This window comes from Ornithinimicrobium sp. CNJ-824, from assembly GCF_001942405.1.
Classification (GTDB): Bacteria; Actinomycetota; Actinomycetes; order Actinomycetales; family Dermatophilaceae; genus Ornithinicoccus; species Ornithinicoccus kibberensis.
In genome coordinates, this window is record NZ_MKKA01000022.1 from 170649 (window position 1) to 226270 (window position 55622).

The window sequence follows — 55622 nt, forward strand, 5'->3', positions numbered from 1 at the left end:
TCGGCCAGCCAGCCGAAGGGCCCCTTCGGGTAGTTGGTGCCCAGCCGCATGGCGGTGTCGACGTCCTCGGCCGAGGCCTCCCCGCGGTGGACCAGGTCGACCCCCTCGTTGACGAGCATCGCCAGCGTCCGGGCGACGGGGTCGGTGACCACGGGCCCGCCGACGAGCCGGTCGGCCAGCTCCTCGTCGGGGTCGGCGTCCACGGCCCGGCCGTCCTCGTAGGTGAACACGCCGCGGCCGGTCTTGCGGCCCAGACGGCCCTCCCGCACGAGGGCGCGCTGGTAGTCGGTGGGTGCGTAGCGGGGGTCCTCGTCCGTCTGGTGCCACACGGACTCCCCGACGGCGAGGTTGACGTCCTGGCCGATGAGGTCGGTCAGCTCCATCGGCCCCATCCGGAAGCCGGTCCGCCGCAGGGCCAGGTCGACGGTGGCCGCGTCGACCAGCCCCTCCTCCACCATCCGCTGGGCCTCCCCGTAGAACGGCCGGGCGACCCGGTTGACGATGAACCCGGGGGTCGAGGCGCACAGCACGGGGGTCTTGCCCCAGCGCCGCACCAGCTCGGCGGCGGCCTGGAGCACCGCGGGGTCGGACCGCACGCCACGGACCACCTCGACGAGGCGCATGACCGGCGGGGGGTTGAAGAAGTGCAGCCCCAGCACCCGCCCGGGGTGCTGCAGCGCGGGCGACCGGCCGCCGTGCAGGGCGGCGTCGTGGCCGGTGGTGGCCTCGCCGACGATGGCGTCGATCGACAGGCTGGAGGTGTTGGTGGCCAGCACCGTAGACGGAGACTGGGACTGCTCGAGCTGGCGGAAGATCACGCGCTTGACGTCGAGGTGCTCGACGACGGCCTCGACGACGAGGGCGACCGGAGGGACGGTCGTCATGTCGGAGGTGGTCAGCGTGGCGATCCGCCCCAGCAGCGCGTCGACGTCCGCCTGCTCGGTGCGGCCCTTGGCCACCTGCCGGGCCAGGCCGTCCCGGATGCGGTCGACGGCCTTCGCGGCGGCTCCCTCCTGGGCGTCGACGAGGTGGACGGGGTGCCCGGCCGCAGCGGCGACCTGGGCGATGCCGGCCCCCATGGCGCCGGCACCGAGAACGGCCACCGGGGTCCCGGTGGGGCCGGCGAGCAGGGGGTGGTCCTGGTGGTGCGACGTCGTCATGCGCCCACTGTGGCACGCCGCCCGGGCCTCAGCCGCGCAGCACCTTCTCCATCGCCTTGCCCCGGGCCAGCTCGTCGACGAGCTGTCCAGGTAGCGGATCTTCTGCATGAGGGGGTCCTCGACGTCCTCCACCCGGACGCCGCAGACGACCCCGGTGACCTAGTCGACCCGCGGGTTGAGCTCGGCGGCGGCGAAGAAGTCCTCGAACGTGGTGCCGGCGTCCAGGTGGCGCTGGAGGGCCGCCTCGTCGAACCCGGTCAGCCACTCGACGACCTGGTCCAGCTCGGCCTTCGTGCGGCCCTTGCGCTCCACCTTGGCGACGTAGTGCGGGTAGACGGAGGCGAAGCTGGTGGTGAAGATCCGGTGCATCCACCGAGCGTAGTGCGGGCCCGGGGCCGCACGGCATACCCTGCCCTGAGCCGCCCCGACGAAGAGGTGAGGTATGACGCTGCCGACGATCGACCCCCGACCGGACCTGCACGACGAGGCCGAGACCTGGTCGGTGGACCAGCTGCGTGCCGTGCAGCTGGAACGGCTGCAGGGCTGCGTGCGGCGGGCGTACGAGGGGGTGCCGCACTACCGGCGGCAGCTGGAGGAGCGCGGCGTCCACCCCGACGACGTCCGCAGCCTCGAGGACGTCCGGCTGCTGCCCTTCACGACCAAGGCGGACCTGCGGGACAACTACCCGTTCGGGATGCTGGCGGTCCCCCGCGAGCAGTGCGTGCGGCTGCACGCCAGCTCGGGGACCACCGGGCGGCCGACGGTCGTCGGCTACACGCGGCAGGACATCGACACCTGGGCCGGGCTCGTGGCGAGGTCGCTGCGGGCCGCCGGTGTCCGCCCGGGCGACATGGTGCACGTGGCCTACGGCTACGGGCTGTTCACCGGCGGGCTCGGTGCGCACTACGGCGCCGAGCGGCTGGGCTGCACCGTGGTCCCGATGAGCGGCGGGCAGACCGAGAAGCAGATCCAGCTGATCCGCGACTTCCGGCCCGACGTCATCACGGTCACGCCGTCGTACTTCCTGGCCACCATCGACCACGTCAAGGAGCTGGGGCTCGACCCCGCCGAGACGTCGCTGCGCATCGGCGTCTTCGGCGCCGAGCCCTGGACCGAGGCCATGCGCCAGGAGATCGAGCAGACCTGCGGCATGCACGCGACCGACATCTTCGGACTCTCGGAGATGATGGGCCCCGGCGTGGCGCAGGAGTGCGTCGAGACCAAGGACGGCCTCACGCTGTGGGAGGACCACTTCTACCCCGAGATCGTCGACCCGCTGACCGACGAGCCGGTGCCCGACGGGGAGGAGGGCGAGCTGGTGCTCACCGCGCTGACCCGGGAGGCGATGCCGGTGCTGCGCTACCGCACCCGTGACCTGACCCGGCTGCTGCCCGGCACGGCCCGGCCGTCCCTGCGGCGGATGGCCAAGATCACCGGACGCAGCGACGACCTGATGATCGTGCGCGGCGTCAACGTCTTCCCCACCCAGATCGAGGAGCTGGTGCTGGCCACCGAGGGGCTGACGCCCCACTTCCAGTGCGTGCTCTCCCGACCGGGCCGGATGGACCAGCTGACGGTCAACGTCGAGGGCGCCCCGGGGCTGGACGAGGCGCGTCGGGCCTCGATCGCGCGCGAGCTGGGTCACCAGATCAAGTCGCGGATCGGCACCAGCGCCCAGGTGGTCGTGCTGGCCGAGGGCGGCATCGAGCGGTCGGTCGGCAAGGCGCGCCGGATCGTGGACCTGCGGGAGAAGGGCTGACCCGCTGCCGCTGCGTCGGTCGCTCCGTCTAGGGTTCGGCCCATGACGACGTGGTGGGGGTGGGCGATCCGTCGCACCCGCGCGTCCACCGGGCTGCTGCTCACCCTGCTCGTGCTCGTCACCGCCACCACCGCGATCCTCGCCGGCACGGTCGGCTACTCCGGGGCCGCCGCGACGACCGCCGCCCGGGCCTCGCTGACCGGGGCCGTGCCGCAGGAGGCGGGGATCCGGGTGCAGACCCGGCAGGCGCAGGACCCGCAGGCCCAGGACGCCGCGGCCCGCCGTCTCGTCGACGAGGCGTTCGCCCCGGCACCGGTCAGCGTCCAGCGCACGGTGGTCAGCGAGCCCCGGCCGGTCCGGCTCGGGGAGGACGGCCTGGAGGGCAGGCTCGTCGTCCTCGCCAGCGCCTCGCTCACCCCCGAGGACCCCGAGGTGGAGGATCGGGTCGAGGTGGTCGAGGGCACCTGGCCCTCCCCCGGTGCCGAGCCGGTCCAGGGCATGCTGCACGCCGCGGCGGCCGAGACCTGGGGCGTGCGGGTCGGGGACACCCTCGTCGTCGGCGGCGCCGACGTCGAGGTGACCGGCCTCTGGCACCCGGTCGCCGCCGACGACGCCTTCTGGTTCGGCGACCCGCTCGTGGCCGCCGGTCGGGACGGCACCGACCGCGGCCCGCTGATCGTGCCGCCGGACGGCGTGGTCCGCGTCGTGGACGCCCCCTTCGTCCGGTGGACCGTCCAGCCTGACGCCACCAGGATCCAGCCGGACGACCTGGCCCACCTCGCCTCCGCGGCGGGCAGCCTGCGGTCGTCGATGAAGACGCCGGAGGTGGACGTCCGCGGCGTGACCGTCGACGGCGACCTGGCCCCCACCGCCGGGACGGCCGCGACCAACCTGGCCACGGCCCGCGCCCTGGGGGTGGTCCCGCTCTCGGTGCTCGTCCTCGTGACGATGCTGTCCGTGGTCCAGCTGGCCCGCCTCCTGGCGACCACCCGGGAGACGCAGCACCAGCTGCTGCTGGCCCGGGGCGCCACCGGCGCCAGGTGCTGGGCAGCACCGTGGCGGAGTCCGCCGTCGTCGCGCTGGCCGGCACCGCCCTCGGCGGCGGGACGGCCTGGGCCGTCCTGCAGGCCGTCCCCGCCGGGGACGGCCAGTGGCCCACGGTGGTGCGGGTCGCGCTGCTCACCGGCGCCGCGGTCCTCACGGTCCTCGTCGCCGTCGCAGGGCTCCAGGTGCGCCGGCTCACCGCGGGGGGCCGGGCCGACGTGTCCGGGCGCACCCGCGCCGCGACGGCGCTGGCCACCGTGGTGCTGGTCCTCGGCGCGGCGGGCGTGGCCTGGTGGCAGCTGCGACGGCACGGCTCGCCGCTGGTGACCCGGGAGGACGGCACGCTCGGCACCGACCTCGTGGCCGGCGCGGCGCCCGCTCTCCTGCTGGCCGCCGCGGCCGTCGTGGCGATGGCCCTGCTGGGCCCGGCCGGGCGCCTGGTCGAGGCGCTCACCCGGCCGGGCCGGGGCGCCACCGGCCACCTGGCCGCGGCCCAGGTCTCCCGCCGGCTGCCGGTCTACGCCGTGCCCGCGGTCCTGACCGTCCTCGCGGTCGGGGCGACCACCCTGTCCGGCCTCTACGCCGGCACCTCGGCCCAGCTGCGGGACGACCTGCGCTCGGTGGCCCAGGGCGCCCCCGTCCGGGTCGTGCCGGAGGAGCCCCCGGCCACCGTGGAGCCGGGCGTGGTGGCCCCTCCCCCGCCGTCCCTGCGCGGCGCACCCGGCGTCGTGCGGTCCACGCCCGTGTGGCTCGACGAGGGTGCCCGGCTGGGCGACGCGCAGGTGGCGCTCACCGTCTCCCCCGTCGTCGACCTCGCGGCCGTGGCGACCGGACCCGGGCTGGCCGGCACGTCGACGCGCGCCGACGGACAGGCCGGGGACGACGCGACGGGCGCCACCACCCACCCGCTCGTGCCCGTCGAGGCCCTCACGACGGACGGGCCGACCGCGGACGGGGTTCCCCTCCCCGGCGGCGCGACCACCCTCGAGGCGGCCCTGACCGTCGAGCTCACCGTCGAGGACGAGTTCCTGCGCACCCTCCAGGAGGGGTACGAGCAGGACGTGCAGAACTACGTCGACGGGGCCCACGGCGGCGAACCGCTCCCCGAGGACGAGGCCCGCTCCATGGCCCGGCAGGTGGTCGACGAGCAGCTCCGGGCCGCCGCCGACGACCGGACGGTGCCCTGGACGGTGTCGCTGACCCTCCTCGACCCCACCACCGGGACGCTGGACGTCGTGGACGGACCCACGGTTCCCGTCGACAGGCCGGTGGTCACGCCGCAGGAGGGCCGCGCCTACACCGAGGCCGAGGTCGAGCCCGGTGGTGGCACCGGCACGGTGACCTTCACCCTCCCGGAGGGCAGCACCCAGGTGCTCCTGGACGTCCGGATCGAGGCGCCCCTCACGCCGCGGGACCGGTGGGAGCCGGTGCCGGCGGAGGTCGCCGCCCGCCTGTCCCTGTCCACCGGTGACGGCGACACCGTGCTCGGCCCGGCCACCGAGGGCTGGGGTGCCGAGCAGCTGGCCCCGCCGGACGTGACGCAGGCCGCGCAGGAGGACGCCGACCGGCTCGCCGCCGAGGCGGAGTCCGAGGGCCGCGACCTCGTGGAGACGCGGGTGGACCCGGCCACCGGCGCCGTCTGGGTCCTCGACGACGCGGTCTTCGTGCCCGCGTCCCTCGACACGTCGGGGGAGACCTGGACGCTGCACGGGGTGGCCCGCAGCAACTGGCCCGAGCAGACGGTCGTCGTGGGCCCCGGCCGCAGCTACCGCCCTCCCCCGGCCGAGGGTCCGTTCGCCCCGCCGGACCCGGCCGCCAGCCCCGACGTCACCGTCGAACCGGTCCCGGTCGCCCTCACCCCCGAGGCCGCCCGCGCCGCCAACCTCGAGGTCGGCGACGAGGCCCTGGTGGAGGCCTTCGGGACCGACGTACCGGTCACGGTCACCACCCTGGTGCCGGCGGTCCCCGGCACCCTCGCACCCCGGGCCGCCCTGCTCGACCGGGACGGCCTGCTCCGCGCACTGGCCGCCGACGACCGCGGGCTGCCGTTCCCCACGCAGCTGTGGGCCGCGACCGTCCCCGGTCAGGAGGCGACCGTCGTCGAGACGCTCGCCGGCCGGGACGACGTGGTCTCCGTCACCGGGCCCGCCTCCGGGGCAGCCCTGGTCACCGACGCGACCGGCGCCGCCCGCCGGGTCTTCTGGGTGGCCTCGGCCGGGGCGGTCCTGCTGGCGGCCACCGGCATCGGCGCAGTCGCGGCGACCCTGCTCGCGTCTCGCCGTCCCGAGGTGGCGGTGCTGCGGGCGCTCGGCATGCCGCCCGTCGCCCAGGCCCGCTCCCGGGCGCTCGAGCTCGGCGGCATCGTGGCCGCCGCGGTCGCCCTCGGCCTGGCCGCGGGCCTGCTCGTCGCCCGGGCCGTGGTGCCCGAGCTGGCCCGGTCCACGACCGCCGTCGACCAGGTGACGCTGGCGGCCCCCCTGCACCTGGAGGCCCTCCCGTGGGTCGTCATCCTGCTCACCGGCGCGATCGCCGTCGCCGCCGTGGTGCTCGCCCAGGCGACCCGGGTGCGCCGGCAGGCCCTGGAAACAGACTACCGGGAGGAAATCCGGTGAGCGGACGTCACCGCGGGGCGCGACGGCATACCGGAGCAGGTATGGCGTGGCGGCAGTTCGCCGCGGACCCGTGGGTCTCCGTGGGGCTGGCCCTGCTGGTGGCGGTGGTCTCGGTGCTGCTCACCGCGGTGCCGCGCGCCCTGCAGGACGTCAACGACCGTCAGCTCGCCCAGGACGTCGGCGGTCTGTCCGCCCTGCAGCGGGACGTCACCGGCCGGTGGAGCACCACGGTCGAGGTGCCGGCACCGCCGGGGGTCGACCCGTGGGTCCCCTTCGAGGAGGGGGCGGCGCAGGTCCGGGCCGCCCAGCCCGAGCCGCTGCGGTCGCTGCTGCAGGAGGCGCAGATGTACGCCCGCGCCACCACCGCGGTGGAGCACGTCCCGGACGAGGACAGCGGCTACTACGGCGCGGAGGTCGCGGTCCACGCGGACCCGCACCTGGCCGAGCACGTGGAGATCGTCGACGGCACGCTGCCCGGCCCGTGGGGCGGGCCTGAGGCCGACGCACCCGGGGAGGCCGGGGCGGGGGGTGGACGGGTCGTGGGTCCGGACGGGGCGCCCGGCGAGGGGGACGCCGGGGACGGCGTCCCGGTGGTCGTGCTCGAGGAGGCCGCCGAGGAGCTGCTGTGGGAGGTCGGTGACCGGGTCGGCCCGCTGGTGGTCGCCGGGACCTACCGGCCGGTGGAGCCGGACGACCCGCGGTGGCAGCACGTCGACAACGGCGTCCGGCTGGGGGTGCTCTTCGACCCCAACCGCGGGCAGGCTGCGCTGGTGACCGCGTTCGTGGACCCCGGCAGCCGCGGCTACCTGGGCCAGCCCACCGCGGTCCGGCACGAGCTGTGGTTCCCCGTCGACCCGGACGCGGCGTCCGGGACGGGCGTCGACGTGGGGCTGGTGCGACGTCAGCTGACCGGGATGCTCGCCCAGCAGCACACGCTCGTGGAGTCCGGCGACCCCGCGCTCGGACCGATCGAGGCCGACCAGACACCGGCGTTCGCCACCGAGCTGACCGACACCCTCGACCAGGTGGTCCGCCAGCAGCGGGCGACGTCCTCGCTCCTGGCGGTGGTCGCCGCCGGGCCCCTCGGGGTCGCGCTGGCCGTGGTCGGGCTCGCCGCCCGGCTGGTGGTCCAGCGACGCCGCCCGTCGGTGGCTCTCGTGCTGGCCCGGGGCGCCAGCCCCCGCCAGCTGCGCCGGCTGGCGGTGCTCGAGGGCCTGGCCGTCGGGGTGCCGGCGGCCGTGCTCGGCCACGTCCTGGCCCGGGTGCTCCTGCCCGGGGGTGCGGGCTGGCAGGAGTGGCTCGTGACTGCGGCGGTGGCGGCCGCCCCGGCGATCGCGCTGGCCGCGTCCGTCGAGGACGCCTCGCTCCTGCAGACGCGGCGCGACCTCTCGCGCCGCAGCAGCTCGCGGTGGCGGTGGGTCGTGGAGGCGGCCGTCGTCGCCCTGGCCGGGCTGGCCACCTGGCGGCTGCTGGACCGCGGCTCGCGGGGCGACGACCCGGGGACCTCCGGCGTCGACCTGCTCGCGGCCGCCACCCCGGTGCTGCTGGCGCTGGCCGCCTGCGTCGTGGCCCTGCGGCTCTACCCGGTCCCGCTGGCGGCCCTGACGCGGGTGCTGCGCGACCGCCGGAGCCTGACGCCCTTCCTCGGCGCGGCCCGGGCCCTGCGCGACCCCGCGGGAGGGCTGGTCCCCACGCTGGCCGTCGTCCTGGGGACCACCATCGCCCTGGTCAGCGCGGTGCTGCTGACGACGGTGACGCGGGGGGCAGAGGCCGCCGCCTGGCAGGCCAACGGGGCCGCCGTCCGCGTCAACGGGCCGGTGCTGACCGACGAGCTCGTCGGGCGGCTGGCCGGGCTGGACGGGGTGGCGGCGGTCGCCCGGGTCGCCGACGTCGGCACCACCCAGGAGCTCTTCGTCGACGGGGAGCGCACGCCCCTGCGGATCCTCGTCGCGGACCCCGCCCTGGAGCAGGTGCTCGGTGCCGGCTCGCCCGCCCCCGGTCCGCCGCCGCAGCTGTATGCCGACGAGGGCGCCATCCCCCTCGTCACCGGGGGCGACGCGCCCGCGCAGGTGGGCCCGGCCACCCTCGGGGGCGCGGACGGGCAGGTCCAGGTCGTCGGGCACCTGGCCGAGCTGCCCGGCGTGCAGACCCCCGGCAGCTGGGCGCTCATGGACGCCGACCGCTGGGCCGAGCTCGGGCGCCGGCTGCCCACGGCCCGGTCGGCGCTGGTCTCGACCACCGAGGGGGCGGACCCCGGCGCGGTCGCGGACGCGGTGCAGGACCTGCTCGGGACCGGCGTCGTGACGACGGTGCAGGAGGAGCTGGACTCCTTCACCTCGGCCCCCGTGACGACCGGGCTCACCCGCGCCTTCGTCGGCGCCACCGTGCTGACCGGGCTGCTCACCGTGCTCGCCGTCGTCGTGGTCCAGCTCATGGGGACCGCGGCGCGCTCCCGGCTGCTGGCCGTCCTGCGCACCCTGGGCCTGCGTCCCGGACAGACCCGGGCGCTGGCCGCGTGGGAGCTGGGCCCGGTGCTGGCCACCTCGCTCGTCGTCGGCGCCGTCCTCGGCCTGGTCGTGCCCTGGGTGCTGGTCCGCGCCGTCGACCTCACCGGGCTGACCGGTGGCCGGTCGCAGCCGCCCCTGGCCGTCGACCCGCTCGTCGTCGGCGCCGTGCTGGCCGCCGTCGCCCTGACCGTCCTGACCGCCGTCACCGTCAGCGCCTGGCTCGCCGGGCGCACCAACTCGCGCAGGCCCTGCGCGTCGGGGAGGACTCATGAACACCACGACCGCACGCCCCGACATCTGGTGCGAGGACCTCGTGCGCATCTACTCCACCGAGGGCGTGGAGGTGCAGGCCCTGCAAGGGCTGAACCTCGTCGTCGACCCCGGTGACGTCGTCGCCCTCGTCGGCGCCTCCGGGTCGGGCAAGTCGACCCTGCTCAACATCCTCTCGGGGCTGGACCGACCCACGGGCGGGCGGGCCCGCGTCGCCGGGGTCGACCTGATGGCGATGAGCCGGGCCCAGCGGGTGGACTACCAGCGCTCCGTCGTCGGCTTCGTGTGGCAGCAGACCTCGCGCAACCTGCTGCCCTTCCTCACCGCCGCGGACAACGTGGCCCTGCCCATGGTCATCAGCGGCCGGACGGGGCGGGGCGCCCGGGCCGCCGAGCTGCTGGACCTGCTCGGCGTGGCCGACTGCGCGGACCGGCGCCCGGCCCAGCTCTCGGGCGGCCAGCAGCAGCGGGTCGCGATCGCCACCGCCCTGGCCAACGCACCCTCGGTGCTGCTCGCCGACGAGCCGACCGGCGAGCTGGACGACGCCGCCTCCGAGCAGGTGCTGGGGGCGATGCGCTCGGCGGCCGAGGAGCTGGGCACCACGGTGCTGGTCGTCACCCACGACCCGACGGTCTCCGACCACGTCCGGCGCACGGTCCAGATCCGGGACGGCCGCACCTCCACCGAGGTGCTGCGCCAGACGGTCGTCGACGCCGACGGCGTCGAGCGGACGGTGGCCCGGGAGTACACCGTCATCGACCGGGCCGGCCGCATCCAGCTGCCCCGGGCCCACGTCGACGAGCTCGGTCTGCGGGACCGGGTGCGGATCGAGAAGGAGAGCAGCCACGTGCAGGTCTGGCCCGACGACGAGACGCACGGCACCGGGGACGACGCGCACGGGCCCGACGAGGAGCGGCCGGGCACCGTCGGCGAGGAGCGGCGATGAGGGACGGCGGCGGCTCCGTGGTCCTCTCGGCGAGGGACCTGCACCGCACCTTCGGCTCCGGGCCGACGCAGGTGCACGCGCTGGCCGGGATCGACCTCGACGTGCCGGCCGGCCGGCTCACCGTCGTCCGCGGCCCGTCCGGCTCGGGCAAGACGACGCTGCTCAACCTCCTCGGCGGGCTGGACCGGCCCAGCCGCGGGCAGGTGGTCCTCGACGACGGCCGGGTGCTGTCCAATCTGCCGGAGAAGGAGGTCCTGGCGGTCCGCCGCGAGCGGATCGGCTACGTCTTCCAGAGCTTCGGCCTGGTGCCGGTGCTCTCCGCCGAGGAGAACGTCGAGGTGCCCCTGCGGCTGCGCGCGGTGCCCGCCGGCGAGCGCTCCGCCCGGGTCGCCCAGGCCCTCGAGATGGTCGGGCTGGCCAGGCACGCCCGGCAGCGGCCCTACGAGCTCTCCGGCGGGCAGCAGCAGCGGGTGGGGATCGCCCGGGCCCTCGTCGGCGCCCCGGACATCCTCGTGGCCGACGAGCCGACCGGGCAGCTGGACTCCGACACGGCCGCGACGATCATGGACCTGCTCGTCGAGCTCACCCACGCCCGCGGCATCGCCAGCGTGGTCTCCACCCACGACGCCGCCCTCATGGAACGGGCCGACCAGGTCGTGGACCTGCACGACGGCCGCCGGACCGGTGCCGGGAACGACGGGAACGCCGCGCGGGCCGGGCGCGACGGTGGCACCATCGGAGGATGAGCACCGACGACCCCCGCGACCTGCAGCCGCTGCCCTCCGACGAGCGCCCGACGGCCCCGGTCCCGCCCGGGGTGCACGCGGACGCCTGCCCACGCCCTCGGACTTCCCGACCACGCGGGTGCGGCCGGGCTACGACACCGACCAGGTGGACGCCCTCGTCGAGGACGTCTTCGACGCGGTGAGGGCCGGTGCGCAAGCCCCCGTCATCGCCGAGGCCCGGTTCCGCGGGACCGGCGGGCTGCGCAGGGGCTACGACGAGCGGTCGGTCGACGAGTACCTCGACGCGCTCGCCGAGGCGGTCGGCCAGCAGGCCACCCCGGAGCCCGGGACCGAGCACCGCCACCTGGACGACGACCGACCCGGGGACGACGCACCCGCATAGGGTGGTCCCATGCGCGTCCTGGTCACCGGCGGAGCCGGTTACATCGGCTCCCACACGGTCCTGCACCTGCTCTCGGCGGGCCACGACGTGGTCGTCGTGGACGACTTCTCCAACGCGCGCCCGGCCGTCGTCGACCGGCTCGCCGAGCTGGCCGGCCGCCCCGTGGAGGTGCACCGGCTCGACGTGACCGACGAGCAGGAGCTGCACCGGCTCCTCGACGGGGCCGGCTTCGAGGCGGTCGTGCACTTCGCCGCCTTCAAGGCGGTCGGCGAGTCCGTGGCCCGGCCGCTGGACTACTACCGCAACAACCTCGGCGCCACGATCGCCGTGGCCGCGGCGATGGTGCGCCACGGCATAACCCACCTGGTGTTCTCCTCCTCGGCCACCGTCTACGGCGCGGAGCGCCCGTGCCGATGACCGAGGACCTCCCGACGTCGGCGACCAACCCCTACGGGTGGACGAAGGTGATGAACGAGCAGATCCTCCGGGACGCCGTCGCCGCCCACCCCGGGCTGCGGGTGGCGCTGCTGCGCTACTTCAACCCGGTCGGGGCCCACCCCTCGGGACGGATCGGCGAGGACCCCGCGGACGTGCCGAACAACCTCATGCCCTACGTCGCGCAGGTCGCGGTGGGTCGGCGGGAGCGGCTGTCCGTCTTTGGCGACGACTACGACACGGTGGACGGGACGGGGGTGCGCGACTACATCCACGTCGAGGACCTGGCCGCCGGGCACGTCGCCGCGCTCGAACGCATCGCCGCCCACGACCGGCCGCTGTCGGTGTGGAACCTGGGCACCGGCCACGGCACCTCGGTCCTGGAGCTGGTCCGCGCGTTCGAGGAGGCCAGCGGCCGGCCGGTCCCCTACGAGGTCGTTGCCCGGCGCCCGGGGGACGTCGCCTCCTCCTACGCCGACCCCTCGCTGGCCGAGCGGGAGCTGGGGTGGCGGGCGACGCGCACGGTCGCCGACATGTGCGCCGACACCTGGCGGTGGCAGCAGGCCAACCCGGAGGGCTATCCCCAGGGGCAGGCCCGGAACTGGGCCGACAGCGACAAACCGTCGTAGAGTTGTCCCCATGCCTCGCAACGCAGCCCTCGGAGACCTGGAGCGTGTCGTCATGGACACGCTCTGGACCCACGGCCCCCAGCTCACCGTCCGTGACGTCATGGACCGCATGGAGGGCACCAAGGAGCTGGCCTACACCACGATCATGACCGTCCTGGACCGGCTGGCGAAGAAGGGCCTGGCGGAGCGCACCCGGGACGGGCGTGCCTGGCGCTACACCGCGGCCTCCACCCGCGAGGCGCTCGCCGCCACCGCCCTCCGCTCGACCCTCGAGAACGTCCAGGCCGACCGCACGCTGGCGATGATGCACTTCCTCGACGACGCCTCGCCGGCCGAGCTGGACGACCTGCGGGCCGCTCTCGCCGAGGTCGAGCGCCGCCACAGCTGACGCCGTGACGGGGGTCGTCGTCACCGCTGCGCTGATCGTCGGCGCTCTCCTGCTCACCCTCGCGGCGCCCCACCTGCTCGCCGGGCGCACGGGGCTGCGCGTCGTTCCCGGCCCGGCCCTGCTGCTGTGGCAGTCGGTGAGCCTGGCCGGGGTGGCCAGCGCGCTGCTGGCCGCCCCCGTCGCCGCGCTCGTCCTGCCCACCGACCGGCCCTGGCTGCTGACCGCGGCCGTGGCCCTCTCCGGCCTCATGCTGGCCCGGCTGCTCTGGTCGGGCCACCGCGTCGGCACCGACCTTCGCCGTCGCCGGGCACGTCACCGCGAGCTCGTCGACCTCGTCGGCGAGCGCCTGGCCGACGAGCCGGGGACCGAGGACGGGCCCGCCGCGGCCGGCCGCCCGGTGAGCGACCACCCGGTCGCCGTCATCGCGCACGCCAGCCCCACGGCCTACTGCCTGCCCGGCCGGCACGACCGGATCGTGCTGAGCAGCGCCGCGGTCGACCGGCTCGACGAGAACCAGCTGGGCGCGGTGCTCTCCCACGAGCACGCCCACCTGACCCAGCGGCACGACCTGCTCCTGGAGCTGTTCACCGTCCTGCACGAGGCCGTGCCCGCCCGTCTCCGGGCCGACCGGGCGCTCGGCGAGGTCCACCTGCTGGCCGAGATGCTGGCCGACCGGACCGCCGCCGCGAGCAGCGGCCCCACGACGCTGGCCCGCGCCCTCGTGGCCATGGCGGTGCCGACCGGGGACCCCGCGAGAGGCGCGAGCGAGCCCCTCGGCGCCGGGGCGGGCACCGCATACCTCGTCGACCCGGGCCCGGCTGTCGGGTCCGGTCAGGTCGCGGTCCGGGTGCGGGCGCTGGCGGCCCCTCCCCGGCCGCGCGGCCTGCGCGCCGGCCTGGTGGCCACCTCGCTCGTGGTGGTCCTGCTGCCGCCGGCGCTGGCCGCCCTGGCCGTCGTCGGCTGAGCCGCCCGCAGGCACGTCCGCAGGCGACCGGCGCACTGTGACCGACCCCACCGTGTCTGGTGCGTCACAGTTCCTCCAAATTACCTGCCCCGGGCCCCGGCGGCGGGGTAGCGTACGACCATAGGTAGTACGCGCCCGCACCCTGCGGGACGTCCGCACGCCGCGCCCCGGGGGGGGCGCCGGCCCGTCAGGAAGAGCTCATGGACGCACTGGACCTTGCACGGTGGCAGTTCGGGATCACCACCGTCTACCACTTCTTCTTCGTGCCGATCACGATCGGGCTGAGCCTGCTCGTGGCGATCATGCAGACGCAGTGGATGCGCACCCGCAACCCGCAGTGGCTGCGGCTGACCAAGTTCTTCGGCAAGCTGTTCACGATCAACTTCGCGCTCGGCCTGGTCACCGGCATCGTCCAGGAGTTCCAGTTCGGGATGAACTGGTCGGACTACTCCCGCTTCGTCGGCGACATCTTCGGGGCGCCGCTGGCGATCGAGGCGCTGCTGGCGTTCTTCCTCGAGTCGACCTTCCTGGGCCTGTGGATCTTCGGCTGGGGACGCGTCCCGGAGAAGCTGCACGCCTCGTTCATGTGGCTGGTGCACGTCGGGACCGTGCTGTCGGCCTACTTCATCCTCGCGGCCAACTCGTTCATGCAGAACCCGGTCGGCTACTGGATCAACCCCGACACCGGCCGCGCCGAGCTGACCGACTTCCTGGCCGTGATGACCAACCCGGTGCAGCTGGTGACCTTCCCGCACGTGGTCGCCGCGGCCTACATGACCGGCGCCGCGTTCGTCCTGGCCTTCGCGCTGTGGCACCTGTGGCGCCGCCAGACCCCCGGCGGCGACCTGCCGATGTACCGCAAGGCCGCACGCCTGGGCGCCTGGGCCCTGCTGATCGCCGGCGTCGCCGTCGTCGGCACCGGCGACGTCCAGGGCAAGATCATGACCGAGGTGCAGCCGATGAAGATGGCCGCCGCCGAGGGCCTCTACGAGGACGTCCCCGAGGGCGAGGGCGCACCCTTCTCGATCATCACCGTCGGCACGCTCGACGGGACCGAGGAGGTCTGGGCGGTCACCGTGCCCAAGCTGCTGTCCTACCTGGCCACCGGGTCGCTGGAGGGCGCGGTCGAGGGCATCGACCACATCCAGGAGCGCTACGAGCAGACCTACGCCGGCAGCGAGCTGACCGAGGTCGAGGACTACCGCCCGCTCATCCCGGTGACCTACTGGTCCTTCCGGCTGATGATGGGCCTGGGCTTCGCCGGGATGGCGGTCGGCGCCGCGGTGCTGTGGCGGCTGCGCGGCCGCGACGGCGAGGAGGACCGGCTGACCTCCCGCTGGTGGGGCTGGGCCGGGGCGCTGGTGCTCTTCATGCCGCTGCTGGCCAACAGCTTCGGCTGGATCTTCACCGAGATGGGCCGTCAGCCGTGGCTGGTCATGGGCCTGATGACCACCCAGACCGGCGTCTCCCCCGGCACCACGACAGGCGAGGTGCTCACCTCGATGGTCGTCTTCACCCTGCTCTACGGCGCGCTGGCGGTCGTGGAGGTCGCGCTGATCCTGCGCTACGGCCGGGCCGGCGCCGAGGAGGTCCCCGAGGACGCCTCCTACGACCCGCGGGACCGGTCCGACGACGACGCCTACGTCTTCTCCTACTGAACGCACGGCATACCCAAGGAAACGGATCATGGAACTCACCACCGTCTGGTTCATCCTCATCGCCGTGCTGTGGGTCGGCTACTTCGTCCTCGAGGGCTTCGACTACGGCGTCGGCACCCTGCTGCCGGTCCTCGGCCGGGACGAGACCGACGCGGGCACCGACGCGGTCCGGCACACCGGGGAGACCCGCCGCCGGCAGATGCTGTCCTCGATCGGCCCGTTCTGGGACGGCAACGAGGTGTGGCTGCTCACCGCCGGCGGCGCGACCTTCGCGGCCTTCCCGCACTGGTACGCCACCCTGTTCTCCGGCTTCTACCTGCCGCTGCTGCTCATCCTCGTCGCGCTCATCGTGCGCGGGATCGGCCTGGAGTACCGCGGCAAGGTCGACTCGCGGACCTGGCGCGCCCGGATGGACGCGATGATCGTCGTCGGCTCGTTCCTGCCGGCGCTGCTGTGGGGCGTGGCGTTCACCAACATCGTCGTCGGCGTGCCGATCGACCAGGACATGGAGTACGTCGGCGGCTTCTTCAACCTGCTCAACCCGCTCGCCCTGCTCGGCGGCCTGGTGACGCTGACCCTCTTCGTCACCCACGGCGCCCTCTTCGTGGCGCTGAAGACCGACGGCCGGCTGCGCCACGACGCCCGCGCCTCGGCCTGAAGGTCGGCGTCGTCTCCGCCGCCCTCGCGGTGGTCTGGCTGGGCATGGTCCACGCCCGCACCGGGGGCCTGGTGTCCTGGGTGGCGGCGGCGCTGGCGGCCGTGGCCCTCGTGGCCGCGCTGCTCATGGCCTGGCGGGGCCGGGAGGGGTGGGCCTTCGCCGGGACCTTCGGTGCGATCGCGTTGGCGACGGTCTCGCTGTTCCTCGCGCTGTTCCCCGACGTCATGCCCTCCAGCCTCGACCCGGCCTGGTCGCTGACGGTGGAGAACGCCTCCTCCAGCCAGAAGACCCTGGGCATCATGACCGTCGTCGCGGTGATCTTCACCCCCATCGTGCTGCTCTACCAGTCGTGGACCTACTGGACCTTCCGCAAGCGGATCTCGGGCCACCACATCCCGACCGACGTGCACCCCGCCGCCGCGACCGAGGAGACCCGGGCGGCGCTCGCCGGGGAGCGGTGAGCGGCCGCCGCCACCCCCGGGGCCGGTCCGCCCGGACCGGCCCCTTCGACCCCCGCCTGCTGGAGGCGCTGCCCGCCACGCGCGGACCGGTGGCGGTGCTGTCGGTCCTCGGCGTGCTCGACGGCGTCGCCGCGGTCGCGCAGGCGGTCGTGCTGGCGCTGCTCGTCGCGCAGGTGGTCGGCGACGGCCCGGTCGGCCCGGTCCTCGCCGGGCTGGTGGGGCTGCTGGCCCTCCGCGGTCTGCTGGGCGGGGCCGGGGAGTATGCCGCGCGCCGGGCCGGGCAGCGGGTGTCCGGCCAGGTGCGCCTCGCCGTGCTCCGACGCTGGTCGGCCCGCCCCGAGGAGGAGCGCCCGCCGACGGACGTGGCGCTGACGCGGGCCACCGACGGGGTGACGGCCCTCGAGCCCTACGTCGCCCGCTACCTGCCGGCGCTGGTCACCGCCGCGGTCGTGCCGGCGCTGACCGTGCTCGTCCTGGCCGTCGTGGACGTGTGGAGCGCGCTCATCGTGGTCCTCACCCTGCCCCTGCTGCCGGTCTTCGCCGCGCTCGTGGGCCGGCACACCCAGGAGCAGACCGAGCGGCGCTGGGGCGCGATGGCGCTGCTCGGCGGCCACTTCCTCGACGTGGTCCGGGGGCTGCCGACGCTGGTGGCCTACGGCCGGGCCGACCACCAGGTCGGCGTCGTGCGGGAGGTCGGCGAGCGGCACCGGGCGGCCACGACCGCCACGCTGCGGACCGCGTTCCTGTCGACCGCCGCCCTGGAGCTGCTGGCCACCATCTCGGTCGCGTTGGTCGCCGTCGCGGTCGGGCTGCGGCTGGCCTACGGCGCGATGGACCTCACCGTGGGCCTGGTCGCCATCCTGCTCGCGCCGGAGGCGTACTGGCCGGTCCGCCGGGTCGGCGCCGAGTTCCACAGCGCCGCCGACGGCGCGACCGCCCTGGCCGAGCTGGCCGCCGACGGCGTGCTGGACGTCGACGACGCGCCGGACGTCGCCGCCGCGCCGGCGGGGAACCCGCCGGCGCTCGGCCCGGTCGACCACGTCGGGCTGCACGCGCTGTCCTACGCCCACCGCGGCCGCAGCCGCACGCTCGTCGACGTCGAGCTGACCACCCCGGCCTCGCCCGGCCTGACCGTGCTCACCGGGCCCTCGGGGGCCGGCAAGACGACCGTGCTGGAGCTGCTGGCCGGCCTGCGCGTCCCCGCCGCTGGCTCGGTCGCCGCCCCCCGCGCCTTCCTGGCGAGCCAGCGGCCGGTCCTGCTGCCGGGCACCGTGCGCGACAACCTGCTGCTCGTGGCGCCGACCGACGGCTCCGACGCCACCCTCGTCGACGCCCTCCGCCGGGTCGGGCTCTGGGACGACCTCGCGGCCCGCGACGGCCTGGAGACCGACCTCGGCGAGGACGGCTTCGGCCTCTCCGCCGGACAGCGCGCCCGGCTGGCCCTGGCGCGGGCGCTGCTGTCCGACGCGCCCCTCGTCCTGCTCGACGAGCCGACCGCCAACGTCGCCGCCGGCTCCGTGCCCCTCCTCCACCGCGCGGTCCTCGACCTCGCCGCCCGCCGCCGGGTCGTCGCGGTCACCCACGACCCCGACCTGGCCGCCCTGGCGGACGACCGCTGGCACCTGGAGCCCGTGCCCCTCGACGACCCGACCGCGGCGGTGCCGCCGGCCGGAGGTCCCGCCCGGTCGGACGCGGCGCGGGGACGCGACGAGGGCACACCCCTCCTCGGTGCGCTCCGCGGACGGGCCGGCCTGGCCGCCGCGTGCGTCCTCGGCGGCCTGTCGGTGGGTGCCGGGGTGGCGCTGACGGCCACGTCCGGGTGGCTCATCGTGCAGGCCTCGACGCAGCCGGTCGTGCTCACCCTCATGGTCGCCATCGTGGGCGTGCGGGCGTTCGGGCTGGCGCGGCCCGTGCTGCGCTACGCCGAACGGGTCGTGTCGCACGACGTGGCCCTGGCCGACCTGGCCGACCGCCGCGCCACGGTGTTCGCGCGGCTCGTGCCGCTGACCCCCGCCCGGCTCGGCCGGCGCAGCCGGGGGGAGCTGCTCACCGCGGTCGTGCGCGACCTGGACGACGTCGTCGACGAGCAGGTCCGGGTGACGGTGCCGGCCTGGTCGACCGGCATCGCGACCGTCGTGGGCGCCGTCGTCGCGGCGTGGCACCTGCCGTCCGCCGGGCTGGTGGTGGCCCTCGGCGGGCTCCTCGCGCTGGGGGTCGGCGCCGCCGGGTATGCCGCCGAGCGGGCGGCGCAGGGGACCGTCGTCGCCGCGCGGGGCCGGGTGCGGCACACCGTGACGGCCCTCGTGACCCGGCTGCTGCCGGTGCAGGCCACGACCGGGCTGCACGCCGACCGCACCCGCCTCCTGGGGCCCGTCGTCGACGGCGAGCACGACCAGCTCCGGGCCGAGAGCAGGCTGGCCGCCGCCCGGGGCGCGACGACGGCCGTGCTGTGGCTGGTCGTCGCCGGGACCACCGCGGTGGTCGCCCTCCGCGTCGCCGACGCGCTCGCCGCCGGCCTGCTCAGCGGGCCCTACGCCGCGCTCGTCGCGCTGGTCCCGATGGCCCTGGCCGACGCGTGGGTGGGCCTGGCGGACGTCGCGGGCGCCCGGGCCAGGGCACGCGCCGCGGCGGCGCGGCTGGACCGGGTGCTGGGCCAGGAGCCCGCGGTCGCCGGTGCGGGCCGGCGACGCCTGGCCGCCGCTGCGCCGGCGGACGTGCGCTGGGACGGGGTGGCCGCGAGCTGGCCGACGGACGTCGGGCGTGCCGAGGTGCCGCCGGACCTGCTGCCGACCGACCTCGACCTGCCCGCGGGGTCGCGGGTGACCCTGTCCGGCCCCAACGGCACCGGGAAGTCGACCGCGCTAGCGGTGCTGGCCCGCCACCTCGACCCGGCGGCGGGCCGGGCCACGACGGCCGGGACCGACGTGCTGGAGCTCGACCTGGCCCAGGCGCGCTCGCGCATCGCCCTCGTCGACGACGAGCCGCACGCCTTCGCCGGCAGCGTCCGGGCCAACCTCGCCCTGGCGGCGCCCGGTGCCGACGACGAGGAGATGATCCGGGCGCTGCGCACGGTCGACCTGGGGCACTGGTTCGCCACCCTGCCGGACGGCCTGGACACCCCGCTGACCGGGCTCTCCGGCGGCGAGCGCGCCCGGCTCTCGATGACCCGGGCCGTCCTGGCCGACCGTCCGCTGGTCCTGCTCGACGAGCCGACGGCCCACCTGGACGACGCCACCGCCGAGCGCGCGCTCGCCGGCCTGGACGGGCAGGTCGGGTCCACGACGACGGTCGTGGCGGTGAGCCACCGCCCGGTCGGACCGGCGCGCGACTGGCCGCAGGTCACGCCCGGGACGGTCCGCGCCCTCGCCGCTGCGCAGGACGGGACCCGCCCGGTCCACTAGCGTGAGCGCCATGTCCGACATCGACCCGATCTGGTGGATCGTCCTGGGGCTGGTGGTCCTGGCCGCGCTCCTGGCGTGGTTCTTCATCGCCCGGCGCAAGAAGCAGGAGCAGGCCCGCACCGAGGCGTCCCACCTGCGCGAGCGGGCCCAGGGCGGGGAGACCTACGTGGCCGGCGCCGAGGACCGCGCCCGCGAGCTGCGGGAGAAGGCCCAGGACGCCGAGCAGCGCGCCCAGCGGCTGCAGGCCGAGGCGGACGAGGCCACGCGGGTCGCCCGCGAGCACCGCGACCGGGTGACCGACGACTACCTGCGCGCCGACGACATCGACCCGGACGCCAGGCACTGACCGGCGCGGGCCGCACCACCGCTCGTCCCCGGGGCTGAGAAGATGGAGCCATGCCGCTGCCCGCCGCCCGCACGCCCCTGTCCGAGCTGAGCCCGACGATCGCGCTGGGGGCCCTCGACGGCCGCTACCGCGGTGCCGTCGCGCCGCTGGTCGACCACCTCTCCGAGGCCGCGCTCAACCGGGCCCGGCTGCACGTCGAGGTCGAGTGGCTCCTCCACCTCGTCGGGCACCAGGTCGTCCCCGGCGCCCCGTCGTTGAGCGCGGAGGAGCAGGAGTCCCTGCGCGCCGTCGTCACCGACTTCGACGCCGCCGCGATCGAGGAGCTGCGCGCGATCGAGGCCGAGACCGTCCACGACGTCAAGGCCGTCGAGTACTTCCTGCGCCGACGCCTCACCCAGGTCCTGGCCACCGACGGCGACGACACTTCCCGGGCCGACGCCCTCGGCGAGCTGGTCCACTTCGCCTGCACCAGCGAGGACGTCAACAACACCTCCTACGCCCTGATGGTCCAGGGCGCGGTCACCCAGGTCTGGCTGCCGCGCGCGACGGCGCTCGTCGACCAGCTGTCCACGATGGCCCGCGACCTGGCCGACGTCCCCCTGCTGGCCCACACCCACGGCCAGCCGGCCACCCCCACGACGATGGGCAAGGAGCTGGCGGTCCTGGCCTGGCGGCTGCGGCGCCAGCTGCGCCGGGTCGAGGGAGCGGCATACCTGGGCAAGCTCAACGGGGCCACCGGCACCTACGGCGCCCACGTCGTGGCGGTGCCCGGCGCCGACTGGCAGCAGGTCAGCCGCTCCTTCGTCGAGCACCTGGGGCTGACCTGGAACCCGCTGACCACCCAGATCGAGAGCCACGACTGGCAGGCGGAGCTCTACGCCGACGTGGCCCGGTTCCACCGGATCCTGCACAACCTGGCGACCGACATGTGGACCTACATCTCGATGGGCTACTTCGCCCAGGTCCGCGGCCAGGGCACCGTCGGGTCCAGCACGATGCCGCACAAGGTCAACCCGATCCGGTTCGAGAACGCCGAGGCCAACCTCGAGGTGTCCAACGCCCTGCTCGACGTGCTCGCGACCACGCTGGTGACCAGCCGGCTGCAGCGCGACCTCACCGACTCCTCGATGCAGCGCAACATCGGCACGGCGCTGGGCCACGGCCTGCTCGCGCTCGACAACGTCTCCCGCGGGCTCGCCGGCCTGGACGCGGTGCCGGAGGCGATGGCCCGCGACCTCGACGCCAACTGGGAGGTGCTCGCCGAGCCGGTCCAGTCGGTCATGCGGGCGCTCGCGGCGCGCGGCGTCGAGGGGATGACCAACCCCTACGAGCGGCTCAAGGAGCTGACCCGGGGACGGCGGATCGGCCAGGCCGAGCTCGTGGAGTTCGTCCGGGGGCTGGGGCTGCCGTCCGAGGAGGAGGAGCGGCTCGTCGCGCTGACCCCCGCCGGCTACACCGGGATCGCCGCCGACCTCGTCGACCACCTGGGGCAGGCATGATCCTCGTCCCCGCCGAACGGCTCGACGGGGTGCGCACCCACCTGGCCGACGCGGGGTATGCCGTGGTCGAGGCGACCACGCCCGTGCACGCCGACCTGCGGGGGGCCCAGGCGGAGCTGGCCGCGGCCCTGGGGCTGCCGTCCCCGGCGGAGCGCAACCTGGACGCGATGGTCGACACCCTTCGTGACCTGCCGCAGATCTGGGACGGTCGGATGGTGGCCCTGCTGTGGAAGGACGCCGAACGCCTGGCCTGCGCGGACGGGCGCGGCTGGTGGATCCTCGGGGAGATCCTCGACGACGCCGACGACCTGACGGTGGTGGCGTTCGGCGAGGCGCGGATCGGGCGGCCCCCTGCCGCGGGGGACGCCGCCTCCGAGGACGGCGCGGGCCGGGACGCCGGAGGGGACCGATGAGGCTGAGCCGGCCGGTGGCGGCCGTGCTGCTCGTGCTCGTCGTCCTGCTGCTCGTCTGGCTGATGCTCGGCCAGGGCGGGGCCGGGGAGGACCCCGGGGCCGACGCCCCCCGCCCCAGCCCCACGGCGCAGGCCCAGGACGCGGACCCCGCCGAGGACCCGGTCGAGGGCCCCACGCCCGAGGTGCCGGACGACACCGCGGCGGACGACGGCTTCGCGCCATTCGACCCGGACGCCGAGGGCGGGTCCACCGACGGCACGGGCGGGGAGGAGCCGCGCGGGGTGGACACCCGCGACTGGGACGGCATCGACGCGTGCCGGGACGACGAGCTGCCCGTCGAGCTGGACGAGGTGGCCGACGACGTCGAGGCCGGCGGCCCCTTCGACTACCCCGGCAAGGACGGGTCGACGTTCGGCAACTACGAGGGCTACCTGCCCGAGGAGTCCCGCGGCTACTACCGCGAGTACACCGTGGAGACGCCCGGCCTGGACCACCGCGGCGCCCGCCGGATCGTCGCCGGCGGCGGTACCACCGATCCGGAGGTCTGGTACTACACCGACGACCACTACGAGAGTTTCTGCGAGTTCGCGCCGTGACCTCCGCCCTGGACGGGCTGGGCGAGCCGGGTGCTGCCTTCCTCGCCGAGCGGCACCTGGCGACGCTGTCCACCGTCGGCCCCGGGGGCCTGATCCACGTCGTCGCCGTCGGCTTCACCTGCTCGGACGGCGTGGTGCGGGTCATCACCAGCGACGGGAGCCAGAAGGTGCGCAACGTCGAGCGGGACCCGCGCGCACCGTGGCCCAGGTCGACGGGCGTCGCTGGCTGAGCATCGCCGGCAGGGCCGTCGTCGAGCGCGACCCCGGGGCCGTGGCCCTGGCGGAGGAGCTCTACGCCGTCCGCTACCGGCCCCCGCGGATCAACCCGCGGCGGGTGGTGATCCGGCTGACGCCGCAACGCCTGCTCGGCTCCCGGTCGCTGCTGACGTCCTGACGGAATACCCCAGAGGGGTATGCTGTTGTCATGGCCGTGCACGGATACACCGGATCGAAGGACGACTACCTCAAGCGGCTGCGCCGCATCGAGGGACAGGTCCGCGGCATCGCCCGTATGGTCGAGGAGGACACCTACTGCATCGACGTGCTCACCCAGGTGAGCGCTGTGACCAAGGCCCTCCAGGCCGTCAGCCTCGGCCTGCTGGAGGACCACATCGGCCACTGCGTCGTCGACGCGGCCAAGGAGTCCGACGAGGCCGGGCAGGCCAAGGTCCGCGAGGCCTCCGAGGCGATCGCCCGGCTCGTGCGCAGCTGACCCATCCCCACCGACGAAGGAGCAGCCCCATGACCAGCCCCGACACCCCCGTCCAGAACCAGACCACCAAGATCGTCGTCTCCGGGATGACCTGCGGCCACTGCGTCGCCTCGGTCACCGAGGAGCTCAAGGAGGTCGACGGCGTGCTCGAGGTGCGGGTCGACGACCTCGTCGAGGGCGGCGACACCGACGTCTTCGTCGAGTCCGACGGCCCGCTCGACCTCCCGGCGGCCCGCGCGGCCGTCGAGGAGGCCGGCTACACCGCCTCCGTCTGAGCCCACCCGTGGGCCTGGGCCGGACGCCCGCCGCCGGGCGTCCGGCGACCGGCCCGGGCCCTCCCGGGACGACCGCACCCGACCGACCCGGCGGCACCACGTCATACCCCTCCCCGAGCAGGAGCCATGAGCACCAGCACGAAGCCCACCACCGACACCGACGCCCAGCACGTCGACCTGGCGATCACCGGGATGACCTGCGCCTCGTGCTCGGCGCGCATCGAGCGCAAGCTGAACAAGATCGACGGGGTCGAGGCCAGCGTCAACCTGGCCACCGAGAAGGCCAGCATCAGCTTCCCCTCCGCGCTGTCGGTCGCCGACATCGTCGCGACGGTCGAGAAGACCGGCTACGGCGCGACCCCGCTGGAGGACGAGCGCGGCGGCCGGGCCCCCGCGATGACGCACGACGTCGTCAGCAAGGACTCCCTGCGGGCCCGGATGATCACCGCCGGCGTGCTGGCCGCCGTCGTGGCCGTCCTGCACATGGTCCCGCCGGTCCGGGACGCGCTGGGCACGACCGGGCACTGGCTGCAGTTCGTGCTGACCCTGCCGGTCTACCTGTGGGCGGCCTACCCCTTCCACCGCGCCGCCGCCATCAACGCCCGCCACCTGTCCTCCACGATGGACACCCTCGTCTCGGTGGGGACCACCGCCGCGATGGGGTGGTCCGTCGTGGCCCTGTTCACCGGCTTCACGCACGACCTGTACTTCGAGGTCGTCGCGGTCGTCACCGCCTTCCTGCTCATCGGCCGCTACATCGAGGCCCGGGCCAAGGCGCAGGGGCGCTCGGCGCTGGCCTCGCTCATGGAGCTGGGGGCCAAGGACGTGGCGGTGCTGCGGCACGAGGCCGGCAGCGGCGCCTGGACCGAGTCGCGGATCCCGGTCGAGGAGCTGACCGAGGGGATGCGGTTCGTCGTCCGCCCGGGCGAGAAGATCGCCACCGACGGCCGCGTCGTCGACGGCGCCAGCACGGTCGACGCCAGCATGGTGACCGGCGAGTCGATGCCGGTGGAGGTCGCCACCGGCGACGATGTCACCGGGGCCACCGTCAACGGGCACGGCCGGCTGGTCGTCGAGGCCACGCGCGTCGGCTCCGAGACCACCCTGGCCCGGATCACAGACCTGGTCGAGCAGGCCCAGACCGGCAAGCGCCGGTGCAGCGGCTGGCCGACCGGATCTCGGCGGTCTTCGTCCCCGTCGTCCTCGTCCTGGCGGCCCTGACCTTCCTGGTCTGGCTGGTCGTCGGCGGCTCCGTCGCGGGCGCGCTGGCCCCGGCCGTGGCCGTGCTCATCATCGCCTGCCCCTGCGCGCTCGGCCTGGCCACGCCGACCGCGCTGCTCACCGGCACCGGCCGGGGTGCGGAGATGGGGATCCTCATCAAGGGCCCGCAGATCCTGGAGTCGACCCGCCGGGTGGACACCGTCGTGCTCGACAAGACCGGCACGCTGACCACCGGCGAGCCGGTCCTCGGGGACATCGTCACCACCGGGTCGCTCGCCGAGGAGGCGGCGCTCAAGGCCGCCGCCGCCGTCGAGTCCGGCAGCGAGCACCCCGTCGCCCGGGCCATCGTCGACGCCGCCCGGGACCGGGGGGTGGAGCTGGTCACCACGACCGCCTTCACCAACCTGCCCGGCCAGGCGCCCGGGCGACCATCAAGGACACCGAGGTCACCGTGGGCAAGGCGGACCTGTTCGCCGAGGTGCCCGCCCAGCTGCGGGCCGCCCTCGACGCCGGCACCGGGACGACCGTCCTCGTCGGCTGGAACGGCATCGCCCGGGCCGCCCTGACGGTGACCGACACCCCGCGCCCGACCAGCGCCGCCGCCGTGGCGCGCCTGCGCGAGCAGGGCCTGACGCCGTACCTGCTGACCGGGGACAACGAGCACACTGCGCGCGCGATCGCCCGGGAGGTCGGGATCGCCGAGGCCAACGTCGACGCCGGCGTGCTGCCGCAGGACAAGTTCGCCCACGTGAAGGCGCTGCAGGAGCGGGGCCGGGTCGTGGCCATGGTCGGCGACGGTGTGAACGACGCCGCAGCCCTCGCGCAGGCCGACCTGGGGATGGCGATGGGGTCGGGCACCGACGTGGCCGCCGAGTCCGCCGACATCGTGCTCATGCGCTCCGACGTCGACGCGGTCGCCGACGCCATCGGCCTGTCCCGCAAGACGCTGCGGATCATCAAGGAGAACCTGCTCTGGGCGTTCGGCTACAACACCCTGGCGATCCCGCTGGCCGCGTTCGGCATGCTGACGCCGATGATCGCCGGCGGCGCGATGGCGATGTCCTCGGTGCTGGTGGTCCTCAACAGCCTGCGGCTGCGGGGGTACGGCAAGGACTGAGCCCGCGGCTGGGCTCCAGGGCCCGGCCCCACCGGGCCAGACCCCCCGACATGCCGTGAGACCCCCGATATTTCGGGGGTCTCACGCATGTTTCGGGGGTCTCGCAGCCTCCGGGGCCGACGGCCCGCCGCCCTCAGACGACGACGCGCCCCTCGGGCGTCTCGAAGGTGACCTCGTAGAGGCACGGGCAGGCGTCGTCCTCGACGAAGCCGAACTCCACCTGCGACTCAAAGGCGCCCTCCGGGGCGTCACCCAGGCCGAGCCAGGCCCGCACGATCGTCGGCTCCCCGCCGATCGTCAGACCGGCCAGCCGCGCCCGCGACTCGGCCAGCTGGCTGGGGTGGTCCTCCGGCGGCGACTCCCAGCGCACGAAGAACGGCAGGTTGCCGTGGTCGATGACGTTCTTGACCCCGATCTGGCGCCAACGCAGGTCCACGCCCTGGGGGGTGTGCCGGTTGCCGTCCACGGCGCCCCGGCCCAGCCGCTCCTCGACCGGCCCCAGGTCGTCGACGGCCACGACCCACGCCATCCAGCCGCCGCCCCGGTTCGACCGGGCCTTGACGGCCTGGCCGAAGGGCGCCTTGTCCGAGGCCGGGTGGTCCAGGCAGTCGACGACCTCGAGGTATCGCCGCTCCGCCAGGGGCAGGATGACGTTGCGCGTGCCGAACCGCGGGTGCACCCCGCCGTCGACCGGCTCGACGCCGAGCTGCTCCCCCAGCCGGGCCGCCGTCTCCTGCAGACCCTCGGGACCGGCGGCGTAGCTCACGTGGTCGATGCGCATGTCGTCATCGTGACACACGCCACGGAACGCTCAGGACCCGGCCCGGCCCCTGCGCTGCCGCACGGCCTCGTAGAGCAGGATGGCCGCGGACGTCGACACGTTGAGCGAGTCGGCCCGCCCCACCATGGGGATGCGGACCCGGTGGTCGGCGGCGTCGAGCAGCTCGCGGGTCAGCCCCTCCTTCTCGGTGCCCACGGCCACCGCGACCGGGCCGGTCCAGTCCACCTGCGTGTGCTCGGTCCGCGTGTCCGGGGTGGCCGCCACGAGGGGTATGCCGTGCGCGCGCAGCCAGGCGAGCGTGGTCGCCGTGCCGTCGGAGGCGACCGGCACGGCGAAGACCGTGCCCTTGGACGCGCGGACGGTGTTGGGGTTGCCCCAGTCGGTGACCGGGTCGGCCGCGACGACCGCGGACACCCCGGCGGCGTCGGCGGTGCGCAGCATGGCCCCCAGGTTGCCGGGCTTCTCCACCGACTGGCACACGAGGACCAGCGGGTCGTCGGGCAGGTCCAGGTCGGCGCACCGCCGGTCGACGGTGGGCACGACGGCCAGGAACCCGTCGGGGCCCTCCCGGTAGGCGGCCTTCTCGAAGGCCGGACGGGACAGCCGGACCACCTCGGCCCCCAGGCGGGCGGCGCGGCCCACGACGTCGGAGCTGCGCGCCCGGTCGCCCATGAGTTCGGGGCAGACGTAGAGCGTCTCGGGCACGACGCCGGCCCGCAGCGCCAGGTCGAGCTCCTCGTGGCCCTCGACGAGGGTGCGCCCCTGCTCGTCCCGGGTGCGGCGGCGCCGCAGGGCGGCGAGCGCCTTGACCCGGGGGTTGGCCGGGGAGGTGATGGTCGTCGGCTCAGGCAAGCTCGGCCAGGACCTCCTCCAGCGCGTCGACCAGCCCGTCCTCCTCGACGGTGCCGGTGACCCGGTCGGCGGCCTCCAGCACCTCCGCCGGGGCCTGGCCCATGGCGTAGCTGCAGGCGGCCCAGACGAGCATCTCGCAGTCGTTGCGCTGGTCGCCGACGGCCACGGTGCGGTAGGGCTCGACGTGCAGGTGCCGACGGACCTGCTCGAGGGCGGACGCCTTGGAGACGCCCTCGGGGGCCAGGTCGAGCCAGGCGGACCAGCCGACGGCGTAGCTCACGCCGTGCAGACCCATGCGCTCGACCAGCTCGCTGAACTCCTCGGAGGTGGAGCTGGGGTCGCGGAAGGTGACGCGGGTGACCGGGTCGGCCATCAGCTCCTCGACGGGGACCACCTTCTCCTCGCCCCACAGCTCACCGTGGGGGAAGGGGGTGCTGACCTTGAATCCGGAGCCGACGTCCTCCACGGCGATGAGTGCGCCCGGCAGCTCCCTGCGCACGAGCGAGATGGCCGGGGCCGGGTCGAAGGTGACCACGTCCACCACCCGGAACCCGCGCTCGGTATCCGGGTCCACCTCGACGGTCACCGCGCCGTTGGAGCAGACCGTCTGCCGGCCCGGGGTGAGCAGGCCCAGCTGCTCCATGACCGGGAGGGTGGCCTCGACGGCGCGGCCGGTGGCGATGACGACCTCGACGTGGGGCAGCTCGTCGAGCCGGCGGACGACGTCGACCACGCGGGGGGACAGGGTGCCGTCGTGGTGCACGAGGGTGCCGTCGACGTCCAGGCCGACGAGCAGCCGCTGGTCACGGACGGGGTGCCTGGGCTCGGTCGCGCTGCCGGCGTGCTCGGGGCTGCTCACCCTCGCACCCTAGCCGCCCTCCGGCCCCCGGCTCACTCCGAGAGGCGCATGCCCTTGCGCCAGCTCAGGCTGCCCGAGGTGTGCAGCAGCGCCCGCTGGTAGAGCCGGGTCCCGACGAGGATGGTCACCAGGCAGAACAGGGCCACGAGCACCAGGGCCAGCACCGGCTCCCACCAGGACACGTCGCCCTCGAGGATCCGCAGCGGCATGAGCAGCGTCGACAGCAGCGGCACGAACGAGGCGACCTCACGCCATACCCCCTGGAGGTTGAGGGCCGCGATGAAGGCGACGACGAGCACCATCGTCAGCGGCATCGTCGTGGACTGCAGGTCCTCGGTCCGGGAGGCCAGGGCCCCCGCCGCGGCCCAGATGCAGGCCAGCGCCACGAAGCCGAGGAGGAAGAAGGGCAGGTACCAGCCGACCGCCTCCGCCAGCCCCGGCAGGGCCACGTCGAGGTCGGTGAAGGTCAGCCCCACGAGGGCCGTGGCGACCAGCAGCGCCATCTGCCCGAAGGCCAGCAGCGTGTTGCCCGCGACCTTGCCCATGAGCAGCTGGCGCACCGGGATGGCCGCGGCCAGGATCTCCACGATCCGGGACTGCTTCTCCTCGACCACCGAGCTGGCGATCTGCATGCCGAACATGATCGCGGCCATGTAGAAGAGGAAGGCGAACCCGAAGCCGAGCAGGAAGGTCACCTGCTCCGGCATGCCCTCGTCCTCGGTGACCTCGGCCAGGTCGGTCAGCCGGACCTCGGTGCCGGCGGTCAGCTCGGTCACGCTGGTCCCGGCCGCCTCCGCGTTGGCGGCGAGGGCGTCGGTGCGCACGACGTCGGACACCGCGCCCAGCAGCGTCGTCGGGGGGGACCCGTCGGCCAGCACCTCCCACTCGCCCGGGCCGCCGACCAGGGCCAGGTCCGCGTCGCCCTCGAGGACCGACTCCTCCGCTGCGGACCGGTCCGCGACCTCCTCGACGGTAACGGTCGGCTCCTCGCCGTCGAAGGACAGCGCGCCCATGGCCGCGGGGTCGACCCGCTCCACGACGGACGTGGCGTCGGGGCCGGTGGTGGCCACCCTGTAGTCCACGCCGCCACCGCCGCCGATGAGGGCCGCACGACCATCGCGCCGAGGATGAGGACGACGGTGAAGACCGTCGAGAGCAGGAAGGTCCGGTCGGTGAGGCGCACCTGCACCTCGCGAGCGGCCACGAGGGTCCACGGCGCCCGGCGGGTCGTCCGCCCGGGGTCGGCCCCCGCAGGCTCTCCGCCCGACGGCCCGGTCGGGCCGGGCGTGCGGGCCGGGTCCGTGCCACGGGTGCTGCTGGTCGTCTGCGTGGTGCTCATACGGAGGCCACCTCCCGGTAGATCTCGGACAGGGTCGGCACGACGCGGGCGAACTCCCGCACGCCCCCGCGGGCGACGGCGTCGACGAGCAGCCGCTCGGCGACCTGCTCGTCGGCCGGGGCGACGACGGCCGTGGGCCCGTCCACGTCGAGGACCTCGACCCCGGGCACGCCGCGCACCCACCCGGTGTCGCCGGCCATGGTCAGGCGGTAGCGCAGCGGCGCCCCGGCCCGCAGCTGCTCCGCGGAGCCGTGGGCCACCACCCGTCCCTGGTGCAGCACGACGATGGAGTCGCAGAGCCGGTCGACCAGCTCGAGCTGGTGGGAGCTGAAGAGCACCGGCACGCCCCGCGCGGTATGCTCGCGCAGCAGCTCGCTCATCTGGTCCACGGCGGAGGGGTCCAGGCCGGAGAACGGCTCGTCGAGGACGAGCAGGGTCGGGTCGCCCAGCACCGAGGCGATGATCTGGGCCCGCTGCTGGTTGCCCAGCGAGAGGGTCTCCAGCTTGTCCTTGACCCGCTCCCCGAGGCCGAACCGCTCCAGCAGGTCGCGCGATCGCTCCCGGGCGGCGGGGGCGCTCATCCCGTGCAGCTGGCCCAGGTAGGTCAGCTGGGGCAGCACCGGCTGCTTGGGGTAGAGCCCGCGCTCCTCGGGCATGTAGCCGAACCGGGCCCGGTCGCCCGCCGTGACGGGTCGTCCCTGCCAGAGCACCTCCCCGGCGCTCGGGGCCAGCACCCCCATGACCATCCGCATCGTCGTCGTCTTGCCGGCGCCGTTGCCGCCCACGAAGCCGACCATCGCCCCCCGTGGCACGGTGAAGCTCACCTCGTCCACGGCCAGCACGTCGCCGTACCGCCGCGTCAGTCCCCTCAGCTCGAGCACCCGTCCGCCTTCCTGCTCCCGCCGCCGGGCCAGGGCCCGGCGGGTGGTGTGTGTCCTGTCGTGCTCGACGCTAGTCGGGCACCGGCGACGGCCACATCGGCCGTGCGGGCGAGATCGGTCTCCGTCCCGCGTCGCAGGACGACGCCCGCGGCGCCGGGGCGGGACGCCGGCTCAGCCGCCCGGTGCGACCAGCCCGGCCTCGTAGGCGGCCACGACCGCCTGCACCCGGTCGCGCACCCCGAGCTTGGCCAGCACGTTGGACACGTGCGTCTTGACGGTGGCCTCGCTGACGTAGGCCTCGCGGGCGATCTCGGCGTTGGACAGGCCCCGGGCCACGAGGACGAGCACCTCCCGCTCCCGCTGGGTCAACGACGGCAGGGGTATGCCCTCGCCCGCCCCTCCGGGGGACTCCGCCCCGGTCGCGGGGCCGGCGTCGTGCCCGGTGCTGCGCTCGATGACCCGCCGGGTCACCTCCGGGGCCAGCAGGGCGTGCCCGTGCGCCGCCGCGCGGACGGCGTCGACGAGGTCGTCCGGGTCGGCGTTCTTGAGCAGGAAGCCGCTCGCCCCGGCCGCGAGGGCGTCGAAGAGGTAGTCGTCCCGGTCGAAGGTGGTGAGGATGACCACGCGCACCGCCGGGTGCTCGGCCACGATCCGACGGGTGGCCTCGATGCCGTCGAGCCGGGGCATCTGGACGTCCATGAGGACCACGTCCGGGGCGAGCTCGGCGACGGCGGCCACGGCGAGTTCCCCGTCGGTCGCCTGCCCCACCACCTGCAGGTCGTCCTCGACCGAGAGGATCATCGAGAAGCCCTGCAGGAGCAGGGGCTGGTCGTCGACCAGCAGCACGCGCACGCTCACCGGTCGGCCCCGGCCTGCGACAGCTCGACCGGCACGTCGTCGGCCCGTGCGCCCGGCGCACCGACGGCGCAGCCCGGCCCGCCCGGCCCGGGGGTCCCGGCCAGCGGGACCTGCATGAACACCCGCCAGCCCGCCAGGCCCCGACGGGGCCCTGCCTCCACCCGGCCGCCGAGGTGGGAGGCACGCTCCTCCATCCCGAGCAGACCCAGGCCGGTGCCCGCGGTGCCCGCCCGCGCCGTCCCGTCGTCGACGACCTCGATCTCCAGGCAGCCGGCGGCCTCGTCGACGCGCACCACGGCCCGGGCCGAGCGCGCCGTGGAGTGCCGGTGCACGTTCGCCAGCGCCTCCTGCACCACCCGGTAGGCGGTGAGCTGCAGCGGGGGCGCGACCCTCGCGGCCGCCCCGTCCGTGGCCTCGACGACGTCGACGACGACCTCGCAGGTGGGGGTGGTCGCCCGGGCGGCGAGCTGGGGCAGGTCGGCCAGCGTCGGCTGGGGGGTGCGGTCCTCGGCCGAGGCTCCTCGGACGTCGCCGCCGACGCCGTCGCCATCGCCATCACCATCCCCGCCGCTCCTCAGCGTGCCGAGCAGCCCCCGCATCTGCGTCACCGCGTCGCGGGAGGACTGCTCGACCGACGTCAGGGCCGCCGTCGCGGCGTCCGGGTCCTTGCCCATCACCCGCCGGGCGGCGGCCGCCTGCACCCCCATGACCGAGACGTGGTGGGCCACGACGTCGTGCAGCTCGCGGGCGATCCGCAGGCGCTCGTCCACGACCGCCTGGTCCCGCAGCCGGCGCGCCTGGGCCGCGATCGTGCGGGCCTGGTCGAGCACCTGGGCGGTCCGGCGGGCGCCGTCCCAGGCGACCTGGCCGAGCACGATCGCCCCGCCGAAGAAGATGACGTTGACGAGCAGCGTGTAGCCGACCATGCCCACGACCGGCGAGAACAGCCCGGCCCCCTCCTCGGCCTCCGGCCCGAACGAGCTCACCATCTGCTCCAGCCCGCGACCCAGCGCGAAGGTCCACGCCAGCCAGGCCGCCATCAGGGTGAGCGTGAGCGCGACGGCGGCGAGCAGGGCCCGACGGTCCCGGGCCCAGGCGACGCCGGAGAAGATGAGGAAGAAGTACAGCGCCTGCATGGGCAGGGTGCTCATGGTCATCGGCACGAGCAGCCCGAGGGCGAGCATGTGCACCCCGGCCAGCGCGGTGACCAGGACGGGGTGGCTGCGCCGGACCGCCACGAGGGCGGCGGCGCTGGCCATGCCGACGTACTGCCAGCCCACCCCGAGCCGCTCGTTCTCGAAGGCCCCGAGGCTGCGCATGAGCTCTGCGCCCAGGGCGCTGACCACGAACGCCAGGACGGCCAGCCACACGTCGTTGAGCACGGCCCGCCGGTCGGGGGCCGGCCGTTCCCACTCCTCGTCCGCCCCGAACCACCGGTCCACCCGCATCATCCCGCCAGGGTATGCCGCCTGCGGCACCGCCGGCCTCGGCCGCACGAAGGAGACCCCCGGACCGGTCCTCCGTCGCGGGCCGGAGACGGCGGGACCAGGACCGCGAGAAGCCCTGGCCCACCGCCGGGACCGCTGGCAGGCTGGACCCATGAGCTGGCTCCCGGACGACTGGCGGCACCCTGACCGGCTGGACCTGCCGACCGGTCACCACCTCCGGCCCATCCGTGCCGACGACGTCGAGATCGACTATCCCGCCGTGATGGGCTCACGCGAGCGGCTGTGGGAGACGTTCGGGCCCATCTGGGGCTGGCCCCCGGCGGACATGACGCTCGAGCAGGACCGTGACGACCTGGCGTGGCACGAGCGCGAGATCGCCGAGCACCGGTCCTTCAACTACGCCCTCTTCGCCGACGAGGCGGAGTCGGCGCTGCTGGGCTGCGTCTACGTCGACCCGCCCGAGAGGGTCGGTGCCGACGCGGACGTCTCCTGGTGGGTCGTCGACGACCTGGTCGGCACGCCCGCCGAGGCCGCGCTGGCCGAGGCGGTCCCGGCGTGGCTGGCCGCACGATGGCCCTTCGGCCGGGTGCGCTACCCCGGCCGCGAGCTGACCTGGGCCGAGTGGGAGGCCCTGCCCGAGGTCAGCCCCCCGCCGGGGTGAGCGTCTCCATACCTCCGAGGAAGGGGCGCAGCGCGGCCGGGACGTGCACGGACCCGTCGGCCTGCTGGTGGTTCTCCAGCAGGGCGATGATCGGGCGGGTGCTCGTCAGCGCGGTGCCGTTGAGCGTGGCCACGATCCGGGTCGAGCCGCCCTCGGGGTCGCGCTCGCGGATCGCGAGGCGACGGGCCTGGAAGGTGGTGCAGTTGGACGTCGAGGTCAGCTCGCGGTAGCGGCCCTGGGTGGGGATCCACGCCTCGCAGTCGTACTTGCGCGCGGCGGGCGCCCCGAGGTCGCCGGCGGCGACGTCGATGATCCGGTAGGGCAGCTCGAGGGAGTCGAGGATGCGCCGCTCGATCCGCAGCAGGTTGGCGTGCTCGCTCTCGGCGTCCTCGGGCCGGCAGTGGACGAACATCTCGGTCTTGGTGAACTGGTGGACCCGGAAGATGCCGCGGGTGTCCTTGCCGTAGGACCCGGCCTCCCGGCGGTAGCAGGTGGAGGTCGCGGCGTAGCGCAGCGGCCCGTCTGAGAGGTCGACGATCTCGTCGGCGTGCAGGCCGGCGAGCGCGACCTCGGAGGTGCCGGTGAGGTAGAGGTCGTCGGCCTCGAGCCGGTAGACCTCGTCGGCGTGCGCGTCGAGGAAGCCGGCGCCCTCCATCGTCGCCGGGCGCACGAGGGTGGGCGGCACGACGGGGACGAAGCCCTCCTCCTGGGTGATCTGCTGGGCCAGACCCATGAGCGCGTGCTCGAGCCGGGCGCCGATCCCGAGCAGGAAGTAGAACCGGGCGCCGGAGACCTTGGCCCCCCGCGCGGTGTCGATGGCACGCAGCGCCTCACCGAGCTCGAGGTGGTCCTTGGGCTCGAAGCCCTCGTCGCCGAAGTCCCGGGGGGTGCCCACCTCCTCCAGCAGGACGAAGTCGTCCTCCCCGCCGGCGGGGACGCCGTCGATGATGAGGTTGCCGATGCGCCGCATCTGGGTGGACCGTTCGGTGGCGGCCTCGTCGGCCTGCGCCTGGAGCTGCTTGACCCGGGCGGACAGCTCCTGGGCCTGGGCGACGAGCGCCTGCTTCTCCTCCCCCTTGGCCTGCGCCACCTGCTTGCCGAAGCTCTTCTGCTCGGCCCGCGCGGACTCGAACGCCGCCAGGGCGGAACGGTGCCGCTCGTCGGCGGCGAGGGCGGCGTCGACGGCACCGGGGTCCTCGCCCCGGGCCGTCTGGGAGGCACGCGCCCGGTCGGGGTCGGCGCGCAGGTCGCGGATGTCGATCATGAGCCCCAGCCTAGCCACGGTCGGAGCCCTCCCCGGGGGCCGATACCGTGGGGGTATGCAGAGCGAACCGAGCTGGGTCATGCTCGCCGTCGCCGTCCTCCTCGTCGCCGCCCTCACCGCCCTCGTGGTGTGGCTGGCCGCGACCGAGGCCCGGGCTGTCCGGCCGGCACCGGAGGGCAGGCGACGGGCCGGCACGGCCGTAGAGGAGAAGGGGGCACCGTGAGCCCGCAGCAGGGGGGAGAGCGACGTGCGGCCGTCGTGGTCAACCCGACGAAGTTCGACGACGTGCGCAAGGTCCGCGACCGGGTGACGAAGATCTGCCGGGAGGAGGGCTGGGCCGACCCGCTCTGGCTGGAGACCACCCCGGAGGACACCGGAACGGGCCAGACCCGCCAGGCGGTCGAGGAGGGCGTCGACCTGGTCTGCCCGCTGGGCGGCGACGGGACGGTGCGCACCGTGGGCGCCGAGCTGGCCGGGACCGACGTCCCGATGGGCCTGCTGCCCGCCGGCACGGGCAACCTGCTCGCCCGCAACCTCGAGCTGCCGGTCGACTCGCTGGAGAAGTGCCTGCGGATCGCGCTGACCGGGCAGGACGCGCGCATCGACACCTGCCTGCTCGAGCTGATCCGCCCCACGAGCGCCCAGATCGCGGCCCGGGTGGCCGACGACACCGACCCGGCGAAGACCCTCGACTTCTCCGACGCGGTCGACGACCGGTCCAGCGAGGAGGTCCGGGAGGAGCACGTCTTCCTCGTCATGGCGGGGCTGGGCTTCGACGCCGAGGTCATGGCCGCCGCCCCGGAGAAGCTCAAGGCACGGGTGGGTTGGCTGGCGTACCTGGTGGCCGGGCTGCAGCACCTCAAGGTCCCCAGTTCACGGTGGCCGTCAAGCTCGACGGCGGCCCGCCGCTGCGCCGCAAGGTGCGCAGCGTCATGGTCGGCAACGTCGGCAAGCTGCAGGGCGGCATGGACCTGCTGCCCGACGCGGTGGCCGACGACGGCAGCGTCGACGCCGTGCTGCTCTCGCCCGAGGGGATCGTCGGCTGGGGCGCCACCTTCGCCCAGCTGGTCACCCGGCAGAAGATCGGGCACAGCCGCGTGGACCACCTGCAGGCCCAGGACGTGCGCGTCGTCTCCGACAAGCCCGTCGAGATCGAGGTCGACGGCGACACCCTCGGCGAGGCGATCGCCATGCGCGTGCAGACCCAGCCCGGCAGCCTCGTCGTCCGGCTGCCCGCCGGCCGTCGTGCACAGGTGCGCGAGGAGATCGACGCGCTCAGCGGATCCGGCCTGGCCGACGCCTGAGGACCGGCCCGTCTGGTGGTTCCGGAGGTCAGCCGGTCTCGCCGGTCCGGGCCGCGTCGAGCGCCTGCCGTTCCTCGGGCGTGAGCACGACGTCCGAGGCTCCGTCGACGATGCCCTTGGCGTAGGTCCGGCTCTCCCCCCGGGCGTGGATCGAGCTGACGACCATCCCGTCGCCGGCGTCGTCCAGCAGCGCGGCGCTGAAGGAGAGTCGTCCGCCCATGTCGCCGAACGCGTCGTAGCGCACGACGGCCACGTGCCGCAGCGCCTGCGACAGCTCCGCCCGCAGCCGGACGGTCTCCTCCTCCACGGCCGTCAGCCGGTCGGCCTCCGGGGTCGTCGGCGCCCCGGCGGCCACCAGACGACGCACCTGCCGGTCCAGCACCCGCAGCCGGCGCCAGGCCACCGCGGCGAGCAGCAGGGCCAGCAGCGCCACGGCGGCGGCGATCCACGCCAGCGTCTCGGGGTCGGGTCGGTCCACGCACCGAGGGTATGCCGTCGCCCCCACCTCCCCCCGGCGTGCCGCGCGTCCTGGCCCCGCCGTTGCAGCACGCGGGACGCAGCAGACCAGCTGCGCAGACGATGCGCAGCAGGAGGCTGGACCGGCTGCCACGGAACCGTCTGGCCGGGCAGCCGTTCGTCACGGTCCGGCCGGCGACCGCCGTGGGACGATGCGGTCGACGAGCGAGGAGGTGGGAGCGTGGGACTTGACGGGCAGCGGTCGGCGACGGTCCTGACGCTCGTCGTCCTGCTCAGCTGGCTCGTCGCCGCCGTGCTGGCAGCCGTCGGGGTGGCCCCCCGGGCCCAGGCCCCGCCGGTCGAGCCGGCCTCCGGGGCAGGACCGGTGGTCGTCGTCGGGGTGCCCGGGCTGACCTGGGACGAGGTCGGCACCGGCTCCGACGACGGGGCCGACGACCCCTTCGCCACGCTCGTCGCCGGGCTGGCCTCCGGGGGTGGGACCGCCGCCCTCGTGCTCCGCGGGACGCACGAGACCACCTGCGCCGCGGACGCCTGGCTGACCCTCGGTGCGGGCCAGCGTGCAGCCACGGACGTGGCCGGTTGCGTCGACGCCGGTCCGGCCGACGGGGCGGGTGACGACGCCGGGGGCCCGGTCCTGGCCGAGGAGCTCGTCGATCAGCGGGGCCGGGGGGCCGTCGTCGACGCCGACACCTGGGGCCGGTGGACCGCATTGGCCGACCGACGCTCCCTGGGCACCGAGCTGGGCACGCTCGCCGAGCTCATCGGCCCGACGGGGTGCGTGGCGGCCTACGACCCGCTCTCCGCCCTCGGGGCCGCCGCCGCGGACGGGCAGGTGGAGGCATACCGACCCCTGACCGACGGAGAAGGCCGCAGCGCCGCTGGGACGTCCTCCCTCGAGCTGGTCCCGGGCTGCGGCGTCCACCTCGTCTCGACCGACCCTGCGGACCCCGGCGCTGTCGGCGACCTCGTGGACGGCCTCCCGGGCGATGCGACGGTCGTGCTGGCCGGGATGGGCCACCTGCAGGACGAGCCCGCGGCGACGGTCCTCGTCGTGGCCCCGGCGGGGTCGACCCCCGGCGGGGCCCTGACCTCGGGGTCGACGCAGCAGCGCAGCCTGGTCCAGCTCACCGACCTGACCGCGACCGTGCTTCACCTCGCCGGCGTCGAGGGGCCCTTCCCCGACGCCGTGGCGGGGCAGCCGGTCGTCGTGGTCGAGGACGACCCGGACGGGGGCGAGGGGGCCCGGAGCGACCCGGACGGGAAGGTTCGGACCACGAACGTCGAGCAGGCCCGGGACCTGGCGGCCGGGATCACCCTGGCCAAGACCGGCGCCCCCTGGGTCCTGGGGGGAGTGGCCGCCGTCCTGCTCGTGCTGCTCCTCGCGGCCGTGGTCGTGCGCCGCGTCCGGCCGGGGTCGACGTCGGGGACCTGGGGACTGTCCGTGGTGGCGACGGCGGTGCTCTCGCTCCCGGTGGCCACCTTCCTCGCCGGGCTGGTGTCATGGTGGTCGGCCGCCCGACCCGTCCTCGCGCTGAGCGTCGTGGTGCTGGCGACCGTCGGCCTGCTGACCTTCCTGGCGTGGGTCGGTCCGTGGCGGCGCCACCCGCTGGCTCCCGCCGCCGTGCTGGCGGCGGTCACCCTCACGGTGGTCGGGGTCGACGTGCTGTGGTCGGCCCGGCTGGGACTGGTCTCCGTGCTGGGGCTGCAGCCGGTGACCGCCGGGCGGTTCTACGGCCAGGGCAACGTGGGGTTCGGGATCGTGCTCGGCGCCTACCTGGTGCTCTCGGCGGCCGTCGTGGGGCCGGGGACCGACCTGCGGGCCGGCCCGCGACCTGCCCGGCCCGCGCCACCTGAACGGCCCTCGCGGTCGGGACGGACCGCCGCGGCCGTGGTGCTGACGCTCGGCGCCGCCGCCGTCGTGCTCAACGCGGCTCCGCAGGGCGGCGCGGACTTCGGTGGCGTCCCCGCGCTGGTCGTGGCGACCGGGCTGATGACGTTGGCCGCGCTGGGGGTCCGCTGGTCCGCCCGGGCCCTGCTGCTGCTCGGCCTGGCCGGCGTCCTCGTGGCGGCCGCCGTGATGCTCCTGGACTGGACGCGGGGCCCGGGACGACGCACCCACCTGGGCAACTTCGTCCAGCGGATCCTCGACGGGACCGCACTGGAGGTCGTCGGCCGCAAGCTGGAGCAGAGCCTGGGCATCCTGCTGGCCTACCCGCTGTCCTGGCTGGCCGTGCTCGCCCTGGTGCTGCTGGCGGTGGCCTGGTGCGCCGGCCCGGCTGGGCGGCACCGGTCTGGGAGCACACGGGCCTGCGTGCCGCCCTGGCCGCGGGTGTGGTCGCCGCCGCCCTGGGCTGGGTGCTCAACGACTCAGGCATCGCGGTGCTGGCGCTGGCGCTGACCGTGCTGCTCGCCGCCGCGCTCTCCGTCGCGGGCCGGCCCGTCCTCCCGGGCCCCGGGCGACTCAGCCGGCCGCACCCGTCTCGATGAGCAGCACGCCCCCGGCGACGAGCACGATGCCCAGACCCATGAGCCAGGTGAGGGGCTCGCCGAACAGCACCCGGCTCAGCACGGCGGTCAGCGCCACGCCGACGGCCGCCCAGATGCCGTAGGCCACCCCCAGGCCGATGCCCCCGGCGAGCGCCAGCGCCAGCAGGGTGAACGCCCCGACGTAGCCCAGTCCCACGGCCACGAACCATCTCCGCGGCCCGGTCGCCGCCATCCGCAGCGCCAGCGTGCCGGCCACCTCGAGGAGGATGGCACCGACGAGGAAGATCCAGGCCATCAGGGCCCTCCTCCCATGGGCCCGTCCGCCCCCGGCCGCGCCCGACGGGCGGCCTGGGCCCCCAGCTCGATGCACAGCACGCCGGCGACGACCAGCACCAGCCCGGCGGCCATGACGGGGGTGATGGTCTCGTCGAAGACGACGGCCGAGGCGACCGCGGTGAGCGCGACCCCGGCCGCACCCCAGATCCCGTAGCCACGCCCAGCCCCATCCCGGCGCGCAGCACCAGGGTGAGGGCACCGAAGGCGCCCACGTAGCCCAGGACCACGACGACGAGGAACGCCGGCCGCTCGAGGGCACCCTTGAGCGAGAGGGTGGCGGCCACCTCGAGGAGGACGGCCGCCACCAGGAAGGGCCAGGGGCCGGTGCCCCGCAGCGTCGGCACGCCTACAGCTCGTGCCAGGTGCCGTCCCGGCGGAGAGGCCGGGTGAGGGCCCGGCCCGCACCGCCCACCCGTTCGCGGAGGGTGGAGGTGCGGGCGGCCACCGTCGACCGGGCCGACCCGCGCGCGGCCCTCGCCCGCTCCTGCCCGGCCGCCCGCACCTCGTGGAGCCGGCGGACCCCGGACTCCTTCGCGCGGTCCACCTGCTCACGCGCCTGCTCGGCGGGGCCGGTCCGTTCGGCCAGCGCCCGCGTCACGTCGGCCAGCTGCCGGGCCCGGTGCACCTGGGAGGCCCAGTCCCGTCCGGTCACGCGGTGCTGCAGCTCGCAGGGCACCTCCATGACCCGACCGCCGACGCGCAGCACGTCCACCGACAGCCCGACCTCGACGCCCCAGCCGGAGGCCAGCGGCATCGCCGCGTCGAGCGCCTCGCGGGTGAGGCAGCGCTGGCCCGAGAGGGGCTGGGTCGGCGCCCACCCGGTGAGCCGCCGGATCCCCTCGCGCGCCGTGCGCACCACGATCCCGAACCCGCCCCCGGGCCGGTCCTGAGGCGGCAGGACGGCGATCGTCATGTCGGCCGTGCCGTCGAGCACGCCCTCGACGACCGGGCCGAGCCGGGCGGCCGACTCCGCCAGGTCGGCGTCGGCGAAGAGGACGGGGGCCCCGGGCAGCAGGGTCGCGGCGGCGGCCGCCCCGGTCGTCATGGCGGCGGCCTTGCCCCGGTTTCGCTCGTGCCGGACCACCTCGGCGGCGCCGGCCCACTCGGCCACGGCCGCGGTCTGGTCGGTGGAGCCGTCGTCGACGACGACCACGTGGCGGACCCCGGGCACCCGGTGGAGGGCCTCGACGGTGGCGCCGACCCGCTCCTCCTCGTCCTTGGCGGGCACGACGGCGACCACCCCGGGCCCCGTCACCACCGTCCCCGGCCCCACGGCATACCCCGTCTCAGCGGAGCGTGACCTGCCGGGAGACGAGGCCGTCGCGGGCCTTGCGCTCCGGCAGCGTCAGCGGCTCGTCGGAGGCGGCCGCCTGCTCGTAGCGGGCCTGCAGCTCAGCCAGCGCGTCGGCGTGCGAGGACGGCTCGGCCTGCGGGTCCACCTCGATGACCGGCACGAGCAGGCCGTTGGCACGGAACGCACCGAGCAGCTTGGTGTCCTCCCCCAGCGTGTGCCCGCCGGCCGCCTGCAGCCGCGCCACGGCCCGGGTGGCGGTGTCCTCGTCCTCGCCGAGGATCCACCGGATGTAGGCGCGGCCGGTCATCAGGCACCAGTACGCCGACGGCGCCCCCTCGACCCGCTCCATCGGCACGGCGTTCTCGTTCATCTGCTCCAGCGCGGCCCGCTGCTCCTCGGTGGCGTCCTCACCGAGCCAGAAGCCGAAGTCCTCCTGCACCTCCACCTCCAGGCGCTGACCCTCGGCCACGAGGTCCTGCATCCGGGGGGGTGTCGGCCGTGGCCGGCCGCACGGAGGTGACCGAGGTGCCCGGCTCGGCGACCAGGGCCGTCAGCAGGGACTGCGCCACGTCGCGGGAGGCGTCGCCGCTGGAGGTCCGGGACTGCATCGCCACGAGAACGTCGCCGTTGTCGCGGTGCACGGCGGGCATCGCCCCCGGCAGCACGGTCACCAGGGTGACCTCACGCTCGCCGGCCGGCACGGGGGTGCCGTCGACCTCGAGGCCCTCCGGCACGACGACATTGATCCGCGCGGTGGCCGCGGGCAGGATCTCCCGCATCGCGACCCAGTCCGCCTCGTCGGCCAGCCCCTCGAAGGGGCGCGCGACGAACGGTGCCCGCTTCGCCTTCGGTGCGCCGTCGGTCTGCCGCTTCCTGCGTGATGCCTTGCCCATGCGGGGGAGTCTACGTGCGTGGCTACAGTGGGCCGGCATGAGCCACGGCGACGACGACCTGTCCTGGGAGCCCGCACCCGGCCACGGGCCGGAGGTGCTGTATGCGGTGGACGGGCCGCTCGGGCGGGTGCGTCTCAACCGGCCCCGCGCGATCAACGCCCTGGACCGGCCCTCGATCGACTCCCTCCACCAGCAGCTCGCCGCGTGGGCCGCCGACGACCGGGTCGCCGCGGTCGTGCTCGACGGGGCCGGGGAGCGCGGGTTGTGCGCCGGGGGCGACGTGCGTGCCCTGCGCGAGTCGGTGCTCGCAGGGCAGCAAGGCGAGGCGGTCGACTACTGGCGGGCGGAGTATGCGGTGAACGCCCTGGTCGCCTCCTACCCCAAGCCGTACGTCGCCTGGATGGACGGCATCGTCATGGGCGGCGGCGTGGGCGTCTCGGCGCACGGGTCGCTGCGCCTGGTGACCGAGCGGACCCGGCTGGCGATGCCGGAGGTGATCATCGGCTTCTTCCCGGACGTGGGCGGACTGCACCCGCTGGCCCAGGCCCCCGGCGAGACCGGCACGCACGTGGCCCTGACCGGCGAGCCCGTCGGCGGTGCCGACGCCGTGCTCCTGGGCCTGGCCGACGCCGTCGTGCCCGCCGACGCCCAGGACCGCGTGCTGGAGCTCCTGCGCGACCGGCCCGACGCCGCGGCTGCCGAGGTGGCGGAGGCGGTCGGACGCCTCAAGGACGATCCGCCCTGGCTGGCCGCCCACCGTTCCTGGATCGACCGGTGCTACGCCGGCCACGACGCCGCGGCGATCGTGCGGCGCCTGCGCGAGGACCCGGACCCGGCCGCCCAGGAGGCGGGCCGCACGGTCGCCACCCGCTCGCCGTTCTCGGTCGCGGTCACCCTGGAGGCGCTGCGCCGCGCGGCCACGATGACGCTGGAGGAGGTGCTCGCCCAGGACCTGCGTCTCGGGGCGACCTTCGCCACCCATCCGGACTTCGCCGAGGGCGTGCGCGCCCAGCTGGTCGACAAGGACCGCACGCCCCGCTGGACCCACGGCTCGGTCGCCGAGGTGCCGCGCCAGGAGGTGCTGGCCGCCTTCGACGGCTGAGCGTCGGACGGGCCGTCCGAGGGCCGAGCTCAGTCGCCCCGGCGCAGCCGCAGCGCCTCGCGGGCCTCCTCGATCTCCTCCCAGGGGATCGTCCCCGTGTCCCGCTCGAGCGTCTCCTCCGGCCCCTTGCCGGCGAGCAGCACGGTGTCCTGCGGGGCCGCCTCGCGCACGGCGTACCGGATCGCCTCGCGCCGGTCCCCGATGGAGACGTAGTTGTCGCGGCCGGCCTCGCGGGCACCGCGTTCCATCTCGGCCAGGATGTCCTCCAGGGGCGTGTCCCGGTGGTCCTCCTCGGTGAGGACGACGCGGTCCGCGCGCAGGGTGGCGACCTCCCCCAGGGGCGCCCGCTTGGACGGGTCCCGGGGGCCGCCGGCGGAGCCGATGACGACCCACAGCTGTCCCTCGGTGGTCACGCGGACGGTCTCGAGGGCCTTGTCCAGGCTGGGCGGGGTGTGCGCGAAGTCGACGATCACCCGGGGGTCGCCGTCCTGCCGCTCGACCATCTCCATCCGCCCCGCCACCCCGCCGAAGCCCGACAGGGCCTCGACCGCAGCCCGTTGCGGGACTCCCGTCGCTGCCACCCCGGCCATGGCGGCGAGGGCGTTGGCGACGTTGAAGCGGCCGATCATCGGCAGCCGCGCCGGCATCTGCCCCTCGGGCCCGTGGACGGTGAAGGTGATCTCCGCGGGCCCCTCCTCGACGTCGGTGGCGCGCCAGTCGGCCTCGTTGCCCTCCGCGGAGTATGTCGTGCACGTGCGCCCGCCCTCCGTCGCCAGGGGGACCAGCCGCTCGAACCAGGGCCCGTCGTCGACGTTGAGGACGCTGTGGGCGGCCCGTCGGACCAGCTTGGCCTTGTCGGCGAAGTACTGCTCCATCGAGCCGTGGAAGTCCAGGTGCTCGCCGGTGAGGTTGGTCCACACGGCCACGTCGTAGGAGACGCCCCGCACCCGTTCCAGCGCCAGGGCGTGGCTGGAGGACTCCACGACGGCGGCGGTCGCCCCGTGCCGGACCATCTCGCGCAGGATGTGCTGGACCTGGGGCGCCTCGGGGGTGGTGAAGTGGGAGGGCGGCTGGCGCAGGACCCCGTCGGGCAGCTCGTAGCCGATCGTCGACAGGAGTCCGGTCCGGGAGCCGGTCGCGCGCAGCAGGTGCAGGGCCAGGCAGGAGGTGGTCGTCTTGCCGTCGGTGCCGGTGACGCCCACGACGGTGAGGTGGTCGCTCGGGCGGCCCATGACCTCGGTGGCCGCGTCCGCCAGGGCGGCCCGGGCGTCGGCGACCGCCAGGTAGGGCAGGTTACAGCGCAGCCCCTCGGGCAGTCCCTCGCCCGCGACGGCGACCGCGCCCCGTTCGATGGCCTCGTCCATGAAGCCGTGCCCGTCGAAACGGGCGCCCCTGATCGCCACGAAGAGGTCGCCGGGGCGGATCCAGGCCGCCTGGTGGCTGACCCCGGTCACCTCGATGCCTCGGGGATGGTCGGGAGTGTCGGCCAGCTGGGCGTCGAGGGCCACGACGAGGTCGGCGAGCTTCATGGCGACACCCTAGCCAGCGGGGTCCACAGGCCCGTCGTTCCGGGGCGACGCGACGGTCGAGGATGGGTAGGGTCGCGGTCAGGTGCAGGGGTCCACCGACGTCCGTACGCCTCCGGCGTGCCGTGCGCATCCGGGGCGTGCCACAACCAGACACGCGCCGACAGGCGCACGACGCAAGGGGAAGACACATGAGCACCACATTCCGCCGCGGGGCTGGCGCCCTGGTCGCCGGTCTCGTCGTGACCGCGGGCGGCGCGGCCGCCCATGCCGACACGCACACCCCGAACCAGCCGGGCTACTGGGAGCAGGTCCTCATGGACCCGGACGGCGACTACGCCGACGAGGGGTTCACGAACGTCGACTGCGAGAAGGTCGCCGACAACTACTCCGACGAGACGTGGACGGCCGACCAGGACTACATCGCGGTCATCCTGAACGCCGGCTCCGAGCAGTCCACCGACGACCCGGACGACGTCCACCTGTACGTCGCCACGGGCACGGAGCTGTCCCACGAGTCGGGCAAGGAGATCTCGCACGTCATCGCCTGCACCGGCGACGTGCCCGAGGAGCCCACGGACGAGCCCGAGGAGCCGACCGACGAGCCCGAGGAGCCCACCGACGAGCCGGAGGAGCCCACCGACGAGCCCGAGCAGCCGGGCACCCCCGGTGACGGCGACGACGCCGGGGAGCCGATCGGGCCCATCGTGCAGACGGACGTCCCCGCGAAGGGTGTCAACCCGGCTCTGCCGCTGGCGGCCGTCGCCGCGGCCGGACTGGGTCTGGCCGGCCTCGGCCTGCGTCGCCGCGGTCAGGAGCACTGAGCGGGGGCATGCCGACCGCTCGTCGGCGGGGGGACCGCGCAGCTGGCGCGGTCCCCCCGCTGGTCCTCGTCGTCGGAGGCCTGCTCGTCGCGCTTGTGGCGGGCGCCCTCCTGCTCGCCACGCTCCTGGGAGGAGGACGGCCACCGACCACGTCGTCACCCACGCCGCCCGTGACGACGGCCGCTCCCCCGTCCACCACGACCGAGGACAGGACGTCGTCGTCCGCCACGCCGTCGGACGACCCTGCCAGGCTGGCCGCCGCCGCTCCCGCCGACGGCCCCGCACCGACGGCGGGGCTCCAGGGGTGGAGCGCCTCGGCCAGGGCCGACGCCACGGACTCCGGCACCAGGCCGCCCGCCTCGGGGTCCTCTCCCTCCGCCGGTTCGTCCACGGGAACGGGCGAAGGCGCCGAGGCTGCGGTCCCCGCCGGTGCGCCGGCCTGGATCCGCATCTCCAGCGCGGCGGTGGACGGGGCGATCGTCCCCCAGGGCCTGGCCGCCGACGGGACCATCAACCCCGGGCGGAACGAGGTCATCTGGTTCACCGGCAGCAACCGGGTCAGCCCCGGCCAGGTGGGCACGTCCGTGGTCGCCGGACACGTGACCTGGGAGGGCGCTCCGGACGCGTTCGCCCAGCTGCCCTCCGTCGGCGCCGGCGACACGGTGGAGGTCGGCTACAGCGACGGCTCCTCCCGCTCGTTCACGGTGACCTCCACCGCGGCCGTGGACAAGGACGCGCTGGCCCGCTCGCTGACGGTCTGGGGACCGCACCCCGACCGCCCGCGGCTGGCCATCATCACCTGCGACCCGGTGCTGGGCTACCAGGCGGACGGCCACACCGAGGCCAACTTCGTCGTCATCGCCGAGGGGTGACCCCCGGGCCGGTCCGGTGCGCCCGCCGGGCCGTGGGCGGCAACGTTGCACTCCCATACCCCCTGGGGTATATTTCTCGGCAGATCGATCCGATCGTCCCCGTCGAAAGGACCCCCCATGTGCAGTGCCGTGAAGTGCCGCCAGTGCGGCAAGACGACCTGGGCCGGCTGCGGCCGCCACGTCGACCAGGTGATGAAGGGCGTGCCGAGCTCCCAGCGCTGCGCCGGCCACGAGCAGGAGGTCGGCGCCGGCGCCGGCTTCTTCGGCAAGCTGTTCGGTCGCTGACCCGTCCCTGACCAGAACCCCGCGGTGGACCCCTTGTCTCCACCGCGGGGTTCTGCCGTTCCCCGCGCGGACAGGCCGGGCCCGCGTCAGCGGCGTACGAGCCAGACCGGCTGGTAGGTCGACAGGTAGACCGACCCGTCGTCGGTGAGGTTGGGCGGGAAGCCGTTGAGCGCGTCCACCGCCCCGTCCAGGTTGATGCCCTGCTCCCGCACCCACCAGGCCGGCACGGTCCGCGGCTGCTCGGTGACGTTGTAGAGCTGCAGCATCGGTCCCACCGGGTGCCGGCGCAGGACGACGAAGACGCCCGGGTCGGGCGCGGCCACCGTCTCGGCCGGCCACGAGGCGTGCAGGTGCGGCAGCGAGGCCCGCACCCGGGCCAGGTGCTGCATCCCCGCCCATACGCGGCCGACGGCCGACCCGGGGTCGCTCCGGGCCTCCTCCACGCAGTCCCAGTCCAGGCGGGGCCGGTGGGCCCAGCGGTTGTCCCCGTCGTGCTCGGGCACCTCGGCCCAGTGCTCGTCGTTGAGCTGGGCGACCTCGTCCCCGGACCAGATCACCGGGACACCGCCCCACCCGTAGACGACGGCATACCCGAGCAGGAGGCGGGCGACCGCCACGTCCACGGCCTGGGCGGCCTCCTCGAAGCCCTCCTCGTCGACCGCGGCGTCGAGCCGCCGCAGCGCGCCGCCCAGGCCGACGAGGCTGGCGGCGCTGCCGGAGATGCGCCGGTCGCCGTCGCCGGGTTGTGCTGGAAGACCAGCCCCTCGGCGGTCGACCCCTCGAACTCGCCGGAGTAGTAGTCGGACAAAAACTTCCGGTGCGCCCAGCCGTCGACCATGACCGAGCGGGCGTCGTCGTCGTCGATGGCCCACCCGATGTCGTCGTGGCAGCGCAGGTAGGTGATCCACGCCGAGGTGGACGGCACCTGGGGGAAGCGGCTGAGGGCCCGTTCGGCCAGGCGCGAGTCGCGGCTGGCCAGCATCGACCAGATCTGCACCATGAGGCTGTTGTGGTAGGCGAGGTCGGACACCTTGCCGTGGTGCCGGCCCTGCCCGAGGTAGTGGACCAGCTCGTTGGGGCCCACGATCGCCTCGGCGAGGAAGACGAGCGAGGGCGCGGCGATGCGGCTGACCGCGCGCAGCGCCTGGGTGAGCTGGTGCACCTCCGGCTCGTTCTGGCAGGCCGTCCCCATCCGCTTCCAGATGAAGGCGATGGCGTCCAGGCGCAGCACCTCGACCCCCTGGTTGGCCAGGAAGAGGATGACGTCGGCGATCTCGCAGAAGACGTCCGGGTTCTCCCAGGCCAGGTCCCACTGGTAGCTGTTGAAGGTCGTCCAGACCCAGCCGTCGAGCTCCTCGTCGAGGGTGAAGCTGCCCGGGGCGAAGTCGGGGAAGACCTCCGGCAGCGTCGCCTCGTAGGCGTCGGGGACGGTCCGGTCGGGGAAGACGTGGAAGTAGCGGCGGTAGCGCTCGTCGCCGGCCCGGGCGGCCTGCGCCCATTCGTGCTCACGGGCGACGTGGTTGAGCACCAGGTCCAGGCACAGGCTGATGCCCTGGCCGCGCAGCGAACGGGTCAGCGCCCGCAGGTCAGCCATCGTGCCCAGGTCCTCCCGCACGCGCCGGTAGTCGGCGACCGCGTAGCCGCCGTCGTTGGGCGCCGGTCGCGGCTGCAGCAGCGGCATCAGGTGCAGGTAGGTCACGCCCAGCTGCCGCAGGTGGTCGGCGTGCCGGGCGACCCCGGCCAGCGTCCCCTCGGGGGCGAACCGCTCGGCGTAAACGGCGTAGCCGACCACGCCGGGCCGCTGGAACCAGTCGGGCTCCAGGGAGCGCCGCTCGTCCAGCAGGTGCAGGTCGTCCTCCCGCTCCAGGTATGCCGCCGCCGCCAGTTCGAGGACCCGCGCGGCCACGGCCGGCGGGTCGGGGTAGGGCGAGAGCCCGTCGACGAGGTCGGCCCACCAGCGGGACACCCGCAGGGCGAAGGTGGTGCGGCGGTGCTCGGGCAGGGGGGCCAGCGTGCGTTCGAGACGCTCGCGCGCTGACGCCGGCAGGTCGGTCGGCCACGGCAGGTCACGGCTCACCCCGCCATGACACCACACGGCCGCCCACAGCGGGTGCTGCGGGCGGCGTGGGGCCGGTGCGGGCGGGACCTAGCCCTTGACCGCCCCGGAGGTCATGCCGCGGACCAGGAAGTTCTGGAGCGCGAAGAACACGATCATCGGCAGCACCATGGAGATGAACGCGCCCGCGGTCAGCAGCTCGGCGCCCTGACCCTGGGTGCCCAGCAGCTGCTGGAGCTTGACGATCACCGTGGTGTTGTCGTTGGACAGGAACAGCCTGGCGATGAGCAGGTCGTTCCACACCCACAGGAACTGCAGGGTGGCGAAGGCCGCCATCGCCGGCATGGCCATCGGGGCGATCAGCTTCCAGAAGATCTGGAAGTTGGAGCACCCGTCGATGCGCGCCGACTCGACCACGCTGTAGGGCAGCGAGGCCATGTAGTTGCGCAGGACGTAGATGGCCAGCGGCATCCCGAAGCCGGTGTGCAGCAGCCAGACCGCGAGGTACTGGCCCGAGATGCCCAGGCCGCGCGGGCCGAGCAGGTCCAGCAGCGGCTGGAAGGCCACCTGGATCGGCACCACCATCACCGCGACGATGATGATGAACAGCACGTCCTTGCCCTTGAAGTCCATGAACGTGAAGGCGTAGGCCGCGAACGCCGCGAACATGATCGGGATGATTGTGGCCGGGACGGCCACCGCGATCCCGTTGAGGAAGGCGTTGCCCAGGTCGGCCTGCTCGAACACCCGAGCGTAGTTCTCGGTGGTCCAGCCGCCCTCCCACAGCGCCGCCCACCACCCGGAGGTGGCTGCGGCGTCGCGGGTGCGGAAGCTGGTGATGAGCAGACCCAGCGTCGGCAGGGTCCACAGCACCGCCAGCAGGAACATCGTCACCATCGAGACGACGCTGCGCTGGCGTCCGTCCTTGAGTCGTCCGGCGCTCATCGGGTGGCCTCCTGCTCACGGAACTGCTTGACCTGGTAGATCAGGATCGGGATGACGGCGATCAGGAGGATGACCACGATCGCCGTGGCCCGTCCGGCCTGGCCGCGGGCGAACAGCTCGTTGAAGAACATGTTCGCGATGACGTCGGTGTTGTTGCGACCGTTGGTCAGCACGTAGACGATGTCGAAGACCTTCATCACCAGGATCAGGACGGTGATGAACACCGTGATGATGGTGGCGCGGATCTGCGGGATGACGACCTTCCAGAAGATCTGCCACTCGCTGGCCCCGTCGATCCGGGCGGCCTCGATGGTGTCCTCGGGGACACCCTTGATGGCCGACGACAGCAGCACCATGGCGAACCCGGTCTGCAGCCAGATGAGGATGACCATGAGCAGCAGGCTGTTGAGCCGCCCGGTCTCGATCGCCAGCCAGTTCTGCGGCTGGCCGCCGAACTGCTGGACGATCGCGTTGAGCACACCGGTCTGCGGACGGCCCGGCGCCTGGTAGGCGTAGACGGTCGTCAGCCAGATCGCCGAGGCCGCCACGAAGCTGATCGCCATCGGCAGGAAGATGAAGCTCTTGGCCCACTTCTCGCTGCTGGCCGACAGCTTGTCGGCCAGGACTGCCACGACGACCCCGAGGGCCACCGTGATCGCCGGGACGATCGCGATCCACAGCACGTTGTTGAGGATCGCCGACCAGAACGCGCTGCTGCTGAACAGCTCGGTGTAGTTGGCCCACGGCGGCTCGCGGTACTCGGTGCTGTCCCTGTTGGCGAACGAGTAGTGGATCGTCTGGATCGTCGGGTAGAGCAGCATCAGGCCGATGAGGCTGAAGCCCGGCAGCAGGAACGCGTAGGGGATGAGCCCGTGCTCCAGCCGGCGGGGCAGCGCCTCGATGGCCACGTTGATGAACCAGAACAGGATGGCGGCACCGCCGACGCCGGCGACGAGGCCGAGGGCACCCATGAGCAGCTTGCTGTCGAAGAACCAGCCCGGGTAGTAGGCGAACGCCAGGAACAGGTTGAACATCAACCACAACGTCAGCGCGATGCCCACGACGCCGATGAGCAGCCTGACCGGCTGCAGACCGTAGTCGTCCGGCACCGACGCCTGCGGCGAGACGTCGTCGACCCGGGGGTCGTCCTGGGGGACGTCCTGACCCACGGGTGGCGTGGAGTGGGAGGAGGTCATGGTCTCACTCGTCCTCGGACCCGCCGGCGACCTGCTTCTGGTCCTCCGGCCAGGCCTCCCACATCTCCGCGGTGACCACCTCGGCCGTCTTGGTGCCGTCCTGGAACTCGACCATGGCCTTCCAGAAGGCGTCGGAGCCGACCTCCTTGGGCATGACGTCGGAGCCGTCGTAGCGGAAGACGTCCGCGGTGTAGGCCATCTCGGCGATCTGCCGGGTGGTCTCGTCCGGGTAGAGGCTGGTGTCGAAGGAGGTGTGCGGCGAGAGCCAGCCACCGCCCTGGGCCCACGGTCCGCCGAACTGGTCGGAGGTGAGGAACTCCATGAGGGCCACGGTGTCGTCGTCGTAGCTGAACGCCGCGGCGAGGTCGCCACCGCCCAGGATGGGCTGGCCGTCGTAGCCGTCCTCGGCCGGCGGGAAGACGAAGATGCCGACCTCCTCGTCGAGGTTCTCCTGCACGTCCTCGGGGAAGAAGCCGGTGGCGAAGTTGCCCTGGCGCATGAGGTAGCAGTCGGGGTCGTCCTGGAACGCCGGGGCCATGGCGTCGGCGAACGGGGTCGAGACGATGCCGGTCGTGCCGCCCAGGACGTTGCCCTCCTCGTTGGACAGCTCGCCGTAGGCCTCGAAGGCCTCGACCACACGCGGGTCGTCGAAGGCCATCCGGCCGTAGATCCAGTCGTCGTAGACGTCCGGGCCGTGCAGTCGGAGCATGTACTCCTCGATCCAGTCGGTGCCGACCCAGCCGGTCGCCTGGGCCGACTCCCAGCCGATGCACCACGGCGCGGCGTCGGTGTCGGCCTTGATCTGCTCGGCGATCTCGTCGAGCTCCTCGAGGCTGGCCGGCTCGGTGCTCCAGCCGCCCTCCTCGTAGGCCTTCTTGGGGTACCAGACGATGGACTTCACCGCCATCCGCATGGGGGCGGCGTAGACCCGTCCCTGGTGGCGCGCGGAGTCGAGGAAGCCCGGGACGAGCGTCGCGTCGAGAGCGTCGTAGTCGAGCATCTGGTCGATCGGGACGACGTTGCCGTCGGCCGCCATCTGCATGACGCCGCCGGGCTGGGGGAACAGGCCGATGTCCGGCGCGTCGCCGGAGTTGACCCGCAGCAGCACCGTCGTGGTGAAGTCCTGGTCGGAGGTGTACTGGACGTCGATGCCCGACTCCTCCTCGAACTCGCTCAGCGACTCGAGGAACAGCTCCTCCTCGCCGCCGCCGAACGCACCCAGCACGGTGACCACACCGTCGCCGGGGTCCGGGGAGGCCTGTCCGCCGAAACCGCCGCCACCACCGGCGTCGCCCTCAGGGTTCTGCAGGCACCCGGTCAGGGTCAGGGCACCCGTCACGGCCAGCGCCGTGACCGTGCCGCGTCGTGCGCGTGAACTCGCCACCTTTGGCTCCTTCCTCACGGTGCCGACCGTCGCGACCGCAGGACCGGAGCGCGCATCGGCCGACACGAGATGTCTCGACCCTACTCAGTGGGCAGGTTCACGTCGCGGGAACCAGGTCACGCTTTGGTCACGGTCCCGTCGTCCGTCTCCTCCCTCCGGTCGCTGGCCCTCCCCCGCCCCCCGCCTGGCGTTCCGTCTCACGCCGGCTCCACGCCCCGCACGGCCTCGAACCGCACGCGCAGCCGCACGCCCGGCGCCTGGACCGTGTAGCAGGTGCGCCCGCGGGAGAGGACCCGCGCGGGCGACGCCGTGGTAGCGGCCTGGGGCGGTGATCCGCACCAGCTCACCGGGCCGGAGCGTGCCGGGCGGCCGACCGTCGGAACCGGCGGCGGCCGACGGGTCCCGCAGCTGCCGCCAGCCCTGGGCGACCTGGGGGCCGAGCTGCTCCGGCGGGACCGGCCGGCCGTCCAGGCTCCAGCGCAGCGCCCGGTCCCGGTCCGGGACGCCCCGGCAACGGGCGCACAGCAGCAGCCGCTCCGGGCGGCGGTGCCGGTGCACGACGTGGCCGGCCGCGCACCGGCCCTGCCACCTCCCGGGCACGACGGGCTGGTCCACCGAGTAGCACCGCTCCCCCGTCGCCCCGATCGACCGGGCGGTGCGTCGCCACACCGCGTCGTGCCCGTGCCGGGGACCGACGAGGGCATGGGCCACCTCGTGCAGCACCGTCTCGCGCACCTCCGCCGCGTCCTGGGCGGCCGTGATCGCCCGGCTCAGCGTGATCCTCCGGTCGCGGAAGTGGCACGCACCCGCCCGCACGCGTGCCCTGTCGAAGGCGAACGTCCACCCGTCCAGCCCGTGCTCGTCCATCGTCTCGCGCGCCATCCGCGCCGCCCTCCCCAGGTCCATGGCCGCGATGCTAGCCAGGACCACCGACGGACCCCCACCCGTGCGGAGTCGTGCGCGGAACCCCGCCCGGCCGGGCCCCGGCGAGTATGGTCGGGGTCGTGAATCGGGAAAAGGTCGTCTTCGGCTTCTTCGTGCTGCTGGCCGCGACGCTGAACTTCGGGTACGTGGTCGGTGACATCGACAACCCGAGGCTGCACAACGTCTACGAGCTCTACGCCGCCGTCGCCGTCAACATCATCGCCACCATCCTCAAGTTCGGCGACCGGACCCAGATCGGCGCGGTCCAGCTGGCGACCAGCCTGGTGGCCAGCATCCAGCTGATCATCGCCGCCCTCGTGTGGATCTGGGGCTCGCACGTCGACGCCGGCGGGCTGACCGGCGAGCACATGGCCAGCGTCGTCTCGATCGCCGCCGGGGCGCTGCTGGCCAACTTCGTCTCGGTCATCCTGCTGATCATGGAGACCGTCTCCTACCGGCGCCGCTGACGCGCCCGCCGCCCCGGCTGCACCGCATACCCCATGGCCAACCTCCTCCAGCTCCTCCGAGGCGGCACCCTCGCCCGCGCCCGGCCCGACAGCCTGCGCCGGGTCCGGGTGGACGTGCCCGCCGAGCCGCCGGGCACCGACGCGGTCTTCCTCATCCTGCGCCGCGTGCGGACCCCCCTCGTCGTCCTCGTCTCGGTCTTCGCGGTGATGACCTTCGGGCTGTCCTTCATGCCGGGGACCGAGGAGAACCCCGACCGGCTCTCGGTCTTCGACTCCTTCTACGTCATCAGCTACACCGGCCTGACGATCGGCTACGGCGAGGTCCCGCACGCGTTCAGCTACCCGCAACGCATCTGGGTCACGCTGACGATCTACGCCAGCGTCGTGGCCTGGTCCTACTCCATCGGCGCCCTGCTGTCCCTGGCCCAGGAGCAGACCTTCCGCCGGGCGCTGGCCCTCAACCGGTTCACCCGCAAGGTGCGGGCCATCCAGGAACCCTTCGTCCTCGTCGTGGGCTACGGGCAGGCCGGCGAGGCCGTGTGCCGGGCCCTGGAGGACCAGGGCCGCAACTTCGTCGTCCTCGACAGCGACCCCGAACGCATCGAGCACCTCGCCCTCGACAACTACACCACCGACGTGCCGGCGATGGCCGCCAGCGGGCGCGACCCACGCATCCTGGGCATGGCCGGGCTGGGCCACCCGAACTGCGAGGCGGTGCTGGCCCTCACCGACAACGACGAGACCAACCTCTCGGTCGTCATGACCGTCAACCTGCTCCGGCCCGAGCTCATGGTCATCGCCCGGTGCAGCGACCGCGAGCACGCCCAGCAGATGCACGACTTCGCCGCCGACGTGGTCATCAACCCCTTCGACCGCTACGGCGCCTACCTGGTGATGGCGCTGCGCCGACCCTCCGGCTTCCGCCTGGCCTCCTGGCTGATGAGCCCGCGCGGCTCGGAGCTGCCGCACAAGCTGGAGCACCTCACCGACGGCCACTGGGTGGTCTCGGCCGACGGGACCTTCGGCTTCGAGGTCACCCGCGACCTGGAGAGCGCCGGCCTGGACGTCGTCCTCGTCGACCCCGCCGACGGGCGGCCCGACGTCAGCGACGCGGTCGGCTTCATCGCCGGCGCCGAGTCGGACATCGTCAACATGGCGATGGCCGCGCACGCCCGGATCGAGAACGACAACCTCTTCATCGCCGTCCGGCAGAACTCGGCTGTCAACCACGCCCCGCTGCGGGCCTTCGACGCCGACTCGGTCTTCGTGCCCACCGAGCTGCTCGCCCGGGAGGCGGTCGCGCGGATCACCTCGCCCAACTACTGGAGCTTCATCGACCACGTCCTGCACGAGGACGACGACTGGGACGCCAGGTGATGGACGAGATCGTGGCCGTCGTCGGCGACGCCACCCCGGTCAGCACCCGGGTCGAGATCGACCAGCGGTCGGCCCCGGCCGCCGTCCGCTGGATGCGCACCCAGGAGCTGACCCTCGGCGACCTGCTCCGCGACCCCGACGACCGCACGGTCCGGCTGGCGGTCTATCCCGCAGTGCTGGTCCGCGAGGGCCGGCGGATGTTCACCCCCGACCTCGACAAGCCGCTGGCCGAGGGCGACACGCTCCTGCTGCTGGGCAAGGAGCAGGACCTGGCGCTGGTGCGCTCCACCGTCTTCCACGACGCGGCGGTCGAGTACGTCGCCACCGGACGCGAGGTGCCCACGGCCTGGGTGTTCCGGGTCTGGCAGAAGCGGGTCGCCCGCCGGGCGCAGAAGCGTCCACCGGGCGGTCGGGGGTCGGTCGCCGCCTGAAGCCTGTCGGACCCTGGCGTCCGACCCGTCGGAGGAGGACACTGGAGGTGAGGGCACCGTCGCCCTCGGAGGTGCACCATGACCGGCTCCGCCCGCTCCCGCCGTCGACCCCGCCGGCACGTCCGTGCGTTCCTCCCCCTGCTGCTGGCCGGCGCGCTGGTCGGGCCGCTCGCCGCCTGGCGGGGCGACGACCGCCGGCGACGCGACGCCCACGACGCCCCCACCGGCACCCCCACCGCGGCGCCCGCTCCCAGCACGGACGACCCCACCACCACCCCCTCCCCCTCGGAGTCCCGGTCC

At 74.4% G+C, this 55622-nt stretch carries 53 protein-coding genes and 5 pseudogenes (1 of these 58 only partly in view); 35 read left to right on the plus strand and 23 right to left on the minus strand.

Annotated elements, in window-relative coordinates; genetic code table 11:
• Positions 1–1160, minus strand: partial view of a 3-hydroxyacyl-CoA dehydrogenase NAD-binding domain-containing protein gene (locus BJF81_RS09725; RefSeq protein WP_075958152.1) — the 5' portion only. 88 nt of this gene lie to the left of the window's left edge; the window shows 1160 of its 1248 coding nt (coding positions 1–1160); its start codon is at positions 1158–1160; the stop codon falls past the left edge of the window.
• Positions 1161–1188: 28 nt separating this feature from the next.
• A pseudogene (locus tag BJF81_RS09730) lies at positions 1189–1529 on the minus strand (DUF2200 domain-containing protein).
• Positions 1530–1602: 73 nt separating this feature from the next.
• Between BJF81_RS09730 and paaK the strand changes: the two are divergent.
• The 22 genes and pseudogenes from paaK (at position 1603) to BJF81_RS09830 (ending at position 26199) form a co-directional block, all read left to right on the plus strand.
• Positions 1603–2919, plus strand: a complete 1317-nt coding sequence (paaK, locus tag BJF81_RS09735; protein ID WP_075958153.1) for a phenylacetate--CoA ligase PaaK — start codon at positions 1603–1605, stop codon at positions 2917–2919.
• Between the two features lie 42 nt (positions 2920–2961).
• A complete protein-coding gene (locus tag BJF81_RS20975; protein ID WP_342447119.1) occupies positions 2962–4290 on the plus strand; it encodes a hypothetical protein in 1329 nt (442 codons plus the stop codon).
• 797 nt (positions 4291–5087) lie between these two features.
• Entirely contained in the window at positions 5088–6575 is a 1488-nt protein-coding gene (locus BJF81_RS20980) for an FtsX-like permease family protein (RefSeq protein WP_342447120.1), read from the plus strand.
• Between the two features lie 41 nt (positions 6576–6616).
• The gene (locus BJF81_RS09745) at positions 6617–9469 is read left to right on the plus strand and encodes an FtsX-like permease family protein (protein WP_075958155.1); all 2853 of its coding nucleotides are present in this window, start codon (positions 6617–6619) and stop codon (positions 9467–9469) included.
• Entirely contained in the window at positions 9351–10298 is a 948-nt protein-coding gene (locus BJF81_RS09750) for an ABC transporter ATP-binding protein (RefSeq protein ID WP_075958156.1), read from the plus strand. The genes BJF81_RS09745 and BJF81_RS09750 overlap by 119 nt, the downstream gene beginning before the upstream one ends.
• Positions 10295–11044 (plus strand): ABC transporter ATP-binding protein, encoded by a 750-nt coding sequence (locus tag BJF81_RS09755; protein ID WP_075958157.1) that lies wholly within the window; start codon positions 10295–10297, stop codon positions 11042–11044. The genes BJF81_RS09750 and BJF81_RS09755 overlap by 4 nt, the downstream gene beginning before the upstream one ends.
• Before the next feature lie 118 nt (positions 11045–11162).
• A complete protein-coding gene (locus BJF81_RS18020) occupies positions 11163–11426 on the plus strand; it encodes a DivIVA domain-containing protein (RefSeq protein WP_075958158.1) in 264 nt (87 codons plus the stop codon).
• A gap of 9 nt (positions 11427–11435) precedes the next feature.
• Positions 11436–12490: pseudogene (gene galE / locus BJF81_RS09765) on the plus strand (UDP-glucose 4-epimerase GalE).
• A 10-nt stretch (positions 12491–12500) separates the two neighbouring features.
• Entirely contained in the window at positions 12501–12878 is a 378-nt protein-coding gene (locus BJF81_RS09770; protein WP_075958159.1) for a BlaI/MecI/CopY family transcriptional regulator, read from the plus strand.
• Positions 12879–12882: 4 nt separating this feature from the next.
• Positions 12883–13842, plus strand: coding sequence for a M56 family metallopeptidase (locus BJF81_RS09775; protein ID WP_075958160.1), 960 nt, complete (start codon positions 12883–12885; stop codon positions 13840–13842).
• A 200-nt stretch (positions 13843–14042) separates the two neighbouring features.
• Entirely contained in the window at positions 14043–15500 is a 1458-nt protein-coding gene (locus tag BJF81_RS09780; RefSeq protein WP_075958161.1) for a cytochrome ubiquinol oxidase subunit I, read from the plus strand.
• A 28-nt stretch (positions 15501–15528) separates the two neighbouring features.
• Positions 15529–16619, plus strand: a pseudogene (gene cydB / locus BJF81_RS09785) (cytochrome d ubiquinol oxidase subunit II).
• The gene (gene cydD / locus BJF81_RS09790; RefSeq protein ID WP_075958162.1) at positions 16616–20020 is read left to right on the plus strand and encodes a thiol reductant ABC exporter subunit CydD; all 3405 of its coding nucleotides are present in this window, start codon (positions 16616–16618) and stop codon (positions 20018–20020) included. The pseudogene cydB and the gene cydD overlap by 4 nt, the downstream one beginning before the upstream one ends.
• A 10-nt stretch (positions 20021–20030) precedes the next feature.
• Entirely contained in the window at positions 20031–20366 is a 336-nt protein-coding gene (locus BJF81_RS09795) for an LPXTG cell wall anchor domain-containing protein (protein WP_143780771.1), read from the plus strand.
• Between the two features lie 50 nt (positions 20367–20416).
• Positions 20417–21865 (plus strand): adenylosuccinate lyase, encoded by a 1449-nt coding sequence (purB, locus tag BJF81_RS09800; protein WP_075958164.1) that lies wholly within the window; start codon positions 20417–20419, stop codon positions 21863–21865.
• Positions 21862–22278 carry a barstar family protein gene (locus BJF81_RS09805; protein ID WP_075958165.1) on the plus strand — a complete coding sequence of 139 codons (417 nt, stop codon included), beginning with the start codon at positions 21862–21864 and terminating at the stop codon, positions 22276–22278. Before purB ends, BJF81_RS09805 begins: the two co-directional genes overlap by 4 nt.
• On the plus strand, positions 22275–22874 hold the full coding sequence (locus BJF81_RS16840; protein ID WP_237770161.1) for a ribonuclease domain-containing protein: 600 nt from the start codon (positions 22275–22277) through the stop codon (positions 22872–22874). Before BJF81_RS09805 ends, BJF81_RS16840 begins: the two co-directional genes overlap by 4 nt.
• On the plus strand, positions 22871–23104 hold the full coding sequence (locus BJF81_RS19580) for a pyridoxamine 5'-phosphate oxidase family protein (protein WP_237770162.1): 234 nt from the start codon (positions 22871–22873) through the stop codon (positions 23102–23104). Before BJF81_RS16840 ends, BJF81_RS19580 begins: the two co-directional genes overlap by 4 nt.
• Positions 23074–23268, plus strand: coding sequence for a hypothetical protein (locus tag BJF81_RS19585; protein ID WP_237770163.1), 195 nt, complete (start codon positions 23074–23076; stop codon positions 23266–23268). Before BJF81_RS19580 ends, BJF81_RS19585 begins: the two co-directional genes overlap by 31 nt.
• A 36-nt stretch (positions 23269–23304) precedes the next feature.
• Positions 23305–23586: a metal-sensitive transcriptional regulator gene (locus BJF81_RS09820; protein ID WP_075958211.1), complete on the plus strand. Its 282-nt coding sequence runs from the start codon at positions 23305–23307 to the stop codon at positions 23584–23586.
• A gap of 29 nt (positions 23587–23615) precedes the next feature.
• Complete coding sequence (locus tag BJF81_RS09825; protein WP_075958166.1) at positions 23616–23861, plus strand: heavy-metal-associated domain-containing protein; 246 nt, start codon at positions 23616–23618, stop codon at positions 23859–23861.
• A 126-nt stretch (positions 23862–23987) separates the two neighbouring features.
• A pseudogene (locus BJF81_RS09830) lies at positions 23988–26199 on the plus strand (heavy metal translocating P-type ATPase).
• A 133-nt stretch (positions 26200–26332) separates the two neighbouring features.
• On the opposite strand, the gene BJF81_RS09835 reads toward BJF81_RS09830, so the two are convergent.
• From BJF81_RS09835 to BJF81_RS09865, 7 genes are all read right to left on the minus strand, one after another.
• The gene (locus BJF81_RS09835; RefSeq protein WP_075958167.1) at positions 26333–26980 is read right to left on the minus strand and encodes a VOC family protein; all 648 of its coding nucleotides are present in this window, start codon (positions 26978–26980) and stop codon (positions 26333–26335) included.
• Positions 26981–27010: 30 nt separating this feature from the next.
• Positions 27011–27832 carry a TrmH family RNA methyltransferase gene (locus BJF81_RS09840; protein ID WP_075958168.1) on the minus strand — a complete coding sequence of 274 codons (822 nt, stop codon included), beginning with the start codon at positions 27830–27832 and terminating at the stop codon, positions 27011–27013.
• The gene (locus BJF81_RS09845) at positions 27825–28691 is read right to left on the minus strand and encodes an HAD family hydrolase (RefSeq protein ID WP_075958169.1); all 867 of its coding nucleotides are present in this window, start codon (positions 28689–28691) and stop codon (positions 27825–27827) included. The genes BJF81_RS09840 and BJF81_RS09845 overlap by 8 nt, the downstream gene beginning before the upstream one ends.
• Positions 28692–28723: 32 nt before the next feature.
• Positions 28724–29773, minus strand: a complete 1050-nt coding sequence (locus tag BJF81_RS09850) for an ABC transporter permease (protein WP_143780772.1) — start codon at positions 29771–29773, stop codon at positions 28724–28726.
• Positions 29774–30026: 253 nt separating this feature from the next.
• Entirely contained in the window at positions 30027–30911 is an 885-nt protein-coding gene (locus BJF81_RS09855) for an ABC transporter ATP-binding protein (RefSeq protein ID WP_075958170.1), read from the minus strand.
• Positions 30912–31082: 171 nt separating this feature from the next.
• Positions 31083–31712: a response regulator transcription factor gene (locus tag BJF81_RS09860; protein ID WP_237770172.1), complete on the minus strand. Its 630-nt coding sequence runs from the start codon at positions 31710–31712 to the stop codon at positions 31083–31085.
• Positions 31713–31765: 53 nt separating this feature from the next.
• A complete protein-coding gene (locus tag BJF81_RS09865; RefSeq protein ID WP_083664136.1) occupies positions 31766–33220 on the minus strand; it encodes a sensor histidine kinase in 1455 nt (484 codons plus the stop codon).
• Between the two features lie 148 nt (positions 33221–33368).
• Between BJF81_RS09865 and BJF81_RS09870 the strand changes: the two genes are divergently transcribed.
• On the plus strand, positions 33369–33878 hold the full coding sequence (locus BJF81_RS09870; protein ID WP_075958172.1) for a GNAT family N-acetyltransferase: 510 nt from the start codon (positions 33369–33371) through the stop codon (positions 33876–33878).
• Here BJF81_RS09870 and serS read toward each other — a convergent pair.
• A complete protein-coding gene (gene serS / locus BJF81_RS09875) occupies positions 33859–35142 on the minus strand; it encodes a serine--tRNA ligase (RefSeq protein WP_075958173.1) in 1284 nt (427 codons plus the stop codon). The genes BJF81_RS09870 and serS overlap by 20 nt on opposite strands.
• 55 nt (positions 35143–35197) lie before the next feature.
• On the opposite strand from serS, the gene BJF81_RS18025 reads away from it, so the two are divergent.
• From BJF81_RS18025 to BJF81_RS19595, 3 genes and pseudogenes are all read left to right on the plus strand, one after another.
• Entirely contained in the window at positions 35198–35365 is a 168-nt protein-coding gene (locus BJF81_RS18025) for a hypothetical protein (RefSeq protein ID WP_158068656.1), read from the plus strand.
• 83 nt (positions 35366–35448) lie between these two features.
• Positions 35449–35694: pseudogene (locus BJF81_RS19590) on the plus strand (diacylglycerol/lipid kinase family protein); the annotation flags it as partial.
• Positions 35695–36020: 326 nt separating this feature from the next.
• Positions 36021–36446 (plus strand): diacylglycerol/lipid kinase family protein, encoded by a 426-nt coding sequence (locus BJF81_RS19595; protein ID WP_237770164.1) that lies wholly within the window; start codon positions 36021–36023, stop codon positions 36444–36446.
• A gap of 28 nt (positions 36447–36474) precedes the next feature.
• On the opposite strand, the gene BJF81_RS09885 is transcribed toward BJF81_RS19595, so the two are convergent.
• Both BJF81_RS09885 and BJF81_RS19600 read right to left on the minus strand, forming a co-directional pair.
• Positions 36475–36924 (minus strand): DUF4446 family protein, encoded by a 450-nt coding sequence (locus tag BJF81_RS09885; RefSeq protein WP_075958213.1) that lies wholly within the window; start codon positions 36922–36924, stop codon positions 36475–36477.
• Between the two features lie 159 nt (positions 36925–37083).
• Complete coding sequence (locus tag BJF81_RS19600) at positions 37084–38076, minus strand: hypothetical protein (RefSeq protein WP_237770165.1); 993 nt, start codon at positions 38074–38076, stop codon at positions 37084–37086.
• 1109 nt (positions 38077–39185) lie between these two features.
• Here BJF81_RS19600 and BJF81_RS19605 point away from each other — a divergent pair.
• Positions 39186–39410 (plus strand): hypothetical protein, encoded by a 225-nt coding sequence (locus tag BJF81_RS19605; protein WP_237770166.1) that lies wholly within the window; start codon positions 39186–39188, stop codon positions 39408–39410.
• Here the strand turns inward: BJF81_RS19605 and BJF81_RS09890 are convergent.
• The 4 genes from BJF81_RS09890 to BJF81_RS20990 form a co-directional block, all read right to left on the minus strand.
• On the minus strand, positions 39385–39705 hold the full coding sequence (locus BJF81_RS09890) for a DMT family transporter (protein ID WP_075958174.1): 321 nt from the start codon (positions 39703–39705) through the stop codon (positions 39385–39387). The genes BJF81_RS19605 and BJF81_RS09890 overlap by 26 nt on opposite strands.
• 387 nt (positions 39706–40092) lie before the next feature.
• Positions 40093–41001: a glycosyltransferase gene (locus BJF81_RS09900; protein ID WP_274703402.1), complete on the minus strand. Its 909-nt coding sequence runs from the start codon at positions 40999–41001 to the stop codon at positions 40093–40095.
• A 31-nt stretch (positions 41002–41032) separates the two neighbouring features.
• Positions 41033–41509 carry a DUF5926 family protein gene (locus tag BJF81_RS20985; RefSeq protein WP_158068657.1) on the minus strand — a complete coding sequence of 159 codons (477 nt, stop codon included), beginning with the start codon at positions 41507–41509 and terminating at the stop codon, positions 41033–41035.
• Positions 41448–41933 carry a DUF5926 family protein gene (locus tag BJF81_RS20990; RefSeq protein WP_143780774.1) on the minus strand — a complete coding sequence of 162 codons (486 nt, stop codon included), beginning with the start codon at positions 41931–41933 and terminating at the stop codon, positions 41448–41450. Before BJF81_RS20990 ends, BJF81_RS20985 begins: the two co-directional genes overlap by 62 nt.
• Before the next feature lie 37 nt (positions 41934–41970).
• Here BJF81_RS20990 and BJF81_RS09910 point away from each other — a divergent pair, with 37 nt between their 5' ends.
• Positions 41971–43035, plus strand: coding sequence for an enoyl-CoA hydratase/isomerase family protein (locus tag BJF81_RS09910; protein WP_075958176.1), 1065 nt, complete (start codon positions 41971–41973; stop codon positions 43033–43035).
• Between the two features lie 29 nt (positions 43036–43064).
• Here the strand turns inward: BJF81_RS09910 and BJF81_RS09915 are convergent, their stop codons facing one another.
• Positions 43065–44564: a UDP-N-acetylmuramoyl-L-alanyl-D-glutamate--2,6-diaminopimelate ligase gene (locus tag BJF81_RS09915; RefSeq protein WP_075958177.1), complete on the minus strand. Its 1500-nt coding sequence runs from the start codon at positions 44562–44564 to the stop codon at positions 43065–43067.
• Between the two features lie 188 nt (positions 44565–44752).
• On the opposite strand from BJF81_RS09915, the gene BJF81_RS17525 reads away from it, so the two are divergent.
• The 3 genes from BJF81_RS17525 (at position 44753) to BJF81_RS18365 (ending at position 46542) form a co-directional block, all read left to right on the plus strand.
• Positions 44753–45385: a hypothetical protein gene (locus BJF81_RS17525; protein ID WP_143780775.1), complete on the plus strand. Its 633-nt coding sequence runs from the start codon at positions 44753–44755 to the stop codon at positions 45383–45385.
• A gap of 8 nt (positions 45386–45393) precedes the next feature.
• Positions 45394–46257, plus strand: coding sequence for a class F sortase (locus tag BJF81_RS09925; RefSeq protein WP_083664127.1), 864 nt, complete (start codon positions 45394–45396; stop codon positions 46255–46257).
• A 117-nt stretch (positions 46258–46374) separates the two neighbouring features.
• Positions 46375–46542 carry a hypothetical protein gene (locus BJF81_RS18365; protein ID WP_187345508.1) on the plus strand — a complete coding sequence of 56 codons (168 nt, stop codon included), beginning with the start codon at positions 46375–46377 and terminating at the stop codon, positions 46540–46542.
• 86 nt (positions 46543–46628) lie between these two features.
• Here the strand turns inward: BJF81_RS18365 and BJF81_RS19610 are convergent, their stop codons facing one another.
• The 6 genes from BJF81_RS19610 to BJF81_RS20340 form a co-directional block, all read right to left on the minus strand.
• Positions 46629–47159, minus strand: a complete 531-nt coding sequence (locus BJF81_RS19610) for a hypothetical protein (RefSeq protein ID WP_237770167.1) — start codon at positions 47157–47159, stop codon at positions 46629–46631.
• Positions 47096–48619: an alpha-amylase family glycosyl hydrolase gene (locus BJF81_RS09930; protein ID WP_237770168.1), complete on the minus strand. Its 1524-nt coding sequence runs from the start codon at positions 48617–48619 to the stop codon at positions 47096–47098. The genes BJF81_RS19610 and BJF81_RS09930 overlap by 64 nt, the downstream gene beginning before the upstream one ends.
• Positions 48620–48688: 69 nt before the next feature.
• The gene (locus tag BJF81_RS09935; RefSeq protein ID WP_075958179.1) at positions 48689–49543 is read right to left on the minus strand and encodes a carbohydrate ABC transporter permease; all 855 of its coding nucleotides are present in this window, start codon (positions 49541–49543) and stop codon (positions 48689–48691) included.
• Complete coding sequence (locus tag BJF81_RS09940; protein WP_083664128.1) at positions 49540–50739, minus strand: carbohydrate ABC transporter permease; 1200 nt, start codon at positions 50737–50739, stop codon at positions 49540–49542. Before BJF81_RS09940 ends, BJF81_RS09935 begins: the two co-directional genes overlap by 4 nt.
• A gap of 4 nt (positions 50740–50743) precedes the next feature.
• Entirely contained in the window at positions 50744–52123 is a 1380-nt protein-coding gene (locus BJF81_RS09945) for an ABC transporter substrate-binding protein (protein WP_075958180.1), read from the minus strand.
• An 84-nt stretch (positions 52124–52207) separates the two neighbouring features.
• Entirely contained in the window at positions 52208–53029 is an 822-nt protein-coding gene (locus BJF81_RS20340) for a SprT family zinc-dependent metalloprotease (protein ID WP_083664138.1), read from the minus strand.
• 98 nt (positions 53030–53127) lie between these two features.
• Here BJF81_RS20340 and BJF81_RS09955 point away from each other — a divergent pair, with 98 nt between their 5' ends.
• From BJF81_RS09955 to BJF81_RS09965, 4 genes are all read left to right on the plus strand, one after another.
• A complete protein-coding gene (locus BJF81_RS09955; protein ID WP_075958215.1) occupies positions 53128–53514 on the plus strand; it encodes a DUF6394 family protein in 387 nt (128 codons plus the stop codon).
• Positions 53515–53547: 33 nt separating this feature from the next.
• A complete protein-coding gene (locus tag BJF81_RS09960) occupies positions 53548–54891 on the plus strand; it encodes a potassium channel protein (protein ID WP_237770169.1) in 1344 nt (447 codons plus the stop codon).
• A complete protein-coding gene (locus tag BJF81_RS19620) occupies positions 54891–55322 on the plus strand; it encodes a hypothetical protein (protein WP_237770170.1) in 432 nt (143 codons plus the stop codon). The genes BJF81_RS09960 and BJF81_RS19620 overlap by 1 nt, the downstream gene beginning before the upstream one ends.
• Before the next feature lie 78 nt (positions 55323–55400).
• On the plus strand, positions 55401–55622 hold a 222-nt coding region (locus BJF81_RS09965; RefSeq protein ID WP_202817465.1), incomplete at its 3' end, for a hypothetical protein.

What these genes read in the sequence shown, in the direction of transcription:
- purB (WP_075958164.1), top strand. Translation starts at nt 20,417, where the DNA reads ATGCCGCTGCCCGCCGCCCGCACGCCCCTGTCCGAGCTGAGCCCGACG.
- BJF81_RS18365 (WP_187345508.1), top strand. Translation starts at nt 46,375, where the DNA reads ATGTGCAGTGCCGTGAAGTGCCGCCAGTGCGGCAAGACGACCTGGGCC.
- BJF81_RS09940 (WP_083664128.1), bottom strand. Translation starts at nt 50,739, where the DNA reads ATGACCTCCTCCCACTCCACGCCACCCGTGGGTCAGGACGTCCCCCAG.
- BJF81_RS09915 (WP_075958177.1), bottom strand. Translation starts at nt 44,564, where the DNA reads ATGAAGCTCGCCGACCTCGTCGTGGCCCTCGACGCCCAGCTGGCCGAC.
- BJF81_RS20990 (WP_143780774.1), bottom strand. Translation starts at nt 41,933, where the DNA reads ATGGGCAAGGCATCACGCAGGAAGCGGCAGACCGACGGCGCACCGAAG.
- BJF81_RS09835 (WP_075958167.1), bottom strand. Translation starts at nt 26,980, where the DNA reads ATGCGCATCGACCACGTGAGCTACGCCGCCGGTCCCGAGGGTCTGCAG.
- BJF81_RS09935 (WP_075958179.1), bottom strand. Translation starts at nt 49,543, where the DNA reads ATGAGCGCCGGACGACTCAAGGACGGACGCCAGCGCAGCGTCGTCTCG.
- BJF81_RS20975 (WP_342447119.1), top strand. Translation starts at nt 2,962, where the DNA reads ATGACGACGTGGTGGGGGTGGGCGATCCGTCGCACCCGCGCGTCCACC.
- BJF81_RS09910 (WP_075958176.1), top strand. Translation starts at nt 41,971, where the DNA reads ATGAGCCACGGCGACGACGACCTGTCCTGGGAGCCCGCACCCGGCCAC.
- BJF81_RS18025 (WP_158068656.1), top strand. Translation starts at nt 35,198, where the DNA reads ATGCAGAGCGAACCGAGCTGGGTCATGCTCGCCGTCGCCGTCCTCCTC.
- BJF81_RS16840 (WP_237770161.1), top strand. Translation starts at nt 22,275, where the DNA reads ATGAGGCTGAGCCGGCCGGTGGCGGCCGTGCTGCTCGTGCTCGTCGTC.
- BJF81_RS09750 (WP_075958156.1), top strand. Translation starts at nt 9,351, where the DNA reads ATGAACACCACGACCGCACGCCCCGACATCTGGTGCGAGGACCTCGTG.
- BJF81_RS20340 (WP_083664138.1), bottom strand. Translation starts at nt 53,029, where the DNA reads ATGGACCTGGGGAGGGCGGCGCGGATGGCGCGCGAGACGATGGACGAG.
- BJF81_RS09745 (WP_075958155.1), top strand. Translation starts at nt 6,617, where the DNA reads ATGGCGTGGCGGCAGTTCGCCGCGGACCCGTGGGTCTCCGTGGGGCTG.
- BJF81_RS09960 (WP_237770169.1), top strand. Translation starts at nt 53,548, where the DNA reads ATGGCCAACCTCCTCCAGCTCCTCCGAGGCGGCACCCTCGCCCGCGCC.
- paaK (WP_075958153.1), top strand. Translation starts at nt 1,603, where the DNA reads ATGACGCTGCCGACGATCGACCCCCGACCGGACCTGCACGACGAGGCC.
- serS (WP_075958173.1), bottom strand. Translation starts at nt 35,142, where the DNA reads ATGATCGACATCCGCGACCTGCGCGCCGACCCCGACCGGGCGCGTGCC.
- BJF81_RS09780 (WP_075958161.1), top strand. Translation starts at nt 14,043, where the DNA reads ATGGACGCACTGGACCTTGCACGGTGGCAGTTCGGGATCACCACCGTC.
- BJF81_RS09825 (WP_075958166.1), top strand. Translation starts at nt 23,616, where the DNA reads ATGACCAGCCCCGACACCCCCGTCCAGAACCAGACCACCAAGATCGTC.
- BJF81_RS19620 (WP_237770170.1), top strand. Translation starts at nt 54,891, where the DNA reads ATGGACGAGATCGTGGCCGTCGTCGGCGACGCCACCCCGGTCAGCACC.
- BJF81_RS09755 (WP_075958157.1), top strand. Translation starts at nt 10,295, where the DNA reads ATGAGGGACGGCGGCGGCTCCGTGGTCCTCTCGGCGAGGGACCTGCAC.
- BJF81_RS09870 (WP_075958172.1), top strand. Translation starts at nt 33,369, where the DNA reads ATGAGCTGGCTCCCGGACGACTGGCGGCACCCTGACCGGCTGGACCTG.
- BJF81_RS17525 (WP_143780775.1), top strand. Translation starts at nt 44,753, where the DNA reads ATGAGCACCACATTCCGCCGCGGGGCTGGCGCCCTGGTCGCCGGTCTC.
- BJF81_RS09865 (WP_083664136.1), bottom strand. Translation starts at nt 33,220, where the DNA reads ATGATGCGGGTGGACCGGTGGTTCGGGGCGGACGAGGAGTGGGAACGG.
- BJF81_RS09795 (WP_143780771.1), top strand. Translation starts at nt 20,031, where the DNA reads ATGTCCGACATCGACCCGATCTGGTGGATCGTCCTGGGGCTGGTGGTC.
- BJF81_RS09805 (WP_075958165.1), top strand. Translation starts at nt 21,862, where the DNA reads ATGATCCTCGTCCCCGCCGAACGGCTCGACGGGGTGCGCACCCACCTG.
- BJF81_RS09860 (WP_237770172.1), bottom strand. Translation starts at nt 31,712, where the DNA reads ATGATCCTCTCGGTCGAGGACGACCTGCAGGTGGTGGGGCAGGCGACC.
- BJF81_RS20980 (WP_342447120.1), top strand. Translation starts at nt 5,088, where the DNA reads ATGGCCCGGCAGGTGGTCGACGAGCAGCTCCGGGCCGCCGCCGACGAC.
- BJF81_RS09770 (WP_075958159.1), top strand. Translation starts at nt 12,501, where the DNA reads ATGCCTCGCAACGCAGCCCTCGGAGACCTGGAGCGTGTCGTCATGGAC.
- BJF81_RS09890 (WP_075958174.1), bottom strand. Translation starts at nt 39,705, where the DNA reads ATGGCCTGGATCTTCCTCGTCGGTGCCATCCTCCTCGAGGTGGCCGGC.
- BJF81_RS09925 (WP_083664127.1), top strand. Translation starts at nt 45,394, where the DNA reads ATGCCGACCGCTCGTCGGCGGGGGGACCGCGCAGCTGGCGCGGTCCCC.